The following is a 57,671-nucleotide window of genomic DNA, read 5'->3' as shown; positions in this document are numbered from 1 at the left end:
CGACAAAGATGATCGAGCGCGGATATTTGTATGGCGCAATGACCGCTTTGACATGTTCCTGCAGAAGCTTCGCCAAGGCATCGCAGGCCTGCGTCTTGTCCGTCAACACCACATGCGCCTGCACGATATGGCCGCGCTCTTCATCCGGCACGCCGATCACGGCACATTCGAGCACGGCCTCGTGTTTCAGAAGCGCGGCCTCGACCTCCGGTCCGGCGATGTTGTAGCCGGCCGAGACGATCATATCGTCAGAGCGTGCGGCGAAATGAAAATAACCGTCCTCGTCCTGGGTAAAACTGTCGCCTGTCAGGTTCCAGCCATCTCGGACATATTCCGCCTGGCGATGGTCGGCCATGTAGCGGCAGCCGATCGGACCCTTTACCGCCAAGCGGCCGATTACACCGCGCGGTACCTCGTTCATCGCTTCATCGACAACCATGGCCTTGTAGCCGGTCAGCGGCCGCCCGGTGCAATAGGGTTTGGATTCGCCGAGGCGGTTGGAGATGAAGATGTGCAGCATTTCCGTGGCGCCGATGCCATCCAGGATCGGCTTGCCGGTCTTCGATGTCCATTCCTCGAACACCGGGCCGGGCAGCGTTTCGCCGGCAGAGACCGCGATGCGCAGCGACGACAGATCCGCCTTGCCCTGATCCATGGCGGCGAGCATGGCGCGATAGGCGGTGGGGGCAGTAAAGCAGATCGTCGCCTTGTAGGTCTCGATGATCTCCATCATCTTCGGCGGCGTGGCGTTCTCCAGAAGCGTTGCCGCGGCGCCGAAACGCAAGGGGAAGATCGCAAGGCCACCCAGCCCGAAGGTGAAAGCGAGCGGCGGCGAGCCGACGAACACATCCTCCGGCGTCACGTTCAGCACTTCCTTTGCATAGGCATCCGCAATGATCAGCAGATCGCGATGGAAATGCATCGTCGCCTTCGGTACGCCGGTCGAGCCGGAGGTGAAGCCGAGAAGTGCCACGTCATCCCGCCCGGTCTTCACCGGATCGAAGCGAACCGGCTTGTTGAGCGCCGCACGGTCGAGTTCGGCGTCATGATTTGCCGTTCCGTCGAAGCCGATCACCTGATTGAGGAAACGGCTTTCCTTGGCGGTCGCAACAAGCTCGTCCATCAGGCGCGTGTCGCACAGCGCAATCGAGATCTCGGCCTTGTCGATGATCTTCGCCAGTTCGCCGGCCCGCAGCATCGGCATGGTGTTGACCACAACGGCACCCGCCTTGGTCGCGGCCAGCCAGCAGGCGACCATGGCCGGATTGTTGGCAGAACGGATCAGCACCCGGTTGCCGGGCTTCAATCCATAATCCTCGACCAGCGCACGGGCGATGCGGTTCGTCCAGTCGGCAAGTTCCTTATAGGTGCGTCGGCGGCCATTGCCGATGAGGGCGGTGTGATCGCCAAAACCCTTTTCCACCATCCGGTCGGTCAACTCGACGGCGGCATTCAGGTAATCCGGATAATCGAAACCGTCGAGCAGAAGTTCCGGCCACTGATCGAGAGGCGGAAGATTGTCGCGGGCAAACGTATCCACGTGACTGGTGGGTCCCAGCATGGCTCTGTTCCCTTCTGTCCTGCCGGCTGCATCACGCGGGTTTCCTCTCCCGCACGCGCGCCATCTGAGGCTGTTTTCGCCTCTTATGGGTCAAGAATTACACCGGACCGATCGACATGCAAGGGAGAAATTTTAAGTTTATAATATTTTTTCTGACCGCTCATGCGCAGATGCTGAAGTGGCAGGGACAGGCATGTTTGATGCGATACCTTCAGAATTTCGGTGTAGGAATAATTTCGAAGGGAAGCCTCGAGGGCTTCCGGCGGCATGCATGACGGGTATTCTCATGGCTCAAACGGATGCGATGGCAGACCAGCCTACCGAATTTGATATCGGCAATCGCGAGTTCGGCTTTTATGCGCAGTTGAAGATGATGGCAGGCGCCTTCTGGGCCTCCGGCGTGCGCAACCGCATCCTGCTCCTCACCGTAGCTCTCCTGACCGTCATCCTGTCCACCGTCTATGCCCAATACCGCCTGAACCACTGGAACACGCCCTTCTACAATGCGCTGGAGCAGCGGGACACACCGGCCTTCTTCGAACAGCTGAAAGTGTTCTTCATCATCGCCGGCTCGCTTCTGATCCTCAATGTGGTGCAGGCCTGGCTGAACCAGATGACAGCGCTGCGGATGCGCGAGGGGCTGACACGCGATCTCGTGGACCAATGGATGAAACCCCGGCGCGCGCTGAAGCTTGCCAATTCCGGCCCGATGGGCATCAACCCCGACCAGCGCCTGCACGAAGACGCACGCAACCTGGCGGAACTGACAACGACGCTCGCCATCGGCCTTGTGAATGCGACAATCCTGCTGATGAGCTTCATCGGCGTGCTGTGGATGCTGTCCGCCGATTTCTCCTTCATGCTGGAAGGCCGTGAGATCTCCATCCCCGGCTACATGGTCTGGGCGGCCCTGATCTATGCCGGCGGCGCCTCGCTGCTGAGCAAAGTCGTTGGCCGCAAACTGCCGGGCCTCAACACCGAACGTTATTCCAAGGAAGCGGAACTGCGTTTCGCCCTGATGCACACCAATGAGAACCTGATGGCGATCACGCTCGCCAAGGGCGAAGAAAGCGAACGGCAGCGGATCCAGGCGGCGATCAGTGCCGTTCTGGTGGTTCTGAGGCGCCTTGCGCTTGCCGCCACGAACCTCACCTGGGTCTCCGCCGGCTTCGGCTGGATGACCACGATTGCGCCCATTCTGATTGCCGCCCCCGTCTATTTCAACGGCACCCTCTCCTTCGGCGGACTGATGATGGCGGTCGGCGCCTTCAACCAGGTCAACACCGCACTGCGCTGGTACATCGACAATTTCCGCCCCATCGCCGACTGGAAGGCAGCGCTCTACCGCGTCTCGATGTTTCGCCGGGCGCTCTGCAGCCTCAACGATTTTGCCGAGGCGGAAAACGCACTGACCGTGACCGTCGGCGAGGACGGCAAGCTGACGATCCGCGACCTGACGCTGACACCGGCACTCTCGTCCGCCGGCACAGAACGCGGTTTGCATCTGGAAGGCGAAACCGTCATCGCACCCGGCGAACGGGTGATGATCAACGGCGATCCGAATGCCAACCGGCACCTGCTGTTCATGGCGCTCGCCGGCCTCTGGCGGTTCGGATCGGGCGAAATCCGTCTGCCGGCACCACAATCCATGCTGTTCATCCCGCAGAAGGGATACTTTCCGGATGCGACGCTGCGCGAAGTTCTGGCCTATCCGCACCGGGCCACGGCCTATGGCGATGTCCAGATCGCCGAGGCGCTGACACGGGTCGGGCTCGCAAATCTCGTCGACCGGCTCGATACCCGGGATCGCTGGGAGCGGGTGCTGGACGAGGAGGACCAGGCGCGTCTGAGGCTGGCAAACGCCATCCTGCTGGAGCCGAAATGGATCGTGGTGGATGATGCGCTGGAAACCCTGGAGCCTGCGACGCAACGGGAAATCGCCTCGATCATCAACGAGATTGCCGAGGCCGCCATTCTCTATATCGGTCGATCGGAAGCGTTTCTCGGCCTGTCACCCCGGCAGATCCATCTGCAGCCACTGAAGTGACGCACAGGGCGCTCAGTCCAGCAGGGCCCTGAGTTCCAATGCCAGGTCGCGGGCCGTATAGGGTTTCTTCAGCCAGCTGCCATCGGCGGCAAGCTGCTTGCCGGCCACATCGGGCTCGGCATAACCGGAGGTGAAGAGGATCTTGATGTCGGGGCGCTGTTCCCGGACGATCTTCGCCAGCTGGTCACCGGACATTCCGGGCATGGCGATATCGGTAAAGACGAGCGCGACTTCCGGATGTTTGTCCAGGACGGCCAGTGCCTCGTTGCCATTGCCGGCCTCGCAGACCGTGTAACCAAAACTTTCCAGCCGCGCGACCGCCACACGCCGCACCCGCGGATCGTCCTCGACGACCAGAATGGTTTCGCTGCCGCCGGGAACGGCCGGCTGATTGCGCGCCGCCTCCGCAGCGGTGGCAGCCGCCGCAGCACCGACGGCGGCAGGCAGAAACAGCCGCACGCTGGTGCCCTGGCCGGCTTCCGAATAGATCTGGATGTGACCGCCGGACTGGCGGACGAAGCCGTAGACCATGGACAGGCCAAGCCCCGTTCCGGCGCCGGTGGTCTTCGTGGTGAAGAAGGGCTCGAAGGCGCGCTGCTTGACCTCCTCCGTCATGCCGGTTCCGGTATCGGTCACCGCCACGAGCACGTAATCCCCGGCCCGCAGCTGCGGATACATCTGCGCATAATCGAAATCGAGATGCACGCGATTGACCTCGATGGTGAGCAGACCGCCGGAGGGCATCGCATCGCGCGCGTTAAGGGCAAGGTTCAGGAGCGCGTTCTGCAATTGCGGACCATCGACCAGACCCTCGTTGCCGCCACCACGAATGGTGGTGCGCAGTTCCACCCGATCACCGATGGTGCGACGGATGAGTTCGGAAAAGCTGGAGACGAGCTGGCCGAGATCGGTGAGGCGCGGGTTCAGCGGCTGGCGTCGGCCGAAGGCCAGCAATTGACCGGTCAGCTTGGCGCCGTCATCGGTAGCGCCCTGCGCCTCCTGCAGAAGGATCTGCGCCTTCGGGTCGGTCACCCGCATCTCCAGCATTTCGAGATTGCCGCTGATGATGGTGAGCAGGTTGTTGAAGTCATGGGCAAGACCGCCGGTCAGCTGCCCGATCGCTTCCATCTTCTGCGCCTGGCGCAGCTCCTCTTCGATCCGGTGACGGCTCGTCAGATCGCGGATGAAGCCCGTGAAGATGCGTTTGCCGTTGGAGATCGCTTCGCCGACCGCAAGTTCCATCGGGAAGGTGGAACCATCCTTGCGCAGGCCCTTGACGACACGGCCAAGGCCAATGATGCGCCGCTGGCCGCTTGTGAGATAATTGACGATGTAGCGGTCGTGGTTCTCCCGGTCCGGAGACGGCATCAGGATGGCGACATTACGGCCTTCCACTTCGTCTGCCTCGTAACCGAAAAGCTCTTCCGCCGTGGAGGAAAAGGAGGTGATGGTACCGACCTCGTCGATGACGACCATCGCTTCGGGCACCGTCTGCAGGATGGAGCGGAAATGCGCCTCGCGTGCCGCAAGGCTTTCCTGCACCGAGGCTGCGGACCGGAAGTCCTCGTTCAGCTGGATCACCACCGGCTCTCCATCGGTTTCGGAAAGCACCCAGCGGCTGAGGACGGAGATCGTGTGGCCGTCCTTGTGCCGGTATTCGAGATTGCTTTTCCAGGCACCGTCCCTGCGGATCTCTTCGATGACATGACCGATATCGAGTGAGGATTCCGGCTGCAGCAGTTCGATCACATGCAGGCCGGCCACCTCGTCCGCCGTCCAGCCGAACAGGTCGGCGCTGCCGGCGCTCCAGTGACTGATCACGCCATCGACGCCATGTACGACGACATTGATCGGATCGAGAACAGCAACAAGCTGCGCAATATCATGTCCGCGCAGACCAACCTTTGCCGTCTCGTTCATGCAGTCCTCTCGTACCCGAAAGCGGGGTCACTCGTCTCAATGCGGCCAGACAGCCTGCCTGGTTTTCGGGGCACCATTGCCGATATCGTCATAACTATCGCCATCGCCACACAGCGCAAGCAGTTTTCCGGGCTTGGCGATGTCGAAGGCGTGACGGCCGTTCGGGGTGATGACGCCGCGCGACACCAGCTTGGTGATCGTGCGCGACACGGTCTCGATGGTGAGGCCGAGATAGTCGGCCATGTCCTGGCGGCTCATCGGCAGATCCACCTTGCGGCCCATCTGGCGCTCGCCATACATGCGCCGCGCAATCAGCATCAGGAAGCTTGCAACCCGCTCTTCGGCGCTCTTGCGTGACAGAAGCACCATCTGGTCCTGAGCGGCGGCCATTTCGTCGCAGATGAGCGAGAAAAGCTGCGGGCGAAGCTCCGGCGAATGTTCGATCGCCTCCTGGAAAGCCCGCTTCGTCACCCGGCGCACCTTGACCGGTGTGACGGCCTCGGCGCTGTAGAGATAGACGTCCTTGAGCGAGACGCCGACCATGTCGCCCGCATAAAGAAAACCGGTGATGACCCGGCGGCCATCGGCTATGATCTTGAAAATCCTCAAGACTCCTTCGGTCACCTCGAAGATGTGCTGGGCCTTGTCGCCCTGCCAGAACAAACCTTCGCCGACATCGAGGCTTTCCCGCGGAACGCTCGCAAAGAGTTCGTCCAGTGTCGCAAGCTGCGGCTTCATCGTCGCCATGGCGGCGAAAGCGGAATGTGCGTTTGAACCTGTCGAAAGCATGTCAGTCCCTCTGTCTTGATGGCCAAACTATGGCGAGCGGCGGTGACAGAAGGATGCCGCGCATGTTACGGTCGGTTGAATCGTGTAACAGTGTGTAACAGCGAATAGATCAATCAGGTCATTGGTATGACGAAACACGAACGGCGGGCGGATCGTATTCTCATCGTCGACGATGATCCGCGCATCCGCCAAATGGTGACCCGTTATTTCGAGGATGAAGGGTTCATCGTTCACGGCGCATCGGACGGCCAGGGAATGCGCAAGGCGTTGAGCGAACACGTCATCGATCTCATTCTTCTCGACCTCGTGCTGCCGAACAGCGAAGACGGCCTGGCGCTGGCCCGCGAGGTGCGTTCGGGCTCCGACGTGCCGATCGTCATGCTGACCGGCCGCGACGATGTCCTCGACCGTATCATCGGCCTCGAAGTGGGCGCCGACGATTACATTCCAAAACCCTTTCACCTGCGCGAGGTTCTCGCACGCGTCCGCAGCATCCTGCGCCGGAGACGCCCGGTCGAAGCCGTCCAGCAGGAGGTCGGCCAGGTTCTGGAATTCGACGGCTGGAAACTTGAGATCAGCCGCCGGCGTCTCCTCAATCCGCAGGACGAGGAAGTGGAACTGACGACCGGCGAATTCGACATGCTGGCGGTGATGGTCCGCAATGCCGGCCGTGTTCTGACCCGGGAAATGCTGATGGACCAGACGCGCGGTCGCCAGTTGGAAGCCTTCGATCGCGCCATCGACGCGCAGATCGCAAGGTTGCGCAAGAAAATCGAGCCCAACCCGGCGCATCCGACCTTCATCCGTTCGGTCCGTGGCGTGGGCTACATCTTCACCGGCGGATCGCAGAAACCGGAAGCGCGCAACGCCTGAACCGTGCCCGCCCCGCGCAAGTTTACGCCGGAATGACCGGAACTGTCGCACCAAGCGTTGCCGCCAGCATCTGCAGGCGGGCGCGCAGGGCCGACTGGACCCCCTCCTCGTCGACCACGGTTGCCACGACATAAAGCGGCACGTCGAGGATGCTGCCGGCCTCGGTCTGGCTGATCCGCGCCAGGCACAACCCTTTCAGATAGCCAAGCGCATTGGCGCAGACGAGCAGCCATTCGTTCGCGGTCTCCTCGCTGCGGGAGGCGATGATCCGCTGGCAGAATTGGCGCCAGTCCGAAAGATCGGAAACGGCATCGACCGCAGTCACCAGAGGGAAAGCGCGATCGACCTGTGCGGCCGTCATGTCGGTTACGTTGTAAGCGGCGTTCATTGGGCGTTCCTCGGAAGGGGTCAACCCTTCCCGGCTCGCAGGTGACTTCAGCCCTGCATGTCTTCTTTATCTGAAAACGTAGCCGGGAACACTGCGTCCGGCTTTGAGCAGAATCAACTGCGACAAATTTTCCCATTTCCGCGAGAGGGCACCGGAGCGGCATTCGAGACATCCCCGACGCGCAGGACCACGATACCGGGAGCGCGGACCGACCGCCCGCCTGGCTTCGTGATCGCCGGGGATGTCTCACTGCCGCCGACAGGCGGAATGCACCACGCGTAACGCCCTGGAAAAGGACCTAAGACCAGGAACGTCACGCGCGGCAACCGAACCGATCCCACCGCTTATGGGATACGGGCCGGCCATGTTCGATCTGCCCATGGGCAGACGGAGCGTTCTTTGAACGCCGCAATATACGAAGACCGTGAAATAACCGAACCGAGGCAATAATAAGGCTAAAACGTTTAATCAAGCCCGAAACGACGCTTTGAACGCTAGAGTACCGAGAGAACCTTACTCTGATACCGTATAGTTGATAGAAAGTTACAATTCCAAATCTTGAGCAAGAAGCATATCTGCACGAAATTTAGGCGATGTCGTCTTGCCAAGTCTTTTGCACTGCGGCATCAGTAGGCTATGTTGCAACATGACCTCACCATTCTCGTCATCGATGAGAACGCGATCCGGGCCTCGATCATCGAGGAAGGTCTGCACGATGCCGGCCATCGCAAGGTGACGGTCATCCACGAGGTCAATGGGGTTGCCCGCATCATCGAGACGCTGAGACCGGACGTCATCATCATCGACATCGAGAACCCCAACCGTGACATGATGGAGCACCTGTTCCAGCTGACGCGGACGGTCTCGCGGCCGATCGCGATGTTCGTCGATCGCTCCGACACCGCCTCGATCGAGGCGGCCGTCGAAGCCGGTGTGTCCGCTTATATCGTCGACGGCCTGAAGAAGGAGCGGGTGAAGCCGATCCTCGATATGGCCGTTTCCCGCTTCAACGCCTTCAGCCGGCTGCAGCGGGAACTCGCCGATGCGCGTTCAGCGCTGGAAGAGCGCAAGGTGATCGAACGCGCCAAGGGCATCCTGATGAAACTAAGGGGCTTGTCGGAGGAGGAGGCCTTCTCGCTGCTTCGCCAGACCGCCATGAACGAAAAGAAGAAGATGTCCGAGATCGCGCAGAGCGTGGTCACCGCCGCGGGGCTTTTGATGTGATGAAGCACCGGAACATGGCGGCAAGGAGAACAGCGGAGTGGATTTGATGGTGACAGAAACGCACGCACCTTTGTCCGCACCGGCGCATGTTCAGGGCGACGGCCCGAAGGTCCTGCGGGCTGGCTTCATTCCGCTGGTGGATGCCTCGATCCTGCTCGCCGCCGCCGAATTCGGTTTTGCTGCCCGTGAGGGTTTGAGGCTCGACCTCGTGAAGGACGTTTCCTGGGCCAATGTGCGCGATCGGCTCGCCTTCCGCCAGTTCGACATCGCCCACATGCTTTCGCCGATGCCGGTCGCCTCCATGCTGGGGCTCGGCTCCAATCCGTCGCCGACGATCACGCCCTTCTCGCTCGGCCGTGGTGGCAACGCGATCACCCTGTCCACCCGGCTTTATACCCGGATGCAGGAAGTGGCCGGCCTGCCGGAGACCGCATCCGCTCTCGAAAATGCACGCGCGCTCGCCACGCTTTTGAAGGCCATGCGCGCAACAGACGAAATGCCGCCGACGCTCGGCATGACCTATCCCTTCTCCTCACACAATTACGAGTTCCGCTACTGGCTGGCAGCCGGCGGCATCGATCCGGACCGTGACGTCAAGATGGTGGTGGTGCCGCCGCCGATGACCTCCGATGCGCTGGCGGCCGGCGCGATCGACGGCTTCTGCGTCGGGGCACCGTGGAACATGGTCGCCTCCGAGCGCGGCGTCGGTCGCATCGTGGCCGCCAAACAGGACATCTGGCCGTCCGCCCCGGAAAAGGTGATCGGCATGCGGCCGGAATGGGCGCAAACCCATCCGGACACCGTCTCGCGCCTCATCGTTGCGCTGGATGCGGCCGCCCGCTGGTGCGACCGGCCGGAAAACCATGATGCGCTGGCCGAAATGCTGGCGGACAGCCGCTACATCGCCGCACCCGTCCATATCATCCGCCATGTTCTGTCCGGCGAGTTCAGCCTCGATGCGCGCGGCAATCGCCGTCTGATTGACAAATATTTCGTCTTCCACGAGGGCCATGCCAACTATCCGCGCCCCAGCAAGGCGCTCTGGATCTACAGCCAGATGATCCGCTGGGGGCAGACGGGCTTCAGCGAGGCTGGCGCCAGGGCCGCCGCCGCGGCCTACCGGCCGGACCTCTACCGGGCGGCGTTGCCATCGGCAGCAATGCCCTTGGACGATGACCTGCGCATCGAGGGTGTCGCGGAACACGACCGTTTCATGGATGGTTTCATCTTCGATCCCGCCCGGTTGAAGGCCTATGCGGAGGCCTTCCCCGTGCGCAGCCGGCTTGCTCAGGACCGCGGCGAAGAGGACGTCTGATCGCAGGCGCTGCACATCGCTTCAGCACCTTGCGAGGCACTGCCGCCTATTTAGGCGCCACTGCATTGGGCGGACACCTCGTTCACCACGCATGGCCCCGCATGAATTAGATCATCCGATTCAACAGGTTATAATTCCCCGCAGGAACTGGCACGGTCATTGCATGGAAATCAGGGCGCGGGTCAATGGCGATCAGCGCACCGGAACGCGCGATAGGCGTTCTTCAAAGACATCGACGTCGCAAGGTTTTTGCAGCTCGCGATCCACCCAAGGGATCCGCGATGGCGCAATCTCCAAGCGGCGTTTTTTTGTGCCTGAATTTTCGTCAACGACGCAAAAGGGGAACCTGCGCATGACCAAGATCATCACCAGCATCAGCCGTCGCGGCCTGTTGAAGACATCTGCCACAGCCGCTCTGATCGGCGCGGCGAAGGCCGCCCTGCCCTCCGGCGCCTTTGCGCAAGGAGCGGGCCCGGAAACCACCAAGGCCGTGCTCGGCTTTATCGCACTGACCGATTCTGCACCTCTGATCGTTGCCAAGGAAAAAGGCATCTTCGCAAAATACGGCATGCCGGATGTCGAGGTCGTCAAGCAGGCTTCCTGGGGCACGACGCGTGACAATCTGGTACTGGGCTCAGCCGGCAACGGTATCGACGGCGCGCATATTCTCACGCCGATGCCCTACCTGATTTCAGCCGGCAAGGTGACACAGAACAACCAGCCGCTGCCGATGGTGATCCTTGCCCGCCTCAACCTCGATGGGCAGGGCATCTCGGTTGGCTCCGCCTATGCCGATTTGAAGGTCGGTCTGGATTCCGGCGTGCTGAAGGAGACCTTCGCCAAGAAGAAGGCGGCCGGCAACCCGGCCAAGGTGGCGATGACCTTCCCCGGCGGCACACACGACCTGTGGATCCGCTATTGGCTGGCGGCCGGCGGCATCGATCCGGACAAGGATGTCGAGACCATCGTCGTGCCGCCGCCGCAGATGGTGGCCAACATGAAGGTCGGCACGATGGACTGTTTCTGCGTTGGCGAACCCTGGAACGAACAGCTGGTCAACCAGGGCATTGGCTATTCGGCGGTCACCACCGGGGAGCTCTGGAACAAACATCCGGAAAAGTCGCTCGGCATGCGCGCCGATTGGGTGGAGAAAAACCCGCGGGCAACCAAGGCCTTGCTGATGGCTGTGCTGGAAGCAGCACAGTGGTGCGATGACATGAAGAACAAGGACGAGCTCGCCGAGATCGTCGGCAAGCGGTCCTGGTTCAACGTGCCGTCGAAGGACATCGTTGACCGCCTGAAGGGCGAATATGACTACGGCAACGGCAAGCTGGTGAAAGACAGCCCGCATTTCATGAAGTTCTGGCGCGACCACGCCTCCTACCCCTACCAGAGCCACGACGCCTGGTTCCTGGCGGAAGACATCCGCTGGGGCAAGTTCGAGCCCGGCCTCGACATCAAGGGAATGGTGGCGAAGGTCAACCGCGAGGACCTGTGGCGCGAGGCCGCCAAGGAACTGGGCGTTTCCGACATTCCGACCTCCACCTCGCGCGGCAAGGAAACCTTCTTCGACGGCAAGGCCTTCGATCCGGCAGATCCAGCCGCCTACCTGAAGAGCCTCAGCATTACCCGCATGGCCTGACCCCTCGGCGACCGCGGGCGGCGCTGCATCGAATGCACGCCGCCCAGACCCCGACGTGAACAAAAAGGAGAGCGGCGATGTCCGTCACCCAGCTGAACCTCAAGGAAGAAAAGAAACCGGCGCAGACTGCGCAGGTGGTCACGTTCAACCCGTCACCTGCCACAAAGCCGTTCGGCACGCGGCTGCTGCAGAATGGCCGGCAGATGATGGCGCAGCTTCTGCCGCCCCTCATCACGCTTGTGCTGATTGTCTTGCTGTGGGAACTCGTCTGTTCTTCGCCAACCTCGAGCCTTCCTGCGCCCTCGCGCGTTCTGGAAGAAAGCTGGGAACTGATCGCCCATCCCTTCTATGTCGGCCAGGGCATCGATCAGGGCATGTTCTGGCATATTTTCGCCAGCCTTCAGCGCGTGGCGATCGGTTACGCACTTGCCGTGGTGGCCGGCGTTGCGCTCGGCGTGCTGGTCGGACAGAGCCAATGGGCGATGCGCGGCCTCGACCCGATCTTCCAGGTGCTGCGCACGGTGCCGCCACTCGCCTGGCTGCCGCTGTCGCTTGCCGCCTTCCGTGACGGCAACCCGTCCGCCATCTTCGTCATCTTCATCACCGCCATCTGGCCGATCATCATCAACACCGCCGTTGGCATCCGCAACATCCCGCAGGACTACCAGAACGTCGCCAAGGTGCTGCGCCTCAACGGTTTTGAATATTTCGCCAAGATCATGCTGCCGGCGGCAGCCCCTTACATCTTCACCGGCCTGCGGATCGGCATCGGCCTCTCCTGGCTCGCGATCGTTGCCGCCGAGATGCTGATCGGCGGTGTCGGCATCGGCTTCTTCATCTGGGATGCGTGGAACTCGTCACTGATCAGCGACATCATCGTCGCCCTGATTTACGTCGGCGTGGTCGGCTTCTTCCTCGATCGCTTCATCGCCTTCATCGGGCGTCTTGTCACCCGCGGCACCGCAAACGCCTGAGGAGATCCGTCATGGCACAACCTTATCTTTCGCTGGAATTCATCGACAAGACCTTCGAGCGCAACGGCACCCGAAGCGAGGTTCTCAAGCAGATCTCGCTCGGCGTCGACAAAGGCGAATTCATCTCGATCATCGGTCATTCGGGCTGCGGCAAATCCACCGTGCTCAACATCATCGCCGGGCTGATCGATGCCACCTCCGGCGCCGTTTTCCTCGACGGCAAACATGTGGATGCGCCCGGCCCCGAACGGGCAGTCGTTTTCCAGAACCATTCGCTGCTCCCCTGGCTCACGGTCTACGAAAACATCGATCTCGCCGTCTCCAAGGTCTTCCGCGGCAAGAAGAGCAAGGCCGAGCGCCATGCCTGGGTGATGCACAATCTCGATCTCGTGCAGATGGCGCATGCCAAGGACAAGCGCCCGGCGGAAATCTCCGGCGGCATGAAACAGCGTGTCGGCATTGCCCGGGCGCTCTCGATGGAGCCCAAGGTGCTGCTGCTGGACGAACCCTTCGGCGCGCTCGACGCGCTGACCCGCGCCCACCTGCAGGATGCGGTGATGGAGATCCATGCCCGGCTCGGCAACACGATGATCATGATCACCCATGACGTGGACGAAGCCGTCCTGCTCTCCGACCGCATCGTGATGATGACCAATGGCCCGGCGGCGAAGATCGGCGAAATCCTGGACGTGCCGATCGCACGCCCCCGCAACCGCATCGAGCTGGCATCGGACCGCACCTACCTGAAATGCCGCGAGGCGGTGTTGAAGTTCCTCTACGAGCGCCACCGCTTCGTGGAAGCGGCCTGATCTCTCACGAACCGGAGCAAAGCCATGACACCCCAGGACATCGATCTCGTGCAGTCATCCTTCGCCAAAGTCGTGCCGATCCGCGAGGCGGCAGCGTCACTTTTCTATGGTCGCCTGTTTGAAATTGCCCCCGAGGTAAAGCCCCTGTTCAAGGGCGACATCAGGGAACAGGGCAAAAAGCTGATGACGACGCTCGGCGTCGTCGTCAACGGCCTGAAGAATCTTGAGGCCATCATACCGGCCGCCGAAGGGCTCGCCGTCAAACATGTCGAATACGGCGTCAAGACAGAACACTACACGCCTGTCGGTGAAGCGCTGATCTGGACTCTGGAACAGGGTCTCGGGGATGACTTCACGCCGGAAACAAAAGCCGCATGGGCCACCGCCTACACCACGCTGTCAGGCGTCATGATTGCCGCGAGCTGTCGTAACATCGAGGCGACGGAGTAATGGTCATGCCGGACGGAAGAACTGAAAAACTCGTCATCATCGGCAATGGCATGGCGCCGGGGCGCATGCTGGAACACCTGTTCGAACAGGCACCCGGCCGTTTTGACGTCACCATCTTCAACGCCGAACCGCGGGTGAATTACGACCGCATCATGCTGTCGCCGGTTCTCTCCGGCGAAAAGACCTACGAGGACATCATTATCCACGGTGATGCCTGGTATGAAACGCATGGCGTGACGCTCCATCGCGGCGACCGGATCGTCTCGATCGACCGGACCAACCGCACCGTCACATCGCAAAACGGTGTCACGGTTGCCTATGACCGGCTGGTGATTGCCACCGGTTCCAACCCCTTCATCATTCCCGTGCCGGGCCATAGCCTGCCTGGTGTCGTTGCCTATCGCGACCTGGACGATGTCGGGGCCATGCTTGCCGCTGCCGAGATGGGAGGAGACGCCATCGTGATCGGCGGCGGGCTGCTGGGCCTTGAGGCTGCAGCCGGCCTCAAGGCCCGCGGCATGAACGTGACCGTGCTGCATGTGATGCCGAACCTGATGGAGCGCCAGCTTGATCCGGCCGCCGGTTATCTCCTGCAGAAGGCGTTGGAAGACCGCGGCATCAAGGTGATCTGCAAGGCCAACACCAAGGCGATCCTGGGCGACGGTAAAGTTGAAGCCGTCGAACTGGATGACGGACGCACCATTCCCGCCTCGCTTGTCGTGATGGCGGTCGGCATCCGCCCGAGCGTTCAGCTGGCAAAGGAGGCAGGCCTTGCCGTCAACCGCGGCATCGTGGTGGATGACGGCATGCTGACCTCCGACGGCCACATCATGGCGCTTGGCGAATGCGCCGAAGTGGGCGGCCAGGTCTATGGTCTCGTAGCCCCGCTTTACGAGATGGCCCGCATTGCCGCCTCGCATCTTGCCGGCGACAAGACGCCTGCCTTCAAGCATTCCGACACGCCGACCAAACTCAAGGTCACCGGCATCGACCTCTATTCGCTGGGTGATTTTGCCGAAGGCCCGGATCGCGAAGAAATCGTCCTGCGCGATGCCACCGCCGGCATCTACAAGCGTCTGGTGATCAAGGACAACCGCATCATCGGCACCGTGCTTTACGGCGAAACGGCCGATGGCGCCTGGTTCAACGACCTGAAAAAGAAGCAGACCGACATCTCCGAGATGCGCGATACGCTGATCTTCGGCCAGGCCTATCAGGGAGGGTCTCCGCTGGACCCTATGGCGGCCGTTGCAGCCTTGCCGGATGATGCGGAAATCTGCGGCTGCAACGGCGTCTGCAAGGGCAAGATCACGTCGACCATCACGGGCAAGGGCCTGACCTCGCTGGACGAGGTGCGCGCCCACACCAAGGCATCTGCCTCCTGCGGCTCCTGTACCGGCCTCGTCGAGCAGCTGATGACACTGACGCTCGGCGACAAGTATAATCCGGCCGCTGTCACCCCGATGTGCACCTGCACCGATCTCGGCCATGATGATGTGCGCCGCCTGATCAAGGCCAAGGGCCTGAAGAGCATTCCGGCCGTCATGCAGGAACTGGAATGGAAGACCTCCTGCGGCTGCGCCAAATGCCGCCCGGCGCTGAATTACTACCTCGTCTGCGACTGGCCGGATGAATATGCCGACGACTACCAGTCGCGGTTCATCAACGAGCGTGTGCATGCCAATATCCAGAAGGACGGCACCTATTCCGTCGTTCCCCGCATGTGGGGTGGGGTGACCAATGCCAAGGAATTGCGGGCGATCGCCGACGTGGTCGACAAGTTCCAGATCCCGATGGTGAAGGTGACCGGCGGCCAGCGCATCGATCTGCTCGGCGTCGAGAAGGAAGATCTTCCTGCCGTCTGGGCCGATCTCGGACAGGCCGGTTTCATCTCCGGCCAGGCTTATGCGAAGGGGCTTCGCACGGTCAAAACCTGTGTCGGTTCCGACTGGTGCCGCTTCGGCACGCAGGATTCGACGGGGCTCGGCATCCGCATCGAGAAATTCATGTGGGGGTCCTGGACGCCCGCCAAGCTGAAACTCGCCGTTTCCGGCTGTCCACGCAACTGCGCCGAAGCCACCTGCAAGGATATCGGCGTCATTTGCGTGGATTCCGGCTTCGAGATCCACTTCGCCGGTGCCGCCGGCCTCGACATCAAGGGCACGGATGTTCTGGGTCTGGTGAAGACCGAGGACGAGGCGCTCGAGGTGATCGTGGCATTGACGCAGATGTATCGCGAGCAGGCGCGTTATCTGGAGCGCATCTACAAATGGGCGAAACGCATCGGCCATGACGAGATCCGCCGGCAGATCCTCGGCGATGTCGAGCGCCGCAAGGCCTTTTACGACCGCTTCGTCTTCTCCCAGAAATTCGCGCAGGTCGACCCCTGGTCGGAGCGTGTTTCGGGCAAGGACAAGCACGAGTTCAAGCCGATGGCGACCGTGGGTTACGGCGAGGCTGCGGAATGAGAATACCCCCTCTGGCCTGCCGGCCATCTCCCCCACAAGGGGGGAGACACCGCGAAGCAGTGTTGCGCTTCCCCCAAGACGGTGCGGCAGGTTAGCCCCTCCCCCTTGTGGGGAGGGGTTGGGGAGGGGTCTTCAATCAGAAGGATTATCCCATGAACTGGACAGACATCGGCCATATCGACGACATCCCGCTGCGCGGCGCCCGCTGCGTGAAGACGCCCGGCCTCACGATCGCCGTCTTCCGCACGAGCGAAAACGAGGTTTTCGCCATCGAAAACCGCTGCCCGCACAAGGCAGGCCCCCTGTCGGAAGGCATCGTGCACGGCAAGTCGGTCACCTGCCCGCTGCACAACTGGGTGATTTCGCTGGAAAGCGGCAGGGCGCAAGGCGCGGACGAGGGTGAGGTACAGACCTTCGAGATCCGCAACGACAACGGCGCGCTGTCGATCCTGCTGAAGGCCCCGATGATGGTAGCGGCGGAGTGAGGACGATGGGGCGAAGCTATCCGACCGCTTCGATTTCCTTGCGCGCGCAACTGGCGAGAAAGGCCGACCGCGTCAACCCGCGACGGGCAGCTTCTGCATCGATGGCCTTCAGCGTTCCGGCCTCGAAGGTCACGTTGGCACGCACGACACGGCTGTCGTCCTCGATCAACGGCACACGCAGGAGAAAGGCGCCAGCCGCGAGTTCGGCCCGGATGTCATCGCGCTCGATGATTTGTTCGATCGCCGAGGGCAAAGGCAGCGCTTCGTCCTCTGCCCAGAGCCGCAGTGCCTCGATGGCATTGGCGATGATGTCCTCTTGCGCATCCGCGGCAGAAAAAACACCCGGGAGATCCGGGAAACTAACGCCGAACGCGCTGTCGGCATCCTTGTGCACGAGGGCGATGTAATGACGCATGCGCTGTCTTCCTACTCGATCCAGCCGGCTTGTTTGGCAATGGCGCGGGCTGTGCCCAACGGCAAATCCTTTTTCGGGTGCGGAACGACGACGGTGTGGCCCTCCTTGCGGAACTTGTGGTGCGAGCCCCGCACCGCCACGAGTTCGAAGCCTTCGTCCTTGAGGCGCTGGATGATTTTTCGGCTGTCCCGCTCCATGCGCCGCCTCTTTGATGCGCATATATATACACACAAGAAAGAAGCAGGACAAGCCCATGCCCGTTGAAACCCGCACCACCTGTCCCTATTGCGGCGTCGGTTGCGGCGTGATCGCCACGGTCGATGGCAAGGGCGATGTCAGCGTCCGCGGCGACCCGGATCACCCGGCCAATTTCGGCAGGCTGTGTTCCAAGGGCTCGGCGCTGGCGGAAACCATCGACCTCGATGGACGTCTGCTGGTCCCCCGGAGCGGTGGCGAGCCGGTGGACTGGGATGTGGCGCTCGATCGGGTGGCTGCGCGCTTTTCGCAGACGATTGCCGAACACGGTCCGGATTCGGTCGCCTTCTACGTCTCCGGCCAGATCCTGACGGAAGACTATTACGTCGCCAACAAGCTGATGAAGGGGTTTATCGGTTCGGCCAATATCGATACCAATTCCAGGCTCTGCATGTCCTCTTCCGTCGCCGGCCATCGCCGTGCCTTCGGGGCGGATACGGTGCCGGGCACCTATGAGGATATCGAGCTTGCCGATCTGGTCATTCTCACCGGCTCCAATCTCGCCTGGTGCCATCCGGTGATCTACCAGCGGCTGGCTGCGGCCAAGCAGGCTCGGCCGGGCATGAAGGTGGTGGTGATAGACCCGCGCCGGACCATGACCTGCGATATCGCCGACCTGCATCTGGCGATCCGGCCAGACGGCGACGTGGCACTGTTCATGGGACTGCTAGCGCATCTGGTGAAGGCGGGCCGCATCGATCAGAATTATATCGGCGCCCATACGCTGGGTTTTGCCGAAGCCTTCGAGCAGGCCGCGGCCCTGACGCTGGCCGATCTGATGGAAGCCACCGGCCTGCCCGCCATGCAGATCCGCGATTTCTTCCGGCTGTTCGAGACGACCGAAAATGTCGTCACCTGCTACAGCCAGGGCGTCAACCAGTCGCAAAACGGCACAGACAAGGTGAATGCCATCATCAACTGCCATCTGGCGACCGGCCGCATCGGGCGTCCCGGCATGGGGCCCTTTTCGCTGACCGGCCAGCCGAATGCCATGGGCGGGCGCGAAGTGGGCGGTCTCGCCAATATGCTGGCAGCGCATATGGCACTCGAAAATGCCGAGGATCGCGACCGTGTGCAGCGCTTCTGGGCCTCTCCCCGCATCGCCGAAAAACCCGGCCTGAAGGCCGTGGACATGTTCCGGGCCGTGGCGGACGGCCGCATCAAGGCGATCTGGATCATGGCGACCAATCCCGTCGTCTCGCTGCCCGAGGCGGACCTGGTGCGCGCGGCACTCGGTGCCTGCCCCTTCGTCGTCGTCTCCGACATCATGGAGAAGACCGACACCACCGCCTTTGCACATGTGCTGCTGCCCTCGCTCGGCTGGGGCGAGAAGGACGGCACGGTGACCAATTCCGAACGCCGCATCTCCCGCCAGCGCGGTTTTCTGGATGCCCCAGGCATGGCCAAACCCGATTGGTGGCAGCTGGCAGACGTCGCCCGGCGCATGGGTTTTGCCGATGCCTTCAACTGGACCTCGGCAGCGGAGGTGTTTGCCGAACATGCAGCCTTGTCCGCCTTCGAGAACAACGGAAGCCGCGACTTCGACATTGGCGGCCTGGCAAGCCTCGACAGCAAAACCTACAACGTGCTTGCGCCGGTGCAGTGGCCGCAGCCGGCAGGTGAGCCGCGGACGCTAACGCGCTTTTTTGCCGATGGCCGGTTTTACCATCCGGATGGCAAGGCGCGCTTCATCCCCGTTGACGTACCAAAGCAGCAGGAAAGCGTGGAGACCTTCACGCTGAACACCGGCCGCGTGCGCGACCATTGGCACACTATGACTCGCACGGCAAAAAGTGCCCGCCTTTCGGGCCACATCGCCGAACCCTTCGTCGAGATCCATCCGGCGGATGCAGATCGCCTCGGCATCCGCGCCGCGGAACTGGTTGAGGTGGAAAGCCGGCATGGCCGCGTCCTGCTGCGCGCGCTGGTCACGCCTCGCCAGACGCAAGGCAACCTGTTTGCGCCGATCCACTGGAATGATCAGTTCGCCTCCAGCGCCCGCATCGGTCGGGTGATCGAGGCGGTCACCGATCCGCATTCCGGCCAGCCGGCGTCGAAGATGGCGCGGGTTACCGCCCGGCCCTTCCACGCGGGCTGGTACGGTTTTGCCGTCTCGACCGAAAAACCGCTCGGTCTGGACACTGATTACTGGGCGCTCGCCAAGGCCAAGGGCGGCTGGCGGCTGGAAATTGCCGGCACGCACGACATCGCCGACTGGACCGCCTGGTGCCGGAAGACCTTCCAGATTGGCCCGGATGGGGAGCCGATCCTTTACCAGGACCGCACGAAAGGCACGCAACGACTGGCATTTTCCAAGAACGGTCGGCTTTTGGCAGTTTTGTTTCTTGCGAGAGAGCCTGTGGAAGTGGCACGGAGTTACGTGGTTTCGCAAGTCTGCGACACGCCGACCACCTCCGCCTTGCCGGTGGCGTTGTTGGCGGGACGTGCAGGCGCCGGAAGCCCGGACAAGGGTGCCATCATCTGCTCCTGCATGAATGTCGGCATCGTCGAGATCCTCGGTGCCATCCGCAGCGGATGCGCAAACGTCGAGGCGATCGGCCGGGCAACGCAGGCCGGAACCAATTGCGGCTCATGCCGCGCCGAGATCAGGGAGATCATGCATGGAAGCCTTGCAGCCGCTGCAGAATGACAAGCGCCGCTCGACACCGGCCCGCATGGAGCCGCTGGCGAAACTGCCGGTGTTTTTCGGCCTGGAGGGCAAGCGCGTCGTGCTGGCCGGCGGTTCCGATGGCGCCGCCTGGAAGGCGGAGCTTCTGGTTGCCTGCGGTGCGACCGTACATGTCTTCTGTCCGGAGCATGACCTGGGCGAGGTCATGCGCGGCGTCATTGCCGAGCACAGCGCTGAAGCCGACAACGCCCAGCTCCTCATCCCCCTGCCGGGACCTTCTCCCCGCACGCGGGGAGAAGGAGATCGCCGCACCGTTTCCGTTCCTGAACACGTCGCATCGGGCACGTCCCCTCTCCCCGCGAGCGGGGAGAGGGCTACGGTGAGGGGCAATTCCGCCATCGTCCATCACGACCGGCCCTGGTCCATCGATATCTTCGACAATGCCGCCATGGCGCTCGCCGATTGCGAAACGGATGAAGAGGCAAAGGCCTTCTACTGCGCGGCCAAGGCGGCAGGCGTGCCCGTTAATGTCATCGACAAGCCGGCCTTTTGCCAGTTCCAGTTCGGCTCGATCGTCAACCGCTCGCCGGTGGTGATCGCGATTTCCACGGATGGTGCCGCGCCGATCCTGGCGCAGGCGATCCGCCGGCGCATCGAGACCCTGCTGCCGCCGACGCTGAAGGCATGGGCCGGCATTGCCCAATCGATCCGCGAGGCGATCAACGAACGGCTGAAACCGGGCGCCGAGCGCCGCAGCTTCTGGGAAGGGTTTGTCGATCGCGTGTTCCGCGAGACACCAAAGGAGACGACGGCAGAGGATCTGATTGCCGAGGCCGAAGGTATCGCGCGACCGACAGAAGCCACGACCGGCCGTGTGACGCTGGTCGGCGCCGGCCCGGGTGATGCGGAGCTTCTGACGCTGAAGGCGGTGCGTGCCCTGCAGGCGGCCGATGTCATTCTCTTTGACGATCTCGTGTCCGCCGATGTGCTGGAGCTTGCCCGCCGTGAGGCAAAACGCATGCTGGTGGGAAAACGCGGCGGCCGCGAAAGCTGCAAGCAGGAAGACATCAACGCCACGATGATCGCCCTTGCCAAGGCCGGCAAGCGCGTCGTGCGGCTGAAATCCGGTGATCCGATGATCTTCGGCCGCGCCGGCGAGGAAATTGAAAGCCTGGAGCGCGAAGGTATCCCCGTCGATATCGTGCCGGGCGTCACGGCGGCGATTGCAATGGCCTCAAGGCTCGGCGTGTCGCTGACGCATCGCGACCATGCGCAATCCGTCCGCTTCGTCACCGGTCATTCGCGCAAGGGCGAACTGCCCTCCGATCTCGATTGGTCGAAGCTGGCGGATGCCACCGTCACCACCGTCTTTTACATGGGAGGGCGCACCGCCGGTGCCATCGCCGTCAAGATGGTCGAGCATGGCATGAGCCCGCAAACGCCGGCGGTCATCGTCAGCGCCATCGCCCGCGAGGAAGAGCGCCGCTGGGCGGGACCGCTCTCCAGAATGCCGGAAGCCATGGCGGAAATCGGTTACGAAAACCCGGTGCTGATCGGCATTGGCGATGCCTTCATCAAGGCCCAGCGCGCGCCGATACTCCAGACGATGGACGAAGAGCCTGAGGAACGCACGGCGGCAAGCGCCTAAGCTTTGCCCCGTGGCCGCTCCTGCCGCAGCGCATCCGTGACGGATTTGAGAAGCGGCAACTCACCAAGCTCCTCAAGCATCACCGAAAGCTTCGGTCGCCAGTTCGGATAGCTCCGATGGGTGCCGGGCACATTGGTCGGTTGCTCTTCCTTGGTCAGGTCGGCCAGACGCACGGCAAGCAGCATCGACGGCGTGCGCGCGAGCAGACGGTGCAGGCTGACGACGAGACGATCGAGGTTTTCCTCGCTCAACCCCTCCTCGCCTTCCTCGGGAACCGGCAGATCCTCCGCCTCCATGAGCCGGACGAGATCGACAAGCTCCACCGCACGCGCATCGAGATCGTCATCGACCGTCTCCTCGGGCACCAGCCCGTGTTCGGCTCGCATGAAAATGTCCTCGCCATGCCACCAGCCGCCCAGCGTCTGGTGATCATGGGTGGAAACGCAGGCGAGCGCCAAGGCCGGATAATCCTCCGGCGGCGTGAACCCGTCATCATCCCGCTCGTAAGAGAAGATCCGATAGGAGAGCAGCCGGGACCGCGCCAGATCCTCCCGCAGACCTTCCGGCAGATTGCCGAGATCCTCGCCGATCACCAGGCAATCATGATGGTGCGAGGCTTCCGATAGCACACGCAGAATCTCGTCCTTCGGGTAATCGACATAGGCGCCTTCATCCGGCGAACTGTCGAAGGGCACGAGGAACAGGCGCTGCAGGGCGGCGGCATGATCGATGCGAATCGCGCCGGCATAGCGCATGGCAGCATCGAGCATGCGGCGATAGGGCGAGGTTTCGCCCCGCGCGATGCGGTTCGGCAGGAAAGCGGCCAGACGCCAGTCCTGACCGTCGATCGCCCAGGGGTCGGGCGGCCCGCCGATGCTGGCAGACGAGACATAAATCTCCGGCTCACTCCAGGTGGCCGATCCGTCCAGCGCTTCACCCACGGCCAGATCGAGATAGAGGCCGATCCGCAACCCCGCCTCTTCGGCAACCGCGACGACCTGCGTCAACTGCACATGCGTTACCCATTGCAGCCAGATATGGAACTCGATCTCATCCGTCCGCGACTGGGCAAAACTCTGCACATCGGCGCTGCCGGGCTCCTGCATCTCCTCAGGCCAGCCGCGCCAGCCGGCGGAGAGACCGCGCGAGACCATATCGGAAGACAGCGCCTCGAAGAGCGCATGCAGCCGCAGCGTTTCACCTCCCTCGCGGCGGAAGTCGTCGAAGGCGGCGGCATCGTAAGGCGCACCGGCATCACCGCCCCTGCGCCAGGCGCCAAACAGATCGCGCAGCACCCGCAGCTTGACGGCGGCAACGGCGGGATAATCGATCAGATCCGTCTCCCGCAGCGCTCCAAGTTCCCGCTCCAGATCCGGTGTCATCTCGAATTGCGGCAGGTCGTCCACGGCAATGTACAGCGGGTTCAGCCAGCAACGGTTCGACGGCTCGTAGGGGCTGCAGCGGGCGGGATCGGCGAGAAACGGCGCATGCAGGGGATTGAGCCCGATGAAATCCGCGCCGAGTGGCCCTGCCATCCGGCAGATATCTTTCAGATCGGCGAAATCGCCGATGCCCCAGTTGCGCGCGGAGCGCAGTTCATAAAGCTGCAGAGACAGTCCCCAGACGCGTTCGTCGGAAAGAAGCTGCGGCAGGAAACAGACCGGCCCCTGTTCCAGTCCCTCGCCATCCACCGTCACGTTGAGAGCCGCCAGGATCTTGCGCTTCGTCTCCTGAGAGATCGGCACCTCCGTCCCGTCCGGCTCGGGACGGGTCAGGGCGATGCCGTATTTGCGTGCGAGGCCATCGAGCGGCGAGGGATGTGGATTGAGCGTATCAGCCATTGGCAAGGCTCCAGACAAGCGACCAGGGAGCGGCATTGCCGCCGTCGATTTTCCCGAGGCGATACAGAACCTCGCCGGACGGGGCGGCCGGAATGGTTCCGGCTTCGGCAGAGAGATTGGCTGAGAGCTGCAGCTGCTTCGGCCCCAGACGCCAGCGGACCAGAAGGCCGTGACCCTCGACCTCGAACCGCCCCGCCCCGCCGCCTGCCGCGCGCAGCATCGGCACGATCCGGTCGCGCCGAAGGGAGAGAAGCGTGCGGTAGAACGCCATCATCTCCTTCGCGTCCGCGGACGACAGCCGGGACCAGTCGAGCTTTGCCTTGCGGAAGGTTTCCTCGGCGGTCGGATCGGGCAGGTCGTCCGCATCAAACCCCGGCAGGCGCGAGAGTTCCTTGCGGCGTCCCTGCCGCACCTTCTCGTTCAGGTCCTCGTTGAAGTCGCAGAAGAAGGGAAAAGGTTCCGGTGCGCCCCATTCCTCACCCATGAACAGCATGGGCAGTTGCGGCGCCAGAAGATAGGTCGCGGCAATCGCCTGCAGGGCCGCCTTCGGATGCGCGGCGATCATGCGGTCACCCAGCGCCCGGTTGCCGATCTGATCATGATTCTGGATGAAGGAGATGAAGGCCGTCGGCGGCAGATCGGCACTCGGTTTGCCGCGGGTCTCGCCGCGATACTCCATCCTCTCGCCCTGGAAAACGAACCCTTCGGCCAGCGCGCGGCCTATCTTCGACGGAAGATCAGCGGCGTAATCCTTGTAATAACCGAAGGTTTCGCCGGTGGCGGCAATGTGCAGCGCATGGTGGATGTCGTCATTCCACTGGGCGGTGAAACGCGGTGCCTTGCCGTCGGCATCCCGCGCCAGAAGATCGCTGTTGTTGTCCTCGTTCTCGACGATCAGATGCACATGACGCGCACCGGCCGCCTCGCGCACGCGCCGCGACAGTTCGGAGAGCAGATGCTCGCCGCTGTCATCCTTGATCGCATGCACGGCATCGAGGCGCAGTCCGTCGAAGCCGAAATCGCGCACCCAATAGATCGCGTTCTCGATGACGAACTCACGCACCGGCTTTGAGCCTTCGTCGTCATAATTGATGCCATTGCCCCAGGGGGTCTGGTGATGTTCGGTGAAGATCGGCGCATAGGCCGGCAGGTAATTCCCGTCCGGGCCGAAATGATTGTAGACGACGTCGAGGAAGATCGAGAGACCCCGCTCATGCGCCGCGTCGATCAGCGCCATCAGATCTTCCGGCCGGCCGTAGCTGCTTTCCGGCGCATAGGGCAGAACGCCGTCATAACCCCAGCCGCGCTCTCCGGGAAAATCACTGATCGGCATCAGCTGGAGGGCCGTCACGCCGAGATCACGCAGGTGATCGAGCTTTTCTATCGCCGCCCGGAACGTACCCTCCGGCGTGAAGGTGCCGACATGCAGTTCGTAAAAGACCAGTTCCTCGACCGGGCGCCCCATCCAATCGGTGACGCGGCGCGAAACGGCGCCAAGATCGACCACTTCGCTCGGACCATGCACATCCCGGGGCTGGTGACACGACGCCGGATCCGGAACGGCAAGGCCGTCTGGAAGCATGAAGCTGTAACGGGTACCGGGCCTGCCGCCCTCCACCGCGCATTGGTGCCAGCCATCCCCCACGGCCTCCATTTTACGCGGCGTTTCACCCTCGATCTGCAGCTGGATCGTCTCGTGCAGCGGAGACCAGAAGCGGAACAGGGTATGGGAGGAGGAAAGCTGGGGGCCGAACAGAAGATCAGTCAAAGGCGGGCCTCGTGTCGCTGAATCGCGGGAACTGCGTTCCAACGCACCGGGCAACAAAAGGTTTCGGTTCGTCTCTGAACCGCTTCCTGGGAGGCGGCCCTAAACCCGCTCCTCCGACGATGAAGCCCTTAAGCGGCGCCCCACCTTTTAAGCGAGCGAGACCGTCACCTCGCGCCCACCGAGGCTGACCGTGAAGGACGACGGCTCCGGAATGCCCGGCGCACCGGACAAGGTGCCGGTGGTCACGACCTGCCCCTTCTTCAAATGGCCGCCGCCATGGGTCGGCAGACCGTGATTGGCACACACGACGACGGCGGCAAGCGGATCGCCATCGGCATGGATCGCGGGACCATCGAAGAGAACGGAAGAACCGTTCGTCAGCCGCAACCCGCCCAGTTTTGCACCGGCCGCCAGCAAGGACCGATCAAGCTCTGGACCGACGACGTAACCGATATTGCTCATGAAGTCCGACAGGAGCAATCCAAGAGCATCGCCCGGTCCGTCAACATACCGGCTGCGCACGAGTTCGACGCCGATCGCCACACGCTCAATGGCTGCAAAGACCTCATCACGCGTGTAGGGCGTCGCGCGCGGCGGCAGATCCTGACCCAGAACAAAGGCCAGTTCGACCTCCACCTTGATGCCCGTTTCGAAACGGAAGCTCCGGTCGGCGGAGACGAAGAGCAACGGAGCACCGTAGAGTTTACCGCCATCCCGCAGTGAAAACTTGTAACCCGCGGGCTGATCCGCGCCGCGACGCGCCAGGATCTCCGCCTGGATCGCATAGGCATCATCCACGTTTGGGCGCCCGATCCCGGCCTTGTCGATGAGGGAAGCGTCTGCGATGGCCTGCGCCAATATGGTCGCAAGGCCGGTTCGCATGATCATGTCAGTGTCCACGTCTGGCTCCAGATGCATGTCTGTTGGAGGATTGGGGGCTTTCTTCGCCCCTGGTCATGAAAAAGCGCCGGGGACTTGCCCGGCGCTTTCTGTTGTTCATGTTGCCTTGGCGTCAACGGCCAGCCGGCGCCTGATGTTCGGCCGCATCGAGGATACGGCTCAGCGTCAGCGCGGCGAGCGTACAGATCGCACCGGAGATCAGGTAACCGCCGATGAAGATGATGCCGAATTCGCTCGCGAGACCCAGCGCGACCAGCGGCGCAAAACCCGCACCGACCAGCCAGGCAAGGTCGGAGGTGAGCGCCGAGCCGGTATAACGGTATTCACGACCGAAGCGCGACGAGACGGCACCGGAGGCCTGGCCGAAGGAGAGGCCCAGAATGCCGAAGCCGATGATGATGAAGGCATCCTGCCCCTTGCCGCCGGCTTCCAGCAGGAAGGGCGCCGAGAAGCTGAAGACCGCAATGATGATCGCACCGATCATCAGCTGGCTGCGGCGGCCGATGCGATCGGCAATCGCACCCGAGACAACGACCGCGCCAAGCCCAACCATGGCCCCGACGATCTGCACGAACAGGAACTCGCCGGCGGACTGGCCACCGTAGAGCGTGACCCAGCTCAGCGGGAAGATCGTCACCAGATGGAACATGGCAAAACTTGCGAGCGGCACAAAGGCGCCGAGCAGGATGTCGCGGCCGTGAACGGAAATGGTTTCCAGAACCGGGCGGGCCCTCAGTTCGTGGCTTTCGAACAGCTCACCGAATTCACGGCTGGCAACGATGCGCAGGCGCGCAAAGAGCGCCACGACGTTGATCGCGAAAGCGACGAAGAATGGATAACGCCAGCCCCAGGTGAGAAAATCCTGGTCGGACAGGTTGGCGTAGAAATAACCGAACAGCGCGCTTGCCAGGGCAAAACCGAAGGGAGCACCGAGTTGCGGCATCATGGCATACCAGCCGCGCTGGCCTTGCGGCGCATTCATGGCCAGAAGCGAGGCCATGCCATCCCAGGCACCGCCCAGCGCAAAACCCTGGCCAAGCCGGAACACGGCCAGCATCACGACGGCCCAAACGCCCACCGACTCATAGCTCGGCAGAAACGCGAGCGACGCTGTTGACCCTCCCAGAATGAACAGCGCGATGGTGAGCTTGGTGCCGCGACCATAGGTGCGGTCGATCCACATGAAGACGAGCGAGCCGACCGGTCTTGCCAGGAATGCCAGCGAGAAGACCGCAAACGACATCAGCGTTGCCGTCACCGGATCACCGGCGAACGAAAAGACGAGCCGCGGGAACACGAGAACGGAAGCGAGACCGTAGACGAAGAAATCGAAGAACTCGGACATGCGTCCGATGATCACGCCGATGGCGATGCTGCCGGGCGACAAGGGCTTGTCGTCGTGCATCGCACGGGCATCGCGCTCGAACTCGGAAGACGTAGGGGTTCCAGCTATGGACATATATGCACTCCTCCTTTGCGGCGAATAGTCGCCTCCCCAAAGGAGAGGATGATGCATATTTGGCTGTTATCAAGTCCGAAATGCTGGACGGGCCAAGATTTCGCCCCATTTCCGGTGTGGTCGCCGGTGTGTGCTGGAAATCAGCTCTCCTGGACCTTCGGCTTGAAGAGCCGTTAGCCGATTATTCAGCTCGCGTCTCGTAAGAACGCCCTGCAGGGCTGTGGGTTCCTGCTGCAACGCACGAAAATGTTTTGCACTGCGACGAAAGACCTCATAGGGAGCATAGACTTCCTGCTTTAGTCGCAAGTAGACAAAACGCAAATTTCGAACTGAAAGATGCCACGGTTGATGAAGCTCATTCGCCGGCTTAGTGCCCTCGCTCTTCCTTTAGCCCTTTCGGGCTGTGATCTCGTCGTGATGTCGCCGTCGGGCGACATTGCCATGCAACAGCGCGATCTCATCATCATTTCGGTGGTGCTGATGCTGCTGATCATCGTGCCCGTCATGTGCCTGACGCTCTATTTCGCCTGGCATTACCGGCGCTCCAACACCACGGCGAAGTATGATCCCGAATGGCATCATTCCACGCGCCTGGAAGTGGTGATCTGGTCTGCTCCGCTTGCGATCATCATCGCACTCGGCGCCGTCACCTGGATCAGCACCCACAAGCTCGATCCTTACCGCCCGCTCGACCGGATCGATGCATCGCGTCCGATCACGGCCGAAACCAAGCCGATCACCATCGAAGTGGTGGCGCTCGACTGGAAATGGCTGTTCCTCTACCCGGAACAGGGCATTGCGACCATCAACGAGATCGCCGCACCGATCGACACGCCGATCGAGTTCAAGATCACCGGCACGACCGTGATGAACTCCTTCTACATTCCGGCGCTCGCTGGCCAGATCTACGCCATGCCCGGTATGCAGACGAAACTGCACGCTGTCATGAACAAGGAAGGCGTCTATGACGGCTTCTCCGCCAATTACAGCGGCGACGGTTTCTCCGGCATGAAGTTCAAGTTCCACGGCATGAACAATGACGGCTTTAATGCCTGGGTTGCCCAGGTGAAGGCCAACGGCACCATGCTGAACCGCGACACCTTCCTGAAGCTGGAGCGTCCGAGCACCCGCGTGCCGGTCACCTACTACGCGAATGTCGAGAACGGCCTTTACAATGCGATCCTGAACATGTGCGTCCAGCCGGGCCAGATGTGCCAGGACGAAATGATGCACATCGACATGATGGGCGGCGCCGGCGTCGACAGCCACGAGAACCGCGAGCGGCTGGAATACGATACCCGCTGGTCCGTTGAAGCCGGCCCTGGCGCCACCCATCCCGCAACGGGTCATGGCGCCAAGCAGGGAACGGAAGCGGAAGGGGTCAACAATGCCCCGGCAGCCGGTTCCGAGGCCGGAGAGGGCCAGGGCACCGCCCCGGCTCAGCTCAACACAAATCCGAAGCCGTAAGCCGCGGCTTGAGACGAACTGGAAACTGAGATGTTTACGAACAGTAACCTGATGGAATTCATCTTCGGTCGGTTGTCGTGGAGTTCGCTGGCGTTCACGCATGACCCGATCATCCTGATGACCTTCATCGCCGTCGTTCTCGGCGGTGGCGCCGTCGTCGGCGCAGTCACCTATTTCCGCCTCTGGGGCTATCTCTGGAAGGAGTGGTTCACCAGCGTCGACCACAAGAAGATCGGCATCATGTATGTCGTTCTGTCGCTCATCATGCTGCTGCGCGGTTTTGCCGACGCCGTCATGATGCGCACCCAGCAGGCCGTCGCCTTTGGTGCGAACGAAGGTTACCTTCCGCCGCACCACTATGACCAGATCTTCACCGCCCACGGCGTGATCATGATCTTCTTCTTCGCCATGCCCTTGGTGACGGGGATCATGAACTACGTCGTGCCGCTGCAGATCGGCGCACGCGACGTGTCCTTCCCCTTCCTCAACAACTTCTCGTTCTGGATGACGGCGGCCGGCGCCGTGGTGATCATGCTGTCGCTGTTCGTTGGCGAATTCGCCCGCACCGGCTGGCTGGCCTATCCGCCGCTCTCCGGCGCTGATTATTCGCCGGGCGTGGGTGTCGATTATTACATCTGGGGCCTGCAGGTCGCCGGTGTCGGAACGACGCTATCGGGTATCAACCTGATCGCCACGATCGTGAAGATGCGTGCTCCGGGCATGACCATGATGAAGATGCCGATCTTCACCTGGACCTCGCTCTGCACCAACGTCCTGATCGTCGCCTCCTTCCCGATCCTGACCGCAACACTCGTTCTCCTGACCCTTGACCGCTACGTTGGCACGAATTTCTTCACCAACGATCTTGGCGGCAACCCGATGATGTACGTCAACCTCATCTGGATCTGGGGCCATCCGGAAGTCTACATCCTGATCCTGCCGGCCTTCGGCATCTTCTCCGAAGTGGTGTCGACCTATTCCGGCAAGCGTCTTTTCGGTTATGCCTCGATGGTCTATGCGACCGTCGTCATCACCATCCTGTCCTACCTGGTCTGGCTGCACCACTTCTTCACCATGGGTTCGGGCGCCAGCGTCAACGCCTTCTTCGGCATTACGACGATGATCATCTCGATCCCGACGGGGGCGAAGATCTTCAACTGGCTGTTTACGATGTATCGTGGCCGCATCCGTTACGAAGTGCCGATGTACTGGACGGTCGGCTTCATGGTGACCTTCGTCATCGGCGGCATGACGGGCGTAATGCTTGCCGTTCCGCCGGCCGACTTCGTGCTGCACAACTCGCTGTTCCTGATCGCGCACTTCCACAACGTGATCATCGGCGGCGTGGTGTTCGGCCTTCTCGCCGGCATCAACTTCTGGTTCCCGAAGGCCTTCGGCTACAAGCTCGATCCGTTCTGGGGCAAGATGTCCTTCTGGTTCTGGCTGATCGGCTTCTATTTCGCCTTCATGCCGCTCTACGTGCTCGGCCTGATGGGCGTGACGCGCCGCGTCAACCACTTCGACGACTCGTCGCTGCAGATCTGGTTCGTGATTGCCGCCTTCGGTGCCTTCCTGATCGCGCTCGGCATCGCCTCCTTCATCATCCAGCTGGTGGTCAGCTTCCTGAAGCGCGACCAGCTGCGTGACCTGACGGGCGACCCGTGGGATGGCCGTACGCTGGAATGGGCAACCTCGTCTCCGCCGCCGGAATACAACTTCGCCTTCACGCCTGTCGTTCACGACCACGACAGCTGGTACGACATGAAGAAGCGCGGTTACGTCCGGCCGCTGGAAGGCTTCAAGCCGATCCACATGCCGAAGAACACCGGCACCGGTGTCATCCTCTCCGGTCTCAGCGTCGCACTCGCCTTCGGTCTGATCTGGTACATGTGGTGGCTGGCAGCTCTGTCGTTCATCGGCATCCTGGTGGTCTCCATCGCACACACCTTCAACTACAAGCGCGACTACTACATCCCGGTCGAAACCGTCGTTGCGACCGAGAATGCCCGGACGAAGCAGCTCGCGGAACAGGCCTGATACAATGAGTGCACCCCACACCGCCTCGGCCGACAAGCCGACGTTCTACCTGACGGAAGAACACCATCCGGAAAACAGCACCATGCTGGGTTTCTGGATCTACCTGATGAGCGACTGCCTGATGTTCGCGGTCCTCTTCGCAACCTATGCCGTGCTCGGCCGCAGTTATGCGGCTGGCCCTTCGCCGGCCGATCTGTTCGATCTGAACCTGGTCGCCATCAATACGGCCATGCTGCTGTTCTCCTCCATCACCTATGGCTTCGCCATGCTGAGGATGGAAAAGGGCGACAAGGCCGGCACGCTGAAGTGGCTCGCCATCACCGGCGTCTTCGGCCTCGCCTTTCTCGGCATCGAACTCTACGAGTTCCACCATCTGATTCATGAAGGTGCGACCCCGCAGCGTTCGGCCTTCCTGTCGGCCTTCTTCACGCTCGTCGGCACCCACGGTCTGCACGTCACCTTCGGCTGCATCTGGCTGGTGACTTTGATGGTCCAGGTCTCGAAGCACGGCCTGATCGAGGCCAACCGCCGCCGCCTGATGTGCCTGTCGATGTTCTGGCACTTCCTCGACGTGGTCTGGATCGGCGTCTTCTCCCTCGTCTATCTGATTGGAGTGATCGGATGAGCTCGGAACCCCATGCTCCGGCGCATGAAAGCGCCCACAACACCCATCACGGCCACAGCCATGGCCATGAAGCCGCGCACGGCACGTTCAACAGCTACATGACCGGCTTCATCCTGTCGGTCATCCTCACCGCCATTCCCTTCTGGCTGGTGATGGGCAACGTGATCGAGAGCAAGGCGCTGGCAGTTGCCATCGTCATGGGCCTCGGCGCGGTGCAGATCGTCGTGCACATGATCTACTTCCTCCACATGAACACCAAGTCGGAGGGTGGCTGGACCATGCTGGCGCTGATCTTCACGATCATCATCGTGGCGATTGCGCTCGCCGGTTCCCTCTGGGTCATGCATCATCTGAACACCAACATGATGCCGATGAACCCGGAAATGATGAAAAACCTGCCCTGACGGCAGACAGGATGGCCCCGATTCTGGCGGGCCATCCTCCTAGGAAAGTTCGACATGACCACCGAGGCCCGCCATCCAACCGCAAAGCGTCACACCGCCTTTGCCCTTGTGATGGCGGGCCTCGCTTTCGTTTTTATCGGGCTCGGCACCTGGCAGGTGCAGCGCCTGTTCTGGAAGCTGGACCTGATCGCCCGCGTCGATGCCCGGGTGCATGCGCCAGCCGTTCCGGCCCCTGCCCCCTCGGAGTGGCCTGCCGTTTCAGCAGACGCCGCCGAATATCGCCATGTCACGGCCAAGGGCACATTCCTGCATGACAAGGAAGTCTTCGTTCAGGCGGTGACGGAACGCGGTCCGGGCTTCTGGGTCGTGACACCCCTGCAGACGGCGGACCAGAGCATCATCCTCATCAACCGCGGTTTCGTTCCAGCGGACCGGCGCGACCCTGCCGCCCGTCCGGGAAGCCAGCCCGAGGGCGAAACGCTTGTCACCGGCCTCTTGCGCATCAGCGAACCCGGCGGCGGATTTTTGCGCGCGAACGATCCGGCGGCTGGTCGCTGGTATTCCCGTGATGTCGCGGCGATTGCCACGGCAGAGGGGCTTGCCAATGTCGCGCCCTATTTCATCGACGCCGATCGCGCCTCCAATACCGGCGATTATCCGGTCGGCGGGTTGACGGTGATCCAGTTCCGCAACAGCCATCTCGTCTACGCGATCACCTGGTATTCCCTGGCGGCGATGTCGATCGGCGCAAGCATCTACCTCTTCCGCCGCAGACCGACAGAAGCGCCCTGATTACCTCTACGGGAACCGCCTTGCGTGCCACCGGTTATCCTTCCTGACAAGGAAAGGTATCTCAGCATGATCAAGGACCTGAAGAACGACCCGATCGCGAGCCCCGAGGACGACGCACCCGAACGCCGCAAGAAACAGCGCGCCGGCCGCACGATCATCACCTTCTTCATCATCTATGCGCTCGGCGCCTTCAGCCTCTATCTGTTCATCGTCTTTTTCGGCTCCATTGCCTCGACGCAATGAGGACCGGGCTCATACCGCCCGAGGTTCATCCGTCCGGTAGGCGCTGGTCTGCTTGCGGAACCGTTCCGGCGCACCGGGCTCCGCATATTTGGGAAGCTCGTCCATATCCGTTTTGTTGAGGACAACGCCGACCGTCTTCGCGCCGATCGTCGGCTCCTGTTCCAGCACGCTGCGCACCAGCTTCACCGGCGTTTCGCCCCATTCGACAACCATCAGGAAACTGTCGACATGCCCTGCGAACGCCTTGGCATCGATAGCCGGCACCAGCGGCGCTAGATCCACCACCACATAGTCAAAACGGCCGTTCACCGTCTCCATCAGGCGGCCCATATCGGCAGACGCAAGGATGTCGCTCGTGTGCGGAAAGGCCTTGTCGCGCGAGGCGATCGGCAGGATCGCCAGACGCGCCTTCGGATCGACGGTGATCGCGCTCGTCCAGGGCGCCTCGCCGCGCAGCACTTCCATCAAACCGTTCATCGGTTCGGCACCGAGGATGCCGCTCGAGACCCGGTTGTAGGAATCGGCATCGATCAGCAGCGTCCGCTTGTTCATGGCACCGAGCAAGACCGCGAGATTGGCCGCGACCACCGATTTGCCCTCCCCCGGCAGCGCGGAAACGACGCCGATCACGCGGCAGGCCCGGTTCGGGTTTGCCTGGTCGCAGGCAAGCTTGGCGTTGCGCAGCGTCTCGGCAAAGCCGGAGCGTGGATAATCCACCGCCACGCGGGTGAGTTTGCGAACGAACTCATCCTTCGGCGGCGCCGATCCGTCCCCCGCATACGGTTCCGGCAGTGTCTCGGCCGGCTTGCCATCCTTGCCGGCAGAGGATGCCCGCTTGATCAGCGCCAGATAACCGATGAACCGCAATCCGAGATGGCTCTTGACGTCCTGCCCGATGCGGAAGCCTCGCTCCTTCAACTCGAGAACCGTGGCAATGCCGCCGCCGGCGAGAAGGCCGAGCACGATCGACAGCGCCATCGTGAGCGTCTTTTTCGGGCTCGAGGGAGAAATCGGCACGCCGGCTTGCGAAATCACACGCGCCTTGGCGATCGGAAAGGACTGTCGTTGCGAAGCCTGTTCGAAGCGGTCGAGGAAGGACTGATAAAGGGTCTTCAGCGACGCCGCCTTCTGCTCCAGTTCCCGCAACTGGACGAGCGACACATTGGCCTCCGAGTTGCGGCCGGCCACCTGGTCGATGCTCTTGCGCAACGATTCCTCGCGCGAGCGCGCCACATCATATTCGTTGCGGAAACCGGCGGTCAGCTGCTGCAGCTCGCTGAAGATCTGCCGCTCGATCTCCTGTCTTTCCGTCTGCAGAAGCTGCGCCTGCCGATGCTCCGGACCATACTGCTCCAGCACCGAACGCTGCCGCTCCACCACCGACTGGTACCGCTTGCGCAGATCCTGGATGACGGAATTGTCCGCATCGCCGGCAGAGATGATCGCATTGTTGACGGCCGCTTCAGCCCCCTGATCCACGATCGCCTGATACTGGTGGTAACGGGCGGCGGCGGTCGCGCTATCGGCCTGGGCAACGATCAGCTGGCTCGTCAGGTCCGCCAGCTGCTGTGACGACAAAAGCTCGCCGCGCGGCGAGATCAGGCCGTTGTCGGTCTTGAACTTCTCGACCGCAAGGGCTGCCTCCTGCGAGCGCGCATTGAGATCCGTCAGACGCTCCTGCAGCCAGACCGATGCCTTTTCGGTGGCCTGGAAATTGGCGTTCAGCTGTTCGCTGACATAGGCTTCAGCGTAAGCCCGCGCCAGCCGCGCCGACAGCAGCGGTTCGGGCGAGCTGACCGTCAGTGCGATGACGGAACTTCTCGCCACCCGATCGGCCGTCAAGGATTGCTGCAGGATCGCCGCCGCCTTTTCCCGTCGTCCGTTGCGCGCAGCCGTTTCCGAGGCTGGCGTGTCCGCCGGCGAAACGAGAGAGGCGACGCTTTTCACCGCATCCTTCGCAAGCGCCACCGGCGATTTGGGCGGGTCGAGGAAGATCTCGTTATCGGCAAGGCCGAGTTCGTCCACCACGCGCAGCGCCAGCGTCTTCGACTTCATCAGTTCGACAGCGCTCGACAACTGGTTGTCGATCAGCTGCGCCGACTGGCTGCTCTGCTCGTCTTCCGCATACCGCGACAGGCTTTCGTCGATCAGGATCTGCGTCATCGAGGTGAAGGCCGGAGGAGTCATCACCAGATAGGCGCCGGCCAGCATCATGGCGATGACGACGCTGATGATCACCAGCCTCGCACGACGCACCACGGCGGAATACAGGCGATCCAGATCGATGAAGGCGTCCGTATCCTCTTTTGCGGTCGCAAACGACGTCGAGCGAAGGTTGATGTGGTCCATTCTCAGATCCTTTCGAGCCTTGGCAGGCCACAATTCACGGGGACGCCTTGTTGAGACGAAGGGCCGGACCGAACCAGCGCCGCAGCCGCGCTTCGACGGGCATCTTCAGATGTCGGAGCACGGAGGGCTGGGAAACCGCCAGGTTGAGGCAGTCGCGCCAGGCACGCCCCTTGATGGCTTCGACCAGATCGATAAAGGCAAGCGCTTCCTTGAGGCTTCGATACCGCACGGCTTGCGCCTGCGCCGCCGGACCCTGCAGCGGAAAATCGCGCACGAAACGGCGATCCGCCTCCATCATGGCCGTCACGTGATCACGCCGCAGCACACGGGAAATCGAGCCGTCGCGCACGTGATAAAGATAACCCGGCTGCGGCTCCACGGCACAGGTGCCGCCACGGGCAAGCGCCGAGGCGAGGAAGATATAGTCCTCGCCGATCCGCAGCGCCTCGTCGAACCGCAGAGCGTGCCGCTCGATGAACGCCCGCTCGAACATCGGCTTCATGTAGCCGAAATTGAAGGTGGCGCGGAACAGCACGTTGGAGCGGATGAACTCCTCCAGCGACAGTGAGGAGAGCCGCTGCAGGAGAGGCTCCGGAAACATGGCTGCGCTACGATAACCCGGCCGGAGCACCATGACATTATCCACGACGATATCGGCGGACAGCCGTCCCGCCGCGGCGATCATCATGGCGGAGCGTTCGGGCAACACCTCGTCGTCGGAATCGAGAACCGCGATCCATCGCCCGCGCGCTGCGGCAATGGCATCGTTGCGGGCCGCCCCCGGTCCACCGTTCTGGCTGCGCTCGATCAGTCTTACCCGCGGATCGCCGAAATAACGGACGAGTTCGGCCGTACCATCCGTGGAGCAGTCATCCGCCACCACCACCTCGACGGCGACACCCACCTGGGCAAGAGCGCTCTCAATGGCAAGACCGATCGTATCGCGGGCATTGTAGGCGGCGATGACGAAGGAGACATCCGGCATTGGGGTTTCGTTCATGCAACCTCCACCGAGCCATACTGGCGAATTTCCCGCACACCGATGATCCCTGCCATGGCGCCGACATGCAGCGCGCCGCGCAGCAGGTTGCGATTGCGCGCTTCCGGCGACAGGATGGAAAAAAGCGCCGCAAGACCGCAGTAAGCGGCCTTGGCCCCGGCGACGGCAAGCTGGCGGACACGACCCGGCCATGCCGTCCTCGCGCCGAGAATGCGGCCATGGGTCTGGCCCGAACGGAAGCGGCGTTTCATCAGCCAGCCGAACCGCGCGCGGTTTTCGGGAACCGGCTCGCTGAGCCAGGCACGTTCGGCAAAGGCGATGCGCCCGCCGGCATCGGTCACGCGGGTGAAGAAGTCCGTATCCTCGCCGCCGCTCTGGCCAAGCGTCAAGGCAAACCGGCGCCCGCGCACCTGCGGCGAGCGCATGTCGAGGAGCGCGTTGCAGGTATAACCGGTCCGGATGTTCGACCCGACCCAGACAGGACGGGTGGAATGAAAGTCGCCCTTGCGCATCCAGGCGGGGGCATTGTCGGCATAAACGGCACGGACGGGGCCGAGCACCGCATCGGCCGTCGTCGCCTCGGCCGTGGCCAGCAGTTCGGCCAGCCATTCCGGCGATGCGGTCTCATCGTCATCGATGAAGGCCAAGTAATCGCCGTCGCTGGCATTCAGGCAGGCATTGCGGGCAATCGAGATGTTGGAGCGCGGGCAGTGCAGGTAGGACATCTCGAACGGTGACTGCAGCCGCAGCCGCTCGAAAAGGTCGAAGGCGCTCGGCGTCGCATCGTTATCGGCCACGATCAGGCGAAGACGCACCCCAGCCGGTACGACGAGCTGAAACAGCGACAGCAGCGTCGCTTCCAGTTCCGGTCGGCGGAAGGTGCAGATGCCGATATCCACGTAAAGATGGGAGAGCGTACGTTCACTCGTCATGCCGCAACCCTCCCCTTTCGGCGCCCGAACAGTTCCAGCCAGAAACCGGTGGACCAGGCCGCATGCATGATCATCGCGGCCACTGCCGCCAGAACGCCGTTGGGGTTGCGTTCGCGCACCGCCATCCACGCCCCATAGGCAAGGCACAGGAAGGCCCAGGCAACCAGAGGCACGGCTGCCACCCAATGGATGACCGCAAGCAGAGCGCCGACGATCGCAGGCATCACCATCAGCGGCAAGGCCTGGCGCAGTTTCGGCACGGCATGGTGCTTGAGGAGGTTGCGCGCCCGGCCACGGCCATAACCCAGATACTGCCGGAAGAGCGAACCGGGGCTGGAGCGTGGATAGTAAGTCATGAAGGTCTTCCCCGTCATCCAGATGCGATAACCGGCCTGGCGCAGGCGGAAATCGAGTTCCGCATCCTCGTTATGGCTGAAGCTCTCGTCATACCCGCCAACGGCGCGGAAGGCCGCGATCCGCATCAGCGCATGGTGGCCGTGATCGATCCACTGTCCTTCGGCCCCCTCGCGATGTTTCGAGCCGCCATTGCCAAGCTTGGAGTTCTGCGCCAGCGCGGTTGCGCGCTGGAAAGTGCCGAGGCCGACGGTCTTCATGCCAACGACCACCGAATCCGCGCCCGTATCGACGGCCTCCTGCAGCAGCACCTGGCAGTAGTCCGCCGGGTAATCGCCATGCGCGTCGATCCGGATGAGGAAATCCCGGCCATCACCAAACCGCTCGACCGCAAGGTTGATCGCAGCGCTCTGGATGCGCTTCGGATTGTCGATGAGCGCAAGGCCGGAGATCTTGTCCGTGAGCGCCGCGACGATCGCCGGCGTGCCATCCGTGCTGCCACCATCGGCAACGACGATGAACATGTCATGATTGCCGCGGCTTTCAGCCAGGCTGAGCAGCAGGGGTTCGATGTGGCGCGCCTCGTTGAGACAAGGGATGACCACCAGCACTTTCATCTCGGGCAAGATCGGGGACGACATACACTAACCTTCCGATTGCAGGGGGGACGGGATGATGAAACCGGCCTCGGCCGGGGCAGTCGATCCAAGCGCCGCCAACTGACGGACAAGCGCCTGGCATTCCGCGCGCCCGACAGCCCAGGCGGAGTGGTCGGAATCGGCAAGTGTTGCAAAGAGGCTGAGGTACTCGTCGACGCCGAGCGCCTGCAGGCGCCGAACGATCTCCGGCACATGCGCCTGTGCAAGCAGCAAACCGAGCTGGCGCCTGGCCAGAAACCGGCCGGTTTCGGTCGAGGAGAGTGCGATCGGTACCGCCCCGTGCAAGACACCTTCATAAAGGCGGTTGGGCAGCAGCCATTCGGAATTCAGCCCCTCCTCGAAGAAATCGATCGCCCAGACGAACTGCACCTCGCCGTAGATCCGCGACAGATCCTCCGGATTGCGATAGGTGCCGTGGAAGGAGACGTGCGGGGTCTGCGCCACCTGCTGTTCGAAATCCGGAAACTCCTTGGGCGACACACGGCCGCGAATGACGATCTCGACCTGCCCCTTCATCGCCGCCGCGATCTCGGCGAGGATGGCAAAACTCTTGCGGCAACGGATCGCGCCGAACCAGCCGATTCGCCAGGGTTCGCCCTTGCGCGGCGGACGCGCGACGGGCGGCCAGAGACCGGGATGCGGATCCAGATCGAGAACCTTGTTTTCCAGAAGCATCACCGGCAGCCGCAGCTTCGAGCGCGGCTTGAAATAATGCTCGACAAAGGCCGGGGAACTGGTGACCAGCAGGTCGGCGCTCCGGCCGAACTGGCCTTCGGCCGCCCGCAGCAGCCGTCCCTTGATGCCCTCGTCGAGCAGCAGCCGATGGATATCGAGGCACTCGTAGACAAGCGCAGATGTTGCGCCGAAATGCGCGCGGGCCCCCTCCCCAAGCGCCAGCATTTCCAGATTGCGGGCGATGATCACCTCCGGCTTCTGAAGGCCGGACAGGTGGCGGGAAAGCGTCGCACGCGCCTTCACCACCGCGCCGATACGCTGGGCAAAACGGCCATCCGCCGTTTCCCCCAGCACCCTCACCGGCACGTCCCGTTCATCGGCCAGCCGGTTGACGTCACGAAGGAAGCCGGCAACGGACACCGTGGCACCACCGGCCTTCAGCATGACCACACGCCGGCGGATGGCCGGATCGGAGAGATCATGGGCGAGGTAGAGAACGTTGATCGTCACGTCGTCCGGCTCCTTTATGTTCAGCCCATCATGGGCATCGTGAAGAGAGGCCGAGGCGGCAAAGCGCCTCAGTCCAGCGTGCAGACAATCGAGTCCGGGAAGCGGCAGGTTTCACCAAGCGCAGTGAAGGCAATACGATCCACCTGCATGGTGATCGGGCCGGAATAGGAAAAGCTGCCAAGCCATTCTTTGGACGTGTCGGAGGCCCAGAGGCTCGCAAAGATCTTCTGCGGATTGGACGGGATCTTCGACGGATCGGTCACCTCATGCACCATGCGGCCATCGACGAAGTAACGAAGCCGGTCATTTTCCCAGACAAAGGCATAGTCGTGGAAACCCTTGTCGGCACCGCCTTCGACCGCCACCAGCTTTTCGTTGCCGCCCTTGCTAGAAACATACTGGTTCAACTGCACCTGGTTGGTGTTCTTGCCCAGCACCTCGAAATCGATCTCGTCATGCGGTTGCTTGTCGGTCGGGCCGATATAGGTGAAGAAAGCGGAATTCGTGCCCGATCCGGTGCCCGCTTTCATGCGCACCTCGTAGGTGCCGTAACCATAGCGCTGGCGCGTCTGGATCTCGCCGCAGACATAGGCGCGATCCGCCGTCTGCTGCGCCTCAAGGCCAAGCGTGAGCATGCCACCTTCGACGCGCACCTGACCTTTCGACCAGGTGCAGTTCTGATGAGCGCCATTGGCCCAGCCATCGGAGATGTACCAGAAAGTCTTGTCGAGTGTGTCGAAGGTTTCGACGAAGGATGCGCCGGTTGCAGCCTGCGCAAGGGCCGGCTGCGTCACAAAGGCGCAAGCCGAAAGAAGAGCGGGGATAACGAGACGGCGAATGGATGAAAATTTACGCATTGTTTGACCTCTTGTTCCGGGATGCTGACGCTGGAAGGCTTGGCCCCGGCTCCGACCGCCCGAGGACAGGAGAGCCACTGACGGGTTTTGCCCGGGTCCGGTTGCCGGTCAGCACGCCATAGACGCCTGGCGCCCACTGCAGGGCCAGACGATGACTGAGGATAACGGCGGCGAAGGTGACGAGGACGGCAAGAGCGTAAAAAACCGGATAAAAGCTCGGATCTGCGAAACGGTTCCAGATCATCCATAGACCGATCAGCAAGGGATAATGCGCGCAGAAGGTCCAGAAACTGAGGCTTCCCGTGCGTGACAGTCCACGCCCGAACGGCGTGCGGATCAGCGCGGCCGAAAGAAACCAGAAACCCGCGGCCCCCAGGATGGACAGTACATTGCGCAACATCAGCAGCACCGCCGGATAGTCCGGCCCGGTGAGATAAAGCCCATGCGCCAGAAGCGCTGCAGACAGGGCCACCAGTCCGCCGAGCGGCAGCGCCCAGTCATCGAAGCGCTTGAGATCGACTGGATAGAGGGCGAGAAAAATGCCGAAGGTGAAACTGAACAGGATCGAGTTCTTGAGAACGATCCCTGCGTCGATATCCGGAAAGACCGCAAAGGCAAACAGCGCACCGAGTGTGATCGTGGGAAGACGGCGGACGAGAAGCGCAAGGATGGGCGCAATCAGGATGCAGATCAGGAGATCACGCAGGAAATAGAGCGGCAAGTTGACTGGAAAACCTTCGAACGCCAGCGCCTGATCCATCAGAAGGGTCAGCGTGGCACGGTTGAGATTTGGGAAGTACCCGATGCCGGCGCCCATTTTCTGCACCAGGTACACGAGCACAAGAAGCCCGAGATTCCACAAAAGAAAGGGCAACAGCACGGTGCGGCTCTTCGACAGGATCACCCGGGAATAGTCGAAACGCTCGATGCCGCGCTGGAACAGCAAATAACCGGAAATGGCGCTGAGGCAGGGAACGCCGATACGAAACAGGCTTTCCCCCAGAAAGACCCTCAGCCAGTCGAACAGGCCATGGTCATGCTGGAACGGGCTGACCTCGCGGTTATAGGGGATATGCACGAAAACGATGCCGGCGATCAGCAGCATGCGCATCAGGTTGATACGGGAGGATATGTTCTGATCCACGGTCACATCAGTCACCCCTAGTTGAGGCCGCTCCTCCCAAAGCGACCATTTCGACCAGAGCGGCCTTTGGCCCCCTCAGAGCCCAAGGATGCGGGTCCCTTTCGGGCAAAATGTGGCGCTGCAGCAATTTCTCAAGCGGCAAGCCACAAAAATGCGATTCAGCATCGGAATAAGCTCCCGCAAATGTGAACGAAAGGCTGCACTGACAGATGCCGGGCACAAGGAAACCAAGCCCTTATCAGTTTTCGATCAGGTGTCCGGACAGAGAGAGCCGTGATGCTGTCGATGGGCGCCGGAGAGCCGCACGGAGAGGCGCTTTGCGCCAATCCTCATCCGGAGCGGCAGCAATTACGGCCGAAATGTGGCAGAATTGGATAGAAAGTAAGCTCACCGATCGGCAGCCGAAGGTTAAAACCCTGCGGGCTCGCCTACTTCTGGGCGACCGGCACCCCCGGCAGCAGATAACGCAGCTTGCCGACTGGCACCGGCGGCTCGACGGGACCCGCCGCCCGGCGCGCCTCCAGCTTGTCGGAGAGAACACCGGAAACGACCGCCGGCACGGCATCTGGACGAGCGAGCAGATGCCTGACAACGCCGGACATCCCTTCGCGCGCCTTGACATCCAGCGCCAGGCGCAGGTCATGGCGGGCCTTGATGTGTCGTTCGTGACGGAGAATGACCGCCCGATCAGCCGGAGAAAGCTGCGGGCTGGAGAGACGGATTTTCCGTTCCGCCTGAAACAGCCTGCGCAGATCCTCGGTGCGGTGGCGGCCACTCAACGAATTGGGCCGGACGACGGCCGCATAACCGCAATGGTCGATCACCTTGTAGCGGGCACCGCAGATGAGCGCCCTCAAGTAGAGATCATAATCCTCCCCGAGCCGGAGAGCCTCGTCATAACGCAGCCCATGTGTCTCAAGGAACGCGCGCCGCATCACCGGCTTGAGGAAACCGATCTCGCCCCGCTGGCGGCCGCGTCTCGAAATATTGCCGTCCACGAAATCGCGGATGGAAAGGCTGCGGGTCCGCGCATGGAAACGATCGGGTTCGATCGGTTGCGACGGATCGTGGTGAATGAAACCGATGTTGTCGGCAATCATGTCCCAGTCCGTTTCGCGGATCATCGCGGCAAACCGCCCCGGAAAAAAGAAGTCGTCGGCGTCGAGCACGGCAATCAGCGGCGCGCGCGACACCTCGATGGCGCGATTGCGGGCGCCGGAGGGGCCAAGGTTTTGATCGAGCCGCACGATGGCGAGCCGCCCGCTCCGGTCGTCACACGCACTTGCAGCCGCGGCCGTCCCATCCGACGACCCGTCGTCCACCACGACGACCTCCGCAACCTCTGGTTCCCGCAGGGCCGACGCGATGGCGCGCCCAATGGTATCGGCTGCGTCCTTGGCAGCGATGACGACACAGACCTCGGGGGATTTGTCTTCGCGCATGGGAACCTCCGTTCGAACGATACGAAGGGAAACTAGAAAGATGTCGAGGATATGGAAGGGGAGACCGTTGCCGGTCAGAAAATCCGTTTATCGGTCCCCGGCCTTCAATCGAGGAGGAGCCTCGCCCGGGATCTCACCCGCCTGTCGTTTTTCGAGTCTGGCGGATTGAATGGACGGATCCGCCCGTCTGAGGCGGCTTTCCTTGCGCACCAGAAGAAGGATTCCGATAAAATACCCCACCTGGATGATGATCGCACAGAGAATCGTCTGCCAGATCGTCGTCGCGATCGATCCGTTCAAGGAATAGGTCACGCCTGCAAAGACCATCAGGACGGCCAGCATGCTGATCAGTGCGCGCGGTCCATACATTGTGATCCTCCGGAACGTCCAATTGGCCCATCTTTGCCGGTTGCACATCAGAGTGCAACAGCAAGACCTTTCACGTCTGCCTGAACGTGATCATCCTTTAGCACAAAGCCTCCGGCAACCGAGTAAATATTTGGTAAGAGAATGGACACAAATGTGCACATCTGCCGCGGTCTTGCCACAATCCGGCCCCGCAACCGCTGGTGGGACCTCCCCAGCCCCGCACCGGGCGCCAGTCTTCGATCAAAATTTGTTACAAAGTTCCGGGTTACCGTCAGCGCTCGATTGCGGTGCAGCGTAAACATCGCACTGCACAAAAAACTGTCTCGTACAGTTGAAAGCCTGCAAAAGACGCATGGGTCGAGCAAAAGCCAATCTGCGCTTTGCAATATTGCGCATGTTCTAAACTAAAAAGAATAGTCGAAATTTCCAAAAAATGTGAGTGATTTTCAGAAAATACAAGCAAATTGCTCCCGCGGCCATGTATCGCCGCTGCTCCTTGCCGAGTCATGACAGGTGCATGACACCCCGACGCGACCGATCTGACCCCTGCCGGTACGGTTGCTAACAAAAAATCACTGGCCAGAATTCGGAAACGCCCAATTATGATTGCATCAACGAGGGCCATGAACGCCCCTGAGGCACCGACCACTCGCAGCAATGGAGTTTTCCTCTATGAAGTCCGCGACACGATCGGCAGACACGCCGCTTAGCTCGACCCATGAAATGCATCTCGCCTTTCCGACAGGCGGCGTTTCAAAACGGGCCTTCGACATCACCGTCGCAATGATTGCGCTGGTGGTGTTCCTCCCGCTCTTTCTGATGATCATGGCCCTGGTCAAGTTCACGGATGGAGGCGCCGTCTTCTACGGGCACAAACGTGTCGGCCACAACGGCCGCTACTTCAAGTGCCTGAAGTTCCGCACCATGGTCGTCAACGGCGACGAGGTGTTGCGCCGCCACTTGCACGCCAATCCCGAAGCCGCCGAGGAATGGCGACTGACCCGCAAGCTGAAAAACGATCCGCGCGTCACAGCTGTCGGCGCGGTCCTTCGCAAGCTCAGCCTCGACGAATTGCCGCAGCTCATCAACATCCTGCGTGGTGAGATGAGCATCGTCGGCCCCCGTCCGGTCGTCGACGAGGAACTGACCCTCTATGACAGCTTCGCCGTCTATTACCTGCGCACCCGGCCTGGCCTGACCGGTCTCTGGCAGATCAGCGGACGCAATGACGTCTCTTACGAGAGCCGCATCGCCTTCGACACGCATTACGTCCAGAACTGGTCACTGATGCAGGACATGGCGATCATCGTGAAGACGATCCCTGCCGTTTGCATGTCCCGCGGCAGCTACTGAACCCGCATCCGAGAAGACGTCCTGCAACCTGCCCCGGCGCCATGTGCCTGGGGCCATCCGACGGAGCGTCCATGCCCGCATTTTTTCACCTGCATCCCCTGGTCCTCCGATGCGCGCGTGTTGCGCTTGTCGGTGGCGCATTGTTCGGCACGGCACCGTTCACCGTCCCCCAAGCCTCTGCCGCTGAGACGGCCTACCAGCTCGGCCCAATGGACAAGCTGCGGGTCCGGGTCGCGCAATGGGTCCCGGCCGAAGGCGTGTTCCGCAGCTGGGATGCCCTGAGCGGCGATTACAGCGTCGGAGCGGACGGACGCCTGTCCCTTCCCTTTGTCGGCAGTATATCCGCTTCCGGCAAGACACCGGATGCGGTGGCCAGCGAGATTGGCTCGGCGCTGCAGCAGCAGTTCGCGCTGCGCGATCCGCCGTCGGCTTCCGTGGAGATTGCCCAGTTTCGACCGGTCTTTATGGCCGGCGACGTGCAGACACCGGGCGAATATCCCTTCATTCCCAACATGACGGTGTTGAAGGCCGTCAGCGTCGCCGGTGGATTGCGGCGGTCGGAAAGCGGGCAGCGCTTCGAACGGGATTTCATCAACGCCCAGGGCGATCTTTCGATCTATGGCAGCCAGCGGGCACGCCTTATTGCCCGGCAAGCCCGCCTGCAGGCGGAAATGAACGGCGACAGCGACATCGAGATGCCGAAGGACCTGGAAAAGATTCAAAATGCGAGCGACCTGATCCGTAGCGAATCCGCGCTGATGAAACAGCGCCGCGACCGTTACGAGTTGCAGCTGAAGGCCCTCGCCGACCTGAAGTCTCTGCTGCAGAAGGAAGTCGCCTCGCTGGAAGAAAAAAGCAAGACGCAAAGCCGTCAGCTGGAGATTGCCGAGCAGGACCGCGAAAAGATCAGCCGCCTGAACGAACAGGGGCTGGCGTTGAGCTCGAGGCTGCTTTCAATCGAAGAGCGGACGGCGGATGTGCAATCGACCCTGCTCGACATCGACACCAATATTTTGCGGGCCAAGCAGCAGATCAGTCAGGCTGATCAGGACGAGATCAACCTGAAGAATGATTGGGAGGCGCAACGTGCCAAGGACATGCAGGACACCGAAGCTGAACTGGAAAAGCTGAACCTGCAGATCGGAACGAACCGCCAGCTGATCGCCGAAGCGCTGACCAAATCGGCGGAAGCACTGCGGTTTGATCCGGCAGGCCGCGCCGTCTCCATCCGTTATTCGATCATCCGTGAGACGGCCGAAGGGCCAAAGGAGATCGCGGCCGATGAGACAACACGGCTTCAGCCGGGTGACGTCGTGCGCGCGCGATCCGAAATGCTGGTGCAATAACGCCATGCGGATCGCCAAGGCCGTCTTCATCCAACCGGAGCGGAACGGCGTGTACGGCGCTGCGGCGGTGGCGCTGTCCTTTTTTGTCTTCGCCTATTCCGCCCGCTTCGGTCAGATCTCGATCCTGGCCTATTACGGGGTGTGGCTGCCGCTGGTCCTGCTCGATTACCGTAATGTTCTCGGCAATCCCTTGCGCATGCTCTGGATCTTCGCCTTCGCGATTTTCTGCTTCATCTCGGTCTTCTGGTCGCCGGCGGCGTCCGTTTCGTTGCGCGCCGCCATTCAGTACCTCTCGCACATTGTCTGCGCGGTGATCGCGCTGCGCACGATCACGATCGCGACGCTGACCCGTGGCGCCACCCTGGGCTGCGCCGTCGTGCTGCTCTATTCGCTGCTGTTCGGCAGCTATCATTTCGATCCACTGGACGGAACCTACAGTTTTGTGGGCGCCTTCGCCTCCAAGAACCAGCTTGGCTTTTACGCGTCGTTGGGACTGATCTTTTCTTATGCCGGCATGGCGGTCATCCGCAGCGGACTACGGTGGCTGCCGGTTGCAGGAGGAACCACGCTCCTCTCGGCCTACAGCCTCTTTGCATCGCAATCGGCGACCTCGGTCATCACAACGCTCGCAATCCTGATGCTCATTGCCGGCCTGCAGCTGCTCGGCCGGTTCACCCCCAACATGCGCAAGCTGCTGTTTGCCTCCGGCCTGGTGGTCGGGGTGATCGGCGTAACGCTGGCGCTCGGCATGGGGGCTGCGGATGCGGTGCTCGGCGCTTTCGGCAAGGATTCGACGCTGACCGGACGGACCTATCTCTGGCAGCAGGGCATAGAGGCCGCCCGCCAGTCGCCCGTGCTCGGCATCGGTTATCAGGGCTACTGGGTGCGCGGGTTTCCCGAAGCCGAGCGCCTGTGGCAGGAGTTTTACATCGATAGCCGCGGCGGTTTCCACTTCCACAACACCTATATCGAGACCATGGTTGAAACCGGCGCGATCGGCATGCTGCTATTATGCACCACCCTCATCACAAGTTTCATCGGCCATCTAAAACACCTGCTGCACGACCGGAAAAACCCGGAGTCCCTGGTGATGTTCGCCGTGATCTCGCTGCTCCTGGTGCGCTCCTTCGTCGAAATCGATGTAATGTACCCGTATCAAGTGGGATCCTTCCTTTTCTACATCACCGCCGGCACGCTGACACTCCGGAAAAAGGCGAGGTCGCGGGCAATCTCCCGCCCGATGCGGATCCGCCCGATGATGACCCAGGCCATCGGATGACGACCGCCGCCCCTTTCGGAGGCGAAGATGCAGACATTGCACGTATCCAGTCTTCGTGAGCGATTGCGGCGCTCGCCGTGGTACTGTTTTGCGCCGCCGAGCGGCGCGAGCGAGGTGGTGACATAGGCTGGCGATTTCGGTGGTGGTGAAATTTGGGCCTCTTGCCGGAATGGAGGGATGGCTTCTGACCTGGGCGGCTGCGATCACCTGCACCGCGCTCGGGGTCGTGGGTTATGAAACCGTGGAGCGCCCGCTGCAGCATCTCCTCAAGCATGGCCGGCTGAGCTTCCGTCTGCCGAAGCGGCAGGCGGCGAAGTGAGGCTTGCTTCAGCCTCTGTTCAGATCCTCATGCGTCAGTCCGAAGTGATCCAGGATGATCTGGATGTTGCGCCGGTGCGACTTGAAATAGACGTCGAAAAGGTCGCCGAGCACCGGAACGCTGCCCAGAACGGCATCGGTTGCGACATTGCCCAGCATCTGCACCTGCTTGTCGCCGGGCAGCCCGAGCTTGCGTGCCTCGTGGAGGATAGCAAGGCCGACCAGCGCGCCCGCCGCATCTCCCACACCCGGCACGAGTCCGAGGATCGAATCCGCCCCGAAGCGGATGCTGGTGCCGGGAATACGCAGCGCCGTATCCATCAACCGCGCCACTCTGGCGAGTTTGGCAAGCCGCCGCGTGGCCTGCGCGTCCAGCATTGCCCCGCGACTTGTGCGCCCCTCAAATGTCTCCGCTCCGGCCATCGTCGTCCTCCATCCGCGTCAGGTGCTCAACGACGGGACGGCTGGCCGGTTCCTTGCCGTCTCCGTCTTCCATCCTGCCGATACACGAATTACCGGCATGTTCACCTGCCATGTGGGAAGACGAGAGGACCGGCACAAGCCAAACCGCCCTTGCATGCAACGAACGAACGCGGGATGACAGGGCGCTTAAAGCCTGCGCGGGCATGTGCTGAGGCCGTGAGGGCACAATCAAGGGAAGGAAACCGACACATGAAACTGCTTCGTTACGGCCCGATCGGCGCCGAAAAACCCGGCCTTCTGGCTGCCGATGGCACGATCCGCGATCTCTCCGGCCATCTCTCCGACCTGTCGGGTGCAGCCCTTGATCCGGAGGCGCTGGCGAAACTGGCCGCGATCGATCCGGCATCGCTGCCGGAGGTATCCTCCGCCGAACGCCTCGGCGCCTGCGTCGCCGGCACCGGAAAGTTCATCTGCATCGGACTGAACTATTCCGACCACGCCGCCGAATCCGGCATGGCGGTTCCGCCCGAACCGGTGATCTTCATGAAGGCCACCTCGGCAATCTGCGGCCCGAACGACGACGTCTTGATCCCGCGCGGTTCGGAAAAGACCGACTGGGAGGTCGAACTCGGCATCGTCATCGGCAAGACGGCGAAATACGTGAGCGAGGCAGAGGCTCTGGACTACGTCGCCGGGTATTGCGTCAGCCATGACGTCTCCGAACGCGGTTTCCAGACCGAACGCTCCGGCCAGTGGACCAAAGGCAAGTCCTGCGACACGTTTGGGCCGATCGGCCCCTGGCTGGTGACGAAGGACGAGATCACCGATCCGCAGAACCTGTCCATGTGGCTGAAGGTCAACGGCGAGACGATGCAGGACGGCACGACCTCCACGATGGTCTACGGCGTCGCCTTCCTCGTCTCCTACCTCTCGCAATTCATGTCGCTGCATCCGGGCGATGTCATCTCGACCGGCACCCCGCCCGGCGTCGGCATGGGCATGAAGCCGCCGCGCTATCTCAAACCCGGCGACGTGGTGGAACTCGGCATCGAAGGCCTCGGCAGCCAGAAGCAGACGTTTAAGGCGGATCGCTGAAACATTCTCCGTCACGCAGATAAGCACAGAAGCCGGGACGATCTCCCGGCTTTATGCGTATTATTGAATATAGTACTTCTTGGTACAAGAAATTAAATCTGTGTTAGGTTTCCGGAACTATGGTGGGGCAAACTGACACGAAGGATGTTTCCCATGGTTGAAGCCGTATCCAGTGCAGCAACATCGCTGCTGAGTTCCAGCAGTTCCTCCTCGACATCATCGTCGAGTTCATCGTCGTCCAGCACGGATCTCGCCTCTCTCGAGGCGGAACTCGCAACCAAGCAAGCGAAGCTTGCAGAGACGGAAGACGAGGAGGAAAAGGAGGATCTCGAAGCCGAGATCGCAGTCCTCCAGCAGAAGATCGAAAAGGCGAAGGCCGAAGAGGCCAAGAAAGAAACCAAGACCGAAACCGAGACCGAGCAGCCGACACAGCAGTTTTCCGGCGAAAGCGAGCGGATCGGCACAAAGAACTACGACGAAGAAACCGAATTCGGCAATCGCGAAACCTACGTCTGACGACTGGCCTGATCGCGAAACCGTCAGGTTTTTCCGAACGATCGAAGAATGACGAGGGCATGAGACAATCTGCCCTCGTTTGATCCGCACCCCTTGATACCGTCAGGTCTGGCGTGATCTCCGCCCCCGATCATCAGACCGTTGATGCCTTTCGGCTCGCCGCCTTGTCGAACCAGGCGGCGCCCTCCGCCAGATCGTCCGGAGCCCGGAATTCCTGGTAGGTGGTGCTCTGGATGCGCACATGATCACGCACCAGCCGTTCGACAGCCGGCGCATCCTGCGCCTCGAGCGCCTTCAGGATCATCCGATGTTCCTGCATCGATCGCGCCAGACGGTCGGGCACAAAAAGCTGCGCCTGCCGAAAGGCCTTCAGCCTGCCCTGCATTGCACTGGTTTCTTCGGCCAGGAAGCCATTCCCGGACGCCTCGTAGATCAGCCGGTGGAAGGTCTCGTTATGCGCGTAATACGCGCGTGAATCGTTTTCCTGCAATGCTGCTTCGCAGCGGGAGGCAGCGTGGCGCAGAAGAAGCAATTGAGCCGCCGTTGCCCGCGTGGCCGCCAGGCGCGCGCACCAGGCCTCCATCTCCGCCATGACCTCGAACATTTCCACGATGCGCACGAAATCCGGCCGGCGCACGAAGGTCCCGCGGTTGGGAAAGGTCTCCGTCAGACCATTGGCCGTCAATTGCCGCAAGGCTTCCCGCAGCGGCGTGCGGGAAACGCCGAATTCCTGGGCCAGCATCGTTTCATCCAGCCGTTCCCCATCCTTGAAATGCCCCTCGGCAATCATGGTCTCGAGACGCTCGTAGATCAGTTTGGCGGCGGGTTGACGGGGTTCAGACACAGCGGATCTCCTTCCGGTCCACATCCTTTCACGAACGCACAGGAAAATGCAATCGGATTGGTCCGTATCCAATCTCAAAAAACTTGTACACAATCCGTAAAAATGATCTACAATATAGGCTCAATCAAGAAACGCATAAAAATTAATCAACATAAAGGGAACGCGAAAATGAAGCTTTGGAAACTGCCCGCCGTCCTCTTGCCGCTGTGCCTGCTGTCGACAGGCGCCCATGCCGGCAAGGCGGACGACACCCTCAACATTGCATTTTCGAAGGAACTGGAGCACGTCGACCCCTATTACAACACCGCCCGCGAGGGCGTTCTGCTGGGGATGTCGGTGTGGGACGGCCTGCTGTATCGGGATCCGCAGAGCGGCAAATATGTCGGCAACCTTGCGACCGACTGGAAATGGCTGAATGACACCACGCTCGAACTCAACCTGCGCAAGGGCGTCAAGTTTCACAACGGCGAAGCCTTCGATGCCGACGACGTTGTCTTTACGCTGAACTACGTCGTCGACCCAGCCAACGGCACCAAATCGCAGCCGAACACCGGCTGGATCGCCAGCGCCGAGAAGGTCGACCAGTTCACGGTTCGCATCCACACCAAGGGACCGTTCCCTGCCGCGCTGGAATATCTCGCCGGACCGGTGATCATCCACCCGAATGAATATTACGCCAAGGTCGGCCAGCAGGGCGTTGCCACCAAGCCGGTCGGAACGGGCCCGTACATGATCACGAGCGTCGAGCCGGGCAAGCATTTCGTGCTGAAGCGCAATCCGGATTATTTCGCTGCCGCCAAGCCGAAGGCGAAGATCGAAACCGTCGATATCCGCACCGTCCCCGACACCAACACCCAGATGGCCGAACTCTTTAACGGCGATATCGATCTGGCCTGGGGCGTGCCGCCGGACCAGGCCGGCAAGATGAAGAGCATGGGCAAGTTCCAGATCATCAACGCGCCCACCATGCGCGTCGGTTACATCTCGCTCGATGCCGCCGGCCGCACCGGCGAAAAGAACCCGATGACCAATCTCAAAGTCCGTCAGGCGGTCAACCACGCGATCAACCGCAAGGGCATCCTGGAGGCCCTGATGAAGGGTTCGTCCGAGGAGATCAACAGCGCCTGCGCCCCCGTCCAGTTCGGCTGCGAACAGAAGGTGACGAGCTACGCCTACGATCCGGCAAAAGCGAAGGCATTGCTGGCCGAGGCCGGTTACCCGAAGGGTTTCGAGATCGAATTCTATGCCTATCGCGACAAGCCGCTGGCCGAAGCCATGATCGGCATGCTGGCCGAAGTCGGCATCACCGCCAAGCTCAACTACATGCAGTATGCGGCCCTGCGCGAAAAGCGGATCAAGGACGGCACGCCGATGGCCTTCATGACCTGGGGCTCGAACTCGGTCGCCGACGTCTCCGCCATCACCAGCGCCTTCTTCAAGATGGGGGGCGAGGATGACGCCCGCGACAAGGACGTGGCAGCACTGCTCGACAAGGGTGACACCTCCGTCGAGGATGCAACACGCAAGGAAGCCTATTCCAAGGCGCTCTCCGAGATCGCCGACAAGGCCTACTGGGTGCCGCTCTGGACCTATTCGAGCAACTACGTGATGGGCACCGATCTCGATTTTGCTCCGACCCCGGATGAACTGATCCGTTTCTACGCGATCGGCTGGAAATAACGCCCGTCATCAGCACCATGGGCGGGCGTCAAGGACGCCTGCCCATGTCCGATGGCATCCGAGGCGCCGGATGGCGTCCATTGTCGGAGACACTGCGATGTTCAAATATATCATGATGAAGCTGGGAATGGCGGCCCTAGTTGCGCTGACCGTCTCCTTCATCAGCTTCCTGCTGCTGTTCATGGCGGGCGATCCGGCCATCTCGATTGCCGGAGAATCGGCGACCCACGAGGTGATCGAGAAGGTTCGCCACGAATACGGCTTCGACCGTCCGCTCCTCGTTCAGTATGTCGAGTGGTGCGGCAAGGCGCTGACCGGCGATTTCGGGGTGAGCTATTATTTCAAGGCGCCCGTCTCCCAGATGATCGCCGAACGCCTGCCGGTCACCATGACCGTCGGCGGGCTCGGCATGGGCTTTGCGCTTCTCCTGGCCATCCCGATGGGCGTTCTCGCCGCCGCCTTCCCCAACACGATCATTGACCGTACGGCGCTCACCGTCGCTGTCGTTGGCCAGGCCATTCCGAGCTTCTGGTTCGGTCTGATCCTGATCGTCATCTTTTCGGTCCAGCTTGGCCTCGTGCCGGCATCCGGCACGCGCACCTGGACGGGTTACATCCTGCCGACAATCGTGCTCGGTTATTATGCGACACCGGCCATCATGCGGCTGACGCGCGCCGGCATGCTGGAGGTCCTCTCCGCCGATTACATCCGCACCGCCCGCGCCAAGGGCCTAGGCTGGCGAGTGGTGATGTTCAAACACGCGCTGCGCAATGCCATCATCCCGGTCGTCAGCCTGGCGGCGGTCCAGCTCGGTTTCATGTTCGGCGGATCGGTCGTCGTGGAAACCATTTTTGCGCTGCATGGCGCCGGGTTTCTTGCCTGGGAGTCCATCTCGCGCAACGACCTGCCCACCATGCAGGCGCTGATCCTGATCTTTTCCATGTTCTACATCGTCTTCACGTTCCTGGCGGATATTCTCAACGCCTGGCTCGATCCCAGATTGAGGGCTGCCTGACATGACGCAAACAATCTCTTCTCCCGCGCTCCGCGATGCCGCAGTCGACAGCCCGTTCCGGCTCCTGATGCGCAAGGCCTGGAAACACCGTGGTTTCATGGCCGGCTTCCTGGTGGTCTCGACGGTCGCACTGATCGCCCTCCTCGCTCCGTTGCTGGCGCCTTACGATCCCTACAAGCAGGATCTCCTGGCCCGCATGGCCCGGCCGGTCTTCCTGGGTGGTGAGTGGAAGCACATTCTCGGCACCGATGCGCTTGGCCGCGATTACCTGTCGCGCCTGATCTACGGCGCCCGCGTGTCGCTGATGATCGGCCTCGTCGCAGCCGCGATTTCCGCCGTCATCGGCACGACGCTCGGCGTGCTCGGCGGCTATTTCGGCGGCAAGGTGGATGCCGTCGTGATGTTCCTCGTCTCCGTCCGACTGGCGCTTCCGGCGACCCTCGTGGCGCTGGCCGTCGTCGCGCTTTTCGGCGGCTCGCTCACCGTCGTCATCACCGTCCTCGGCCTGCTCCTCTGGGACCGGTTCGCCGTCGTGCTGCGCAGCGCCACCATGCAGGTCCGACAGGCCGATTACATTGCGGCCGCCGAAGTGCTGGGTGCAAGCCTGCCCCGCATTCTCTGGAAGGATGTCCTGCCGAATGTCATGAACGCGCTGATCGTCATCATGACGCTGGAGATGGCACATGCCATCATCCTTGAGGCAGCCCTTTCCTTCCTCGGCCTCGGTGTCCAGCCGCCGACACCGTCCTGGGGACTGATGATCTCGGAAGGCAAGGAAATGCTGCTGTTCGAAAGCTGGCTGATCACGATCCCGGGCATTGCCCTCTTTGTCCTGCTGCTCGCCATTAACCTGCTGGGCGATGGCATCCGCGACATCACCGCGCCGGAAGGAAGGAACTGATGATGATGCCCGACGATCCCATCCTTTCGATCCGCAATCTCACCATTTCCCTGCCGGTGGGCGGCGACCGCCCGTATGCGGTCAGCAATCTCTCGCTGGAGATCAAGAAGAACCAGATCCTCTGCATTGTCGGCGAATCCGGCTCCGGAAAATCGATCACCTCGTTTGCCACGATGGGACTGCTGCCGAAGGCGCTCTCCGTCTCCTCCGGCGAAATCCACTTCGAGGGACGCGATGTCCTGAAACTCTCGGCCAATGAACATGCGGCCCTTCGTGGTGCCCGCATGGGCATGATCTTTCAGGAGCCGATGAGCGCGCTCAACCCCTGCTACACGGTGGGCGAACAGATCGAAGAGGTGTTTCGCGCCCATTCCGACATGTCGCGCAGCGAACAGCGGGAGCGCACGGTGGCACTTCTGCGGGAGGTCCATCTTCCCGATCCGGTGCGCATCTACCACGCCTATCCGCACCAGCTGTCCGGCGGCCAGCGCCAGCGCATCGTGATTGCCATGGCACTGGCGATGGAGCCGCGTTTGCTGATTGCCGACGAACCCACCACGGCGCTCGACGTTACGACGCAATCGCAAATCCTCGACATGTTCAAGGAGCTGAAGGAAAGCCGGCAGGCCGGCATTCTCTTCGTCACCCACGATTTCGACGTGGTGGCGGAACTCGCCGACCAGGTGCTTGTCATGCAGAAAGGCGTGGTGGTCGAACAGGGACCGGCCGACGAAGTGCTGAACCGACCGCGTCATCCATACACGCGCATGCTGATCGATGCCGTACCGCGCCGGCATGTTGCAAAGGGAACACCGTCGACCGACCATGAGATCGGATTGCGGGTGGCCGGCATCGAAAAGACATTTCGCACGCCGCGCACGCTCTTTAAGCCGGCGCGCACCGTTCAGGCCGTCAAACCGATCGATTTCACCGTCCTGGAGGGGCAGACGCTCGGCATCGTCGGCGAATCCGGCTCTGGCAAGACCACCCTGGTTCGTTGCCTGATGGGCCTGACGGAACCGGACGAGGGTTCGGTATGGATCGGCAATACCCGGCTCGACACGACAACCGCTGCCGGGCGACGCGCCTTCCGCAAGAACATCCAGATCGTTTTCCAGGATCCCTACGGCTCGCTCAATCCGCGCCGCCGGATCGGCGATCTTCTCGTCGAAGGCCCCCTCAATTTCGGCGTGCCGCGCCAGGTGGCGATGGAAAAGGCCAAGGAACTCCTGAAGATCGTCCGGCTGGAGGAAGATGCGCTCGAGCGTTTCCCCTCCCAGTTTTCGGGCGGCCAGCGGCAGCGCATCTCGATTGCCCGTGCGCTGATGGTCGAACCGAAGATCCTGATTGCAGACGAGGCGGTGTCGGCGCTTGATGTCTCGGTGCAGAAAGACGTGCTGAAACTGCTGGACGACATCAAGAAGCGGGTCGGGCTCACGATGATCTTCATCACCCACGATCTTCGCGTCGCCGCGGAGATCTCGGATCACATCCTCGTCATGCAGAAGGGCGACGCCGTCGAATACGGCAGCGTCGACGAGGTGTTCGGCAATCCGAAAAACGACTACACGCGCAAACTTCTGGCCGCCATGCCCGGACGCGGCTGGGAAGCGCCGGACATGGCAGCATTGCCGCCGCTCGAAACCGCTTGAAGGAACATGGACATGCAAAGGGACGCGATCATCAGCCGGGCGTCGGATTACGCCAAGGAGGGAGGGCTTGCCGCCGATCTTTCACGCCTTGTCGCCTACCGGTCGATCAGCCAGTCGGAAGGAAAACCCGAAGACCTGATGGCCTATCTCACCGACGAGATGCAGCCGCGTCTCGCCGACATGGGCTTTCAGACCGAGATATCGGACAATCCACGCGCGGGCGGCGCGCCGCTTCTTCTGGCCACCCGCCACGAGGGTGACGATCTGCCGACCGTGCTGATCTATGGCCACGGCGACGTCTGCAACGGCGAGGCGCATCGCTGGCGCGAGGGCCTCGATCCTTTCCTGCTGAAACAGGAAGGCGACCGGCTTTATGGTCGCGGCACCGCCGACAACAAGATCCAGCACCTGATCAACATCAAGGCGCTGGACCTCTTGATCAAGACGACGGGCAGGCTCGGCTTCAACGCCAAGATCATCCTGGAAATGGCGGAGGAGACCGGCTCCTTCGGCCTGCGCGAATTCTTCGAGGCGAAGCGCAATGCGCTTCAGGCGGATGTACTGATTGCCTCAGACGGCCCCCGCCTGGCGGCCGACACACCGACGATGTTCATGGGGTCGCGCGGCGGCATGTCTTTCGATCTCGTCGTGAACCTGCGCGAGGGCGACCATCACTCGGGCAATTTCGGCGGCCTGCTTGCCGATCCGGTCATCATCCTCTCCCACGCGATTGCCACGATCGTTGATCGTCGCGGGCAGATCCAGATCCCCGAATGGCGTCCGACCAGCCTTACCCCGGAGATCCGGGCAGCCCTCAAGGACCTGCCGCCCCGCCGGCACGATGCGGATTGGGGCGAAGCGGATCTTTCTCCGTCGGAGCGTGTCTTCGGCTGGAATTCCATGGCGGTACTTGCCATATCGGCTGGCAATATTGCAGCGCCGCAGAACGCCATTTCCGGCTCGGCCCGCGCCACCTGCCAGCTGCGCTTCGTCGTCGGAACCGACATGGACGACATCCTGCCCGCGCTTCGCCGGCATCTCGATGCCCACGGCTTTTCGATGGTGGAGGTCAGGCCCGGCCGCGGCGAGGCCTTCAAGGCAACGCGTTTCTCGCCGGATCACCCCTGGGTCAAGTTCGTCGAGCAATCGGTCGCGGCAAGCTCCGGCAAGGCACCGCATGTCCTGCCAAACCTTGCGGGTTCGTTGCCGAATGACGCCTTTACCGACATTCTGGGCCTGCCCACCGTCTGGATTCCGCATTCGCATGCGGAATGCGGCCAGCACGGCCCGAACGAGCATGCCCTGCTGTCGATCGCCGAAGAAGGCATGCGCATCATGACGGCGCTCTTCCTCGACATTGCCGACAAGGCCACCAACCTGAAGCGCGGCAGTTGATCCGTGATGGATACGCTTCTTCTTGTGGCGTTTATGGCGGCCACCGGCGCCGTGGCCGGCCTGATTGCAGGCCTGCTCGGCATCGGTGGCGGCGTCGTCATCGTGCCGGCACTGTATTTCGTCTTCGAACACCTG

Annotated in this window: 51 protein-coding genes (2 of these 51 cut by a window edge); 30 read left to right on the top strand and 21 right to left on the bottom strand. The window is 61.8% G+C overall.

Going from position 1 to position 57,671, the window contains the following annotated elements; all coding sequences use genetic code 11:
* Positions 1 to 1,561, bottom strand: the 5' portion of a protein-coding gene (locus tag OU993_RS10635) for an AMP-binding protein (protein WP_268156875.1). 68 nt of this gene lie to the left of the window's left edge; 1,561 of the gene's 1,629 nt are visible here — the first part of the coding sequence; the start codon lies at positions 1,559 to 1,561; its stop codon lies off the left edge, out of view.
* 271 nt (positions 1,562 to 1,832) lie between these two features.
* Between OU993_RS10635 and OU993_RS10630 the strand changes: the two genes are divergently transcribed.
* Entirely contained in the window at positions 1,833 to 3,608 is a 1,776-nt protein-coding gene (locus tag OU993_RS10630) for an ABC transporter ATP-binding protein/permease (RefSeq protein WP_268156873.1), read from the top strand.
* Positions 3,609 to 3,620: 12 nt separating this feature from the next.
* Here the strand turns inward: OU993_RS10630 and OU993_RS10625 are convergent, their stop codons facing one another.
* Together OU993_RS10625 and OU993_RS10620 are read right to left on the bottom strand one after the other, a co-directional pair.
* A complete protein-coding gene (locus OU993_RS10625) occupies positions 3,621 to 5,528 on the bottom strand; it encodes a hybrid sensor histidine kinase/response regulator (protein ID WP_268156871.1) in 1,908 nt (635 codons plus the stop codon).
* A 36-nt stretch (positions 5,529 to 5,564) separates the two neighbouring features.
* On the bottom strand, positions 5,565 to 6,317 hold the full coding sequence (locus OU993_RS10620) for a helix-turn-helix domain-containing protein (protein WP_268156869.1): 753 nt from the start codon (positions 6,315 to 6,317) through the stop codon (positions 5,565 to 5,567).
* A gap of 126 nt (positions 6,318 to 6,443) precedes the next feature.
* Here OU993_RS10620 and OU993_RS10615 point away from each other — a divergent pair, with 126 nt between their 5' ends.
* On the top strand, positions 6,444 to 7,190 hold the full coding sequence (locus OU993_RS10615) for a response regulator (RefSeq protein WP_268156867.1): 747 nt from the start codon (positions 6,444 to 6,446) through the stop codon (positions 7,188 to 7,190).
* A 22-nt stretch (positions 7,191 to 7,212) separates the two neighbouring features.
* On the opposite strand, the gene OU993_RS10610 is transcribed toward OU993_RS10615, so the two are convergent.
* On the bottom strand, positions 7,213 to 7,578 hold the full coding sequence (locus tag OU993_RS10610; RefSeq protein WP_268156866.1) for a hypothetical protein: 366 nt from the start codon (positions 7,576 to 7,578) through the stop codon (positions 7,213 to 7,215).
* 636 nt (positions 7,579 to 8,214) lie between these two features.
* Here OU993_RS10610 and OU993_RS10605 point away from each other — a divergent pair.
* The 8 genes from OU993_RS10605 to nirD all read left to right on the top strand — a co-directional run bounded on the left by OU993_RS10605 (position 8,215) and on the right by nirD (position 16,945).
* Positions 8,215 to 8,802 carry an ANTAR domain-containing response regulator gene (locus tag OU993_RS10605; RefSeq protein ID WP_268156865.1) on the top strand — a complete coding sequence of 196 codons (588 nt, stop codon included), beginning with the start codon at positions 8,215 to 8,217 and terminating at the stop codon, positions 8,800 to 8,802.
* 46 nt (positions 8,803 to 8,848) lie between these two features.
* Positions 8,849 to 10,117: a CmpA/NrtA family ABC transporter substrate-binding protein gene (locus tag OU993_RS10600; RefSeq protein WP_442792902.1), complete on the top strand. Its 1,269-nt coding sequence runs from the start codon at positions 8,849 to 8,851 to the stop codon at positions 10,115 to 10,117.
* 352 nt (positions 10,118 to 10,469) lie between these two features.
* A complete protein-coding gene (locus OU993_RS10595) occupies positions 10,470 to 11,759 on the top strand; it encodes a CmpA/NrtA family ABC transporter substrate-binding protein (protein WP_268156862.1) in 1,290 nt (429 codons plus the stop codon).
* A gap of 77 nt (positions 11,760 to 11,836) precedes the next feature.
* Positions 11,837 to 12,733 (top strand): nitrate ABC transporter permease, encoded by an 897-nt coding sequence (gene ntrB / locus OU993_RS10590; protein WP_268156860.1) that lies wholly within the window; start codon positions 11,837 to 11,839, stop codon positions 12,731 to 12,733.
* Positions 12,734 to 12,744: 11 nt separating this feature from the next.
* Positions 12,745 to 13,542, top strand: coding sequence for an ABC transporter ATP-binding protein (locus tag OU993_RS10585; protein WP_268156859.1), 798 nt, complete (start codon positions 12,745 to 12,747; stop codon positions 13,540 to 13,542).
* A 24-nt stretch (positions 13,543 to 13,566) separates the two neighbouring features.
* On the top strand, positions 13,567 to 13,992 hold the full coding sequence (locus OU993_RS10580; protein WP_268156857.1) for a globin family protein: 426 nt from the start codon (positions 13,567 to 13,569) through the stop codon (positions 13,990 to 13,992).
* Positions 13,993 to 13,997: 5 nt separating this feature from the next.
* The gene (nirB, locus tag OU993_RS10575; RefSeq protein ID WP_268156855.1) at positions 13,998 to 16,460 is read left to right on the top strand and encodes a nitrite reductase large subunit NirB; all 2,463 of its coding nucleotides are present in this window, start codon (positions 13,998 to 14,000) and stop codon (positions 16,458 to 16,460) included.
* Between the two features lie 152 nt (positions 16,461 to 16,612).
* The gene (nirD, locus tag OU993_RS10570) at positions 16,613 to 16,945 is read left to right on the top strand and encodes a nitrite reductase small subunit NirD (RefSeq protein WP_268156853.1); all 333 of its coding nucleotides are present in this window, start codon (positions 16,613 to 16,615) and stop codon (positions 16,943 to 16,945) included.
* Between the two features lie 16 nt (positions 16,946 to 16,961).
* On the opposite strand, the gene OU993_RS10565 is transcribed toward nirD, so the two are convergent.
* Positions 16,962 to 17,360: a type II toxin-antitoxin system HicB family antitoxin gene (locus OU993_RS10565; RefSeq protein ID WP_268156851.1), complete on the bottom strand. Its 399-nt coding sequence runs from the start codon at positions 17,358 to 17,360 to the stop codon at positions 16,962 to 16,964.
* 11 nt (positions 17,361 to 17,371) lie between these two features.
* Entirely contained in the window at positions 17,372 to 17,557 is a 186-nt protein-coding gene (locus tag OU993_RS10560) for a type II toxin-antitoxin system HicA family toxin (RefSeq protein ID WP_268156849.1), read from the bottom strand.
* A 56-nt stretch (positions 17,558 to 17,613) separates the two neighbouring features.
* Here OU993_RS10560 and OU993_RS10555 point away from each other — a divergent pair, with 56 nt between their 5' ends.
* The gene (locus tag OU993_RS10555) at positions 17,614 to 20,265 is read left to right on the top strand and encodes a nitrate reductase (RefSeq protein WP_268156848.1); all 2,652 of its coding nucleotides are present in this window, start codon (positions 17,614 to 17,616) and stop codon (positions 20,263 to 20,265) included.
* Positions 20,237 to 21,892 carry a siroheme synthase CysG gene (gene cysG / locus OU993_RS10550; RefSeq protein ID WP_268156846.1) on the top strand — a complete coding sequence of 552 codons (1,656 nt, stop codon included), beginning with the start codon at positions 20,237 to 20,239 and terminating at the stop codon, positions 21,890 to 21,892. The genes OU993_RS10555 and cysG overlap by 29 nt, the downstream gene beginning before the upstream one ends.
* On the opposite strand, the gene malQ is transcribed toward cysG, so the two are convergent.
* The 4 genes from malQ to OU993_RS10530 all read right to left on the bottom strand — a co-directional run bounded on the left by malQ (position 21,889) and on the right by OU993_RS10530 (position 27,860).
* On the bottom strand, positions 21,889 to 23,733 hold the full coding sequence (gene malQ / locus OU993_RS10545) for a 4-alpha-glucanotransferase (RefSeq protein WP_268156844.1): 1,845 nt from the start codon (positions 23,731 to 23,733) through the stop codon (positions 21,889 to 21,891). The genes cysG and malQ overlap by 4 nt on opposite strands.
* Complete coding sequence (gene treZ, locus OU993_RS10540; protein ID WP_268156842.1) at positions 23,726 to 25,501, bottom strand: malto-oligosyltrehalose trehalohydrolase; 1,776 nt, start codon at positions 25,499 to 25,501, stop codon at positions 23,726 to 23,728. Before treZ ends, malQ begins: the two co-directional genes overlap by 8 nt.
* A 147-nt stretch (positions 25,502 to 25,648) precedes the next feature.
* A complete protein-coding gene (locus tag OU993_RS10535; protein WP_268156841.1) occupies positions 25,649 to 26,389 on the bottom strand; it encodes a hypothetical protein in 741 nt (246 codons plus the stop codon).
* 124 nt (positions 26,390 to 26,513) lie between these two features.
* Positions 26,514 to 27,860, bottom strand: a complete 1,347-nt coding sequence (locus OU993_RS10530) for an MFS transporter (RefSeq protein WP_268156839.1) — start codon at positions 27,858 to 27,860, stop codon at positions 26,514 to 26,516.
* 336 nt (positions 27,861 to 28,196) lie between these two features.
* Between OU993_RS10530 and cyoA the strand changes: the two genes are divergently transcribed.
* The 6 genes from cyoA to OU993_RS10500 all read left to right on the top strand — a co-directional run bounded on the left by cyoA (position 28,197) and on the right by OU993_RS10500 (position 33,428).
* Positions 28,197 to 29,327, top strand: a complete 1,131-nt coding sequence (cyoA, locus tag OU993_RS10525; RefSeq protein WP_268156837.1) for a ubiquinol oxidase subunit II — start codon at positions 28,197 to 28,199, stop codon at positions 29,325 to 29,327.
* A 30-nt stretch (positions 29,328 to 29,357) separates the two neighbouring features.
* Positions 29,358 to 31,364: a cytochrome o ubiquinol oxidase subunit I gene (cyoB, locus tag OU993_RS10520; RefSeq protein ID WP_268156835.1), complete on the top strand. Its 2,007-nt coding sequence runs from the start codon at positions 29,358 to 29,360 to the stop codon at positions 31,362 to 31,364.
* A gap of 4 nt (positions 31,365 to 31,368) precedes the next feature.
* Positions 31,369 to 31,989, top strand: coding sequence for a cytochrome o ubiquinol oxidase subunit III (gene cyoC / locus OU993_RS10515; protein WP_268156833.1), 621 nt, complete (start codon positions 31,369 to 31,371; stop codon positions 31,987 to 31,989).
* Complete coding sequence (gene cyoD, locus OU993_RS10510) at positions 31,986 to 32,393, top strand: cytochrome o ubiquinol oxidase subunit IV (RefSeq protein WP_165217365.1); 408 nt, start codon at positions 31,986 to 31,988, stop codon at positions 32,391 to 32,393. The genes cyoC and cyoD overlap by 4 nt, the downstream gene beginning before the upstream one ends.
* Before the next feature lie 54 nt (positions 32,394 to 32,447).
* Positions 32,448 to 33,185 carry an SURF1 family protein gene (locus OU993_RS10505; protein ID WP_442792901.1) on the top strand — a complete coding sequence of 246 codons (738 nt, stop codon included), beginning with the start codon at positions 32,448 to 32,450 and terminating at the stop codon, positions 33,183 to 33,185.
* A gap of 66 nt (positions 33,186 to 33,251) precedes the next feature.
* Positions 33,252 to 33,428 (top strand): hypothetical protein, encoded by a 177-nt coding sequence (locus OU993_RS10500; RefSeq protein WP_268156831.1) that lies wholly within the window; start codon positions 33,252 to 33,254, stop codon positions 33,426 to 33,428.
* Positions 33,429 to 33,437: 9 nt separating this feature from the next.
* On the opposite strand, the gene OU993_RS10495 is transcribed toward OU993_RS10500, so the two are convergent.
* From OU993_RS10495 to OU993_RS10455, 9 genes are all read right to left on the bottom strand, one after another.
* A complete protein-coding gene (locus tag OU993_RS10495) occupies positions 33,438 to 35,777 on the bottom strand; it encodes a Wzz/FepE/Etk N-terminal domain-containing protein (RefSeq protein WP_268156830.1) in 2,340 nt (779 codons plus the stop codon).
* 34 nt (positions 35,778 to 35,811) lie between these two features.
* Positions 35,812 to 36,777, bottom strand: a complete 966-nt coding sequence (locus tag OU993_RS10490; protein WP_268156829.1) for a glycosyltransferase family 2 protein — start codon at positions 36,775 to 36,777, stop codon at positions 35,812 to 35,814.
* On the bottom strand, positions 36,774 to 37,709 hold the full coding sequence (locus OU993_RS10485; protein ID WP_268156827.1) for a glycosyltransferase: 936 nt from the start codon (positions 37,707 to 37,709) through the stop codon (positions 36,774 to 36,776). Before OU993_RS10485 ends, OU993_RS10490 begins: the two co-directional genes overlap by 4 nt.
* Positions 37,706 to 38,704 (bottom strand): glycosyltransferase family 2 protein, encoded by a 999-nt coding sequence (locus OU993_RS10480; protein WP_268156825.1) that lies wholly within the window; start codon positions 38,702 to 38,704, stop codon positions 37,706 to 37,708. The genes OU993_RS10485 and OU993_RS10480 overlap by 4 nt, the downstream gene beginning before the upstream one ends.
* 3 nt (positions 38,705 to 38,707) lie before the next feature.
* Positions 38,708 to 39,907 (bottom strand): glycosyl transferase family 1, encoded by a 1,200-nt coding sequence (locus OU993_RS10475; RefSeq protein ID WP_268156823.1) that lies wholly within the window; start codon positions 39,905 to 39,907, stop codon positions 38,708 to 38,710.
* Positions 39,908 to 39,975: 68 nt separating this feature from the next.
* On the bottom strand, positions 39,976 to 40,764 hold the full coding sequence (locus OU993_RS10470; protein WP_268156821.1) for a glycoside hydrolase family 16 protein: 789 nt from the start codon (positions 40,762 to 40,764) through the stop codon (positions 39,976 to 39,978).
* On the bottom strand, positions 40,757 to 41,923 hold the full coding sequence (locus tag OU993_RS10465; protein ID WP_268156819.1) for an acyltransferase family protein: 1,167 nt from the start codon (positions 41,921 to 41,923) through the stop codon (positions 40,757 to 40,759). The genes OU993_RS10470 and OU993_RS10465 overlap by 8 nt, the downstream gene beginning before the upstream one ends.
* A gap of 413 nt (positions 41,924 to 42,336) precedes the next feature.
* On the bottom strand, positions 42,337 to 43,350 hold the full coding sequence (locus OU993_RS10460) for a glycosyltransferase family 2 protein (protein ID WP_268156817.1): 1,014 nt from the start codon (positions 43,348 to 43,350) through the stop codon (positions 42,337 to 42,339).
* 87 nt (positions 43,351 to 43,437) lie between these two features.
* Complete coding sequence (locus OU993_RS10455) at positions 43,438 to 43,719, bottom strand: exopolysaccharide production repressor protein (RefSeq protein ID WP_268156815.1); 282 nt, start codon at positions 43,717 to 43,719, stop codon at positions 43,438 to 43,440.
* 672 nt (positions 43,720 to 44,391) lie between these two features.
* On the opposite strand from OU993_RS10455, the gene OU993_RS10450 reads away from it, so the two are divergent.
* From OU993_RS10450 to OU993_RS10435, 4 genes are all read left to right on the top strand, one after another.
* Positions 44,392 to 45,072: a sugar transferase gene (locus OU993_RS10450; protein ID WP_268156813.1), complete on the top strand. Its 681-nt coding sequence runs from the start codon at positions 44,392 to 44,394 to the stop codon at positions 45,070 to 45,072.
* A gap of 71 nt (positions 45,073 to 45,143) precedes the next feature.
* Positions 45,144 to 46,418, top strand: coding sequence for a polysaccharide biosynthesis/export family protein (locus OU993_RS10445; protein WP_268156812.1), 1,275 nt, complete (start codon positions 45,144 to 45,146; stop codon positions 46,416 to 46,418).
* Positions 46,419 to 46,422: 4 nt separating this feature from the next.
* Positions 46,423 to 47,697 carry an O-antigen ligase family protein gene (locus OU993_RS10440; protein ID WP_268157655.1) on the top strand — a complete coding sequence of 425 codons (1,275 nt, stop codon included), beginning with the start codon at positions 46,423 to 46,425 and terminating at the stop codon, positions 47,695 to 47,697.
* A 139-nt stretch (positions 47,698 to 47,836) separates the two neighbouring features.
* On the top strand, positions 47,837 to 48,016 hold the full coding sequence (locus OU993_RS10435; RefSeq protein WP_268156810.1) for a hypothetical protein: 180 nt from the start codon (positions 47,837 to 47,839) through the stop codon (positions 48,014 to 48,016).
* Positions 48,017 to 48,024: 8 nt separating this feature from the next.
* Here OU993_RS10435 and OU993_RS10430 read toward each other — a convergent pair whose 3' ends face one another.
* Positions 48,025 to 48,438 (bottom strand): DUF4112 domain-containing protein, encoded by a 414-nt coding sequence (locus OU993_RS10430; protein WP_442792900.1) that lies wholly within the window; start codon positions 48,436 to 48,438, stop codon positions 48,025 to 48,027.
* Between the two features lie 249 nt (positions 48,439 to 48,687).
* Between OU993_RS10430 and OU993_RS10425 the strand changes: the two genes are divergently transcribed.
* Both OU993_RS10425 and OU993_RS10420 read left to right on the top strand, forming a co-directional pair.
* Positions 48,688 to 49,533: a fumarylacetoacetate hydrolase family protein gene (locus OU993_RS10425; protein WP_268156808.1), complete on the top strand. Its 846-nt coding sequence runs from the start codon at positions 48,688 to 48,690 to the stop codon at positions 49,531 to 49,533.
* A gap of 153 nt (positions 49,534 to 49,686) precedes the next feature.
* Entirely contained in the window at positions 49,687 to 50,049 is a 363-nt protein-coding gene (locus OU993_RS10420; RefSeq protein WP_268156807.1) for a hypothetical protein, read from the top strand.
* 133 nt (positions 50,050 to 50,182) lie between these two features.
* On the opposite strand, the gene OU993_RS10415 is transcribed toward OU993_RS10420, so the two are convergent.
* The gene (locus tag OU993_RS10415) at positions 50,183 to 50,893 is read right to left on the bottom strand and encodes a GntR family transcriptional regulator (protein ID WP_268156805.1); all 711 of its coding nucleotides are present in this window, start codon (positions 50,891 to 50,893) and stop codon (positions 50,183 to 50,185) included.
* A 168-nt stretch (positions 50,894 to 51,061) separates the two neighbouring features.
* On the opposite strand from OU993_RS10415, the gene OU993_RS10410 reads away from it, so the two are divergent.
* From OU993_RS10410 to OU993_RS10385, 6 genes are all read left to right on the top strand, one after another.
* Positions 51,062 to 52,573: an ABC transporter substrate-binding protein gene (locus OU993_RS10410; RefSeq protein WP_268156803.1), complete on the top strand. Its 1,512-nt coding sequence runs from the start codon at positions 51,062 to 51,064 to the stop codon at positions 52,571 to 52,573.
* A gap of 97 nt (positions 52,574 to 52,670) precedes the next feature.
* Positions 52,671 to 53,588, top strand: a complete 918-nt coding sequence (locus tag OU993_RS10405) for an ABC transporter permease (protein ID WP_268156801.1) — start codon at positions 52,671 to 52,673, stop codon at positions 53,586 to 53,588.
* 1 nt (position 53,589) lies between these two features.
* The gene (locus OU993_RS10400) at positions 53,590 to 54,489 is read left to right on the top strand and encodes an ABC transporter permease (protein WP_268156799.1); all 900 of its coding nucleotides are present in this window, start codon (positions 53,590 to 53,592) and stop codon (positions 54,487 to 54,489) included.
* Between the two features lie 5 nt (positions 54,490 to 54,494).
* Positions 54,495 to 56,141: a dipeptide ABC transporter ATP-binding protein gene (locus tag OU993_RS10395; RefSeq protein WP_442792945.1), complete on the top strand. Its 1,647-nt coding sequence runs from the start codon at positions 54,495 to 54,497 to the stop codon at positions 56,139 to 56,141.
* 12 nt (positions 56,142 to 56,153) lie between these two features.
* Complete coding sequence (locus OU993_RS10390) at positions 56,154 to 57,536, top strand: M20 family metallopeptidase (protein ID WP_268156795.1); 1,383 nt, start codon at positions 56,154 to 56,156, stop codon at positions 57,534 to 57,536.
* Positions 57,537 to 57,542: 6 nt separating this feature from the next.
* Positions 57,543 to 57,671 carry the 5' end (the start) of a sulfite exporter TauE/SafE family protein gene (locus OU993_RS10385; protein ID WP_268156793.1) on the top strand. Its footprint extends 687 nt past the window's final position, so the window shows 129 of its 816 coding nt (coding positions 1-129); the start codon lies at positions 57,543 to 57,545; its stop codon lies beyond the right edge, outside the window.

The organism is Rhizobium sp. SL86 (assembly GCF_026672545.1).
In the GTDB taxonomy this organism is placed as follows: Bacteria; Pseudomonadota; Alphaproteobacteria; order Rhizobiales; family Rhizobiaceae; genus Neorhizobium.
This window is presented reverse-complemented; position numbering and strand designations above follow the sequence as displayed.

Coding starts and splice junctions, on each gene's coding strand:
- ntrB (WP_268156860.1), top strand. CDS start 11,837: ATGTCCGTCACCCAGCTGAACCTCAAGGAAGAAAAGAAACCGGCGCAG.
- OU993_RS10420 (WP_268156807.1), top strand. CDS start 49,687: ATGGTTGAAGCCGTATCCAGTGCAGCAACATCGCTGCTGAGTTCCAGC.
- OU993_RS10485 (WP_268156827.1), bottom strand. CDS start 37,709: ATGACGAGTGAACGTACGCTCTCCCATCTTTACGTGGATATCGGCATC.
- OU993_RS10490 (WP_268156829.1), bottom strand. CDS start 36,777: ATGAACGAAACCCCAATGCCGGATGTCTCCTTCGTCATCGCCGCCTAC.
- OU993_RS10390 (WP_268156795.1), top strand. CDS start 56,154: ATGCAAAGGGACGCGATCATCAGCCGGGCGTCGGATTACGCCAAGGAG.
- OU993_RS10410 (WP_268156803.1), top strand. CDS start 51,062: ATGAAGCTTTGGAAACTGCCCGCCGTCCTCTTGCCGCTGTGCCTGCTG.
- OU993_RS10610 (WP_268156866.1), bottom strand. CDS start 7,578: ATGAACGCCGCTTACAACGTAACCGACATGACGGCCGCACAGGTCGAT.
- nirD (WP_268156853.1), top strand. CDS start 16,613: ATGAACTGGACAGACATCGGCCATATCGACGACATCCCGCTGCGCGGC.
- OU993_RS10455 (WP_268156815.1), bottom strand. CDS start 43,719: ATGTATGGACCGCGCGCACTGATCAGCATGCTGGCCGTCCTGATGGTC.
- OU993_RS10560 (WP_268156849.1), bottom strand. CDS start 17,557: ATGGAGCGGGACAGCCGAAAAATCATCCAGCGCCTCAAGGACGAAGGC.
- cyoB (WP_268156835.1), top strand. CDS start 29,358: ATGTTTACGAACAGTAACCTGATGGAATTCATCTTCGGTCGGTTGTCG.
- OU993_RS10565 (WP_268156851.1), bottom strand. CDS start 17,360: ATGCGTCATTACATCGCCCTCGTGCACAAGGATGCCGACAGCGCGTTC.
- cyoC (WP_268156833.1), top strand. CDS start 31,369: ATGAGTGCACCCCACACCGCCTCGGCCGACAAGCCGACGTTCTACCTG.
- OU993_RS10585 (WP_268156859.1), top strand. CDS start 12,745: ATGGCACAACCTTATCTTTCGCTGGAATTCATCGACAAGACCTTCGAG.
- OU993_RS10450 (WP_268156813.1), top strand. CDS start 44,392: ATGAAGTCCGCGACACGATCGGCAGACACGCCGCTTAGCTCGACCCAT.
- OU993_RS10480 (WP_268156825.1), bottom strand. CDS start 38,704: ATGTCGTCCCCGATCTTGCCCGAGATGAAAGTGCTGGTGGTCATCCCT.
- OU993_RS10620 (WP_268156869.1), bottom strand. CDS start 6,317: ATGCTTTCGACAGGTTCAAACGCACATTCCGCTTTCGCCGCCATGGCG.
- cyoD (WP_165217365.1), top strand. CDS start 31,986: ATGAGCTCGGAACCCCATGCTCCGGCGCATGAAAGCGCCCACAACACC.
- malQ (WP_268156844.1), bottom strand. CDS start 23,733: ATGGCTGATACGCTCAATCCACATCCCTCGCCGCTCGATGGCCTCGCA.
- OU993_RS10530 (WP_268156839.1), bottom strand. CDS start 27,860: ATGTCCATAGCTGGAACCCCTACGTCTTCCGAGTTCGAGCGCGATGCC.
- OU993_RS10405 (WP_268156801.1), top strand. CDS start 52,671: ATGTTCAAATATATCATGATGAAGCTGGGAATGGCGGCCCTAGTTGCG.
- cysG (WP_268156846.1), top strand. CDS start 20,237: ATGGAAGCCTTGCAGCCGCTGCAGAATGACAAGCGCCGCTCGACACCG.
- OU993_RS10500 (WP_268156831.1), top strand. CDS start 33,252: ATGATCAAGGACCTGAAGAACGACCCGATCGCGAGCCCCGAGGACGAC.
- OU993_RS10605 (WP_268156865.1), top strand. CDS start 8,215: ATGTTGCAACATGACCTCACCATTCTCGTCATCGATGAGAACGCGATC.
- nirB (WP_268156855.1), top strand. CDS start 13,998: ATGCCGGACGGAAGAACTGAAAAACTCGTCATCATCGGCAATGGCATG.
- OU993_RS10400 (WP_268156799.1), top strand. CDS start 53,590: ATGACGCAAACAATCTCTTCTCCCGCGCTCCGCGATGCCGCAGTCGAC.
- OU993_RS10470 (WP_268156821.1), bottom strand. CDS start 40,764: ATGCGTAAATTTTCATCCATTCGCCGTCTCGTTATCCCCGCTCTTCTT.
- OU993_RS10630 (WP_268156873.1), top strand. CDS start 1,833: ATGACGGGTATTCTCATGGCTCAAACGGATGCGATGGCAGACCAGCCT.
- OU993_RS10595 (WP_268156862.1), top strand. CDS start 10,470: ATGACCAAGATCATCACCAGCATCAGCCGTCGCGGCCTGTTGAAGACA.
- OU993_RS10395 (WP_442792945.1), top strand. CDS start 54,495: ATGCCCGACGATCCCATCCTTTCGATCCGCAATCTCACCATTTCCCTG.
- OU993_RS10535 (WP_268156841.1), bottom strand. CDS start 26,389: ATGATCATGCGAACCGGCCTTGCGACCATATTGGCGCAGGCCATCGCA.
- OU993_RS10445 (WP_268156812.1), top strand. CDS start 45,144: ATGCCCGCATTTTTTCACCTGCATCCCCTGGTCCTCCGATGCGCGCGT.
- OU993_RS10460 (WP_268156817.1), bottom strand. CDS start 43,350: ATGCGCGAAGACAAATCCCCCGAGGTCTGTGTCGTCATCGCTGCCAAG.
- OU993_RS10580 (WP_268156857.1), top strand. CDS start 13,567: ATGACACCCCAGGACATCGATCTCGTGCAGTCATCCTTCGCCAAAGTC.
- OU993_RS10430 (WP_442792900.1), bottom strand. CDS start 48,438: ATGGCCGGAGCGGAGACATTTGAGGGGCGCACAAGTCGCGGGGCAATG.
- OU993_RS10425 (WP_268156808.1), top strand. CDS start 48,688: ATGAAACTGCTTCGTTACGGCCCGATCGGCGCCGAAAAACCCGGCCTT.
- OU993_RS10440 (WP_268157655.1), top strand. CDS start 46,423: ATGCGGATCGCCAAGGCCGTCTTCATCCAACCGGAGCGGAACGGCGTG.
- OU993_RS10495 (WP_268156830.1), bottom strand. CDS start 35,777: ATGGACCACATCAACCTTCGCTCGACGTCGTTTGCGACCGCAAAAGAG.
- OU993_RS10600 (WP_442792902.1), top strand. CDS start 8,849: ATGGTGACAGAAACGCACGCACCTTTGTCCGCACCGGCGCATGTTCAG.
- OU993_RS10555 (WP_268156848.1), top strand. CDS start 17,614: ATGCCCGTTGAAACCCGCACCACCTGTCCCTATTGCGGCGTCGGTTGC.
- OU993_RS10615 (WP_268156867.1), top strand. CDS start 6,444: ATGACGAAACACGAACGGCGGGCGGATCGTATTCTCATCGTCGACGAT.
- OU993_RS10505 (WP_442792901.1), top strand. CDS start 32,448: ATGACCACCGAGGCCCGCCATCCAACCGCAAAGCGTCACACCGCCTTT.
- cyoA (WP_268156837.1), top strand. CDS start 28,197: ATGCCACGGTTGATGAAGCTCATTCGCCGGCTTAGTGCCCTCGCTCTT.
- OU993_RS10625 (WP_268156871.1), bottom strand. CDS start 5,528: ATGAACGAGACGGCAAAGGTTGGTCTGCGCGGACATGATATTGCGCAG.